At 72.5% G+C, this 55102-nt stretch carries 56 protein-coding genes and 2 pseudogenes (1 of these 58 cut by a window edge); 28 read left to right on the top strand and 30 right to left on the bottom strand.

The genetic code is table 11. From position 1 onward, the window contains the following. Positions 1-439, bottom strand: the 5' portion of a protein-coding gene (locus AB0I72_RS24585) for an SRPBCC family protein (RefSeq protein ID WP_358572649.1). The gene continues 80 nt to the left of window position 1, outside the view; the window shows 439 of its 519 coding nt (coding positions 1-439); the start codon lies at positions 437-439; its stop codon lies beyond the left edge, outside the window. Between the two features lie 54 nt (positions 440-493). Between AB0I72_RS24585 and AB0I72_RS24580 the strand changes: the two genes are divergently transcribed. Next, entirely contained in the window at positions 494-1099 is a 606-nt protein-coding gene (locus tag AB0I72_RS24580; protein ID WP_358572647.1) for a TetR/AcrR family transcriptional regulator, read from the top strand. Between the two features lie 389 nt (positions 1100-1488). Further along, entirely contained in the window at positions 1489-2100 is a 612-nt protein-coding gene (locus tag AB0I72_RS24575) for a hypothetical protein (RefSeq protein WP_358572645.1), read from the top strand. Between the two features lie 39 nt (positions 2101-2139). Here AB0I72_RS24575 and AB0I72_RS24570 read toward each other — a convergent pair whose 3' ends face one another. After that, positions 2140-2262, bottom strand: coding sequence for a hypothetical protein (locus AB0I72_RS24570; RefSeq protein ID WP_358572643.1), 123 nt, complete (start codon positions 2260-2262; stop codon positions 2140-2142). After that, positions 2259-2894: a DsbA family protein gene (locus AB0I72_RS24565; protein WP_358572641.1), complete on the bottom strand. Its 636-nt coding sequence runs from the start codon at positions 2892-2894 to the stop codon at positions 2259-2261. The genes AB0I72_RS24570 and AB0I72_RS24565 overlap by 4 nt, the downstream gene beginning before the upstream one ends. 93 nt (positions 2895-2987) lie before the next feature. Here AB0I72_RS24565 and soxR point away from each other — a divergent pair, with 93 nt between their 5' ends. Further along, positions 2988-3437 carry a redox-sensitive transcriptional activator SoxR gene (soxR, locus tag AB0I72_RS24560; protein ID WP_358572639.1) on the top strand — a complete coding sequence of 150 codons (450 nt, stop codon included), beginning with the start codon at positions 2988-2990 and terminating at the stop codon, positions 3435-3437. A 3-nt stretch (positions 3438-3440) separates the two neighbouring features. Here soxR and AB0I72_RS24555 read toward each other — a convergent pair whose 3' ends face one another. The 7 genes from AB0I72_RS24555 to AB0I72_RS24525 all read right to left on the bottom strand — a co-directional run bounded on the left by AB0I72_RS24555 (position 3441) and on the right by AB0I72_RS24525 (position 8859). Then, positions 3441-3722, bottom strand: coding sequence for a hypothetical protein (locus AB0I72_RS24555; RefSeq protein WP_358572637.1), 282 nt, complete (start codon positions 3720-3722; stop codon positions 3441-3443). A 188-nt stretch (positions 3723-3910) separates the two neighbouring features. Continuing rightward, on the bottom strand, positions 3911-4270 hold the full coding sequence (locus AB0I72_RS24550; protein WP_358572635.1) for a hypothetical protein: 360 nt from the start codon (positions 4268-4270) through the stop codon (positions 3911-3913). Positions 4271-4463: 193 nt separating this feature from the next. Beyond that, positions 4464-4787, bottom strand: coding sequence for a hypothetical protein (locus AB0I72_RS24545; protein ID WP_358572633.1), 324 nt, complete (start codon positions 4785-4787; stop codon positions 4464-4466). A gap of 487 nt (positions 4788-5274) precedes the next feature. Continuing rightward, entirely contained in the window at positions 5275-6513 is a 1239-nt protein-coding gene (locus tag AB0I72_RS24540; RefSeq protein ID WP_358572631.1) for an ABC transporter permease, read from the bottom strand. Then, on the bottom strand, positions 6510-7238 hold the full coding sequence (locus tag AB0I72_RS24535; protein ID WP_358572629.1) for an ABC transporter ATP-binding protein: 729 nt from the start codon (positions 7236-7238) through the stop codon (positions 6510-6512). Before AB0I72_RS24535 ends, AB0I72_RS24540 begins: the two co-directional genes overlap by 4 nt. Continuing rightward, positions 7235-8377 carry a peptidoglycan-binding protein gene (locus AB0I72_RS24530; RefSeq protein ID WP_358572627.1) on the bottom strand — a complete coding sequence of 381 codons (1143 nt, stop codon included), beginning with the start codon at positions 8375-8377 and terminating at the stop codon, positions 7235-7237. Before AB0I72_RS24530 ends, AB0I72_RS24535 begins: the two co-directional genes overlap by 4 nt. Continuing rightward, positions 8374-8859 carry a hypothetical protein gene (locus AB0I72_RS24525; RefSeq protein ID WP_358572625.1) on the bottom strand — a complete coding sequence of 162 codons (486 nt, stop codon included), beginning with the start codon at positions 8857-8859 and terminating at the stop codon, positions 8374-8376. Before AB0I72_RS24525 ends, AB0I72_RS24530 begins: the two co-directional genes overlap by 4 nt. Positions 8860-9024: 165 nt before the next feature. Between AB0I72_RS24525 and AB0I72_RS24520 the strand changes: the two genes are divergently transcribed. Together AB0I72_RS24520 and AB0I72_RS24515 are read left to right on the top strand one after the other, a co-directional pair. Next, the gene (locus tag AB0I72_RS24520; RefSeq protein ID WP_358572623.1) at positions 9025-9699 is read left to right on the top strand and encodes a response regulator transcription factor; all 675 of its coding nucleotides are present in this window, start codon (positions 9025-9027) and stop codon (positions 9697-9699) included. Further along, positions 9696-10889, top strand: coding sequence for a HAMP domain-containing sensor histidine kinase (locus tag AB0I72_RS24515; RefSeq protein ID WP_358572621.1), 1194 nt, complete (start codon positions 9696-9698; stop codon positions 10887-10889). Before AB0I72_RS24520 ends, AB0I72_RS24515 begins: the two co-directional genes overlap by 4 nt. 12 nt (positions 10890-10901) lie before the next feature. Here AB0I72_RS24515 and AB0I72_RS24510 read toward each other — a convergent pair whose 3' ends face one another. Continuing rightward, on the bottom strand, positions 10902-12131 hold the full coding sequence (locus AB0I72_RS24510; RefSeq protein WP_358572619.1) for an acyl-CoA dehydrogenase family protein: 1230 nt from the start codon (positions 12129-12131) through the stop codon (positions 10902-10904). A gap of 144 nt (positions 12132-12275) precedes the next feature. Between AB0I72_RS24510 and AB0I72_RS24505 the strand changes: the two genes are divergently transcribed. After that, complete coding sequence (locus tag AB0I72_RS24505; protein ID WP_358572617.1) at positions 12276-12632, top strand: immunity 51 family protein; 357 nt, start codon at positions 12276-12278, stop codon at positions 12630-12632. A 104-nt stretch (positions 12633-12736) separates the two neighbouring features. On the opposite strand, the gene AB0I72_RS24500 is transcribed toward AB0I72_RS24505, so the two are convergent. Next, entirely contained in the window at positions 12737-14176 is a 1440-nt protein-coding gene (locus AB0I72_RS24500) for a helix-turn-helix domain-containing protein (RefSeq protein ID WP_358572615.1), read from the bottom strand. Positions 14177-14394: 218 nt separating this feature from the next. Here AB0I72_RS24500 and aceA point away from each other — a divergent pair, with 218 nt between their 5' ends. Continuing rightward, positions 14395-15693 (top strand): isocitrate lyase, encoded by a 1299-nt coding sequence (gene aceA / locus AB0I72_RS24495; RefSeq protein WP_358572613.1) that lies wholly within the window; start codon positions 14395-14397, stop codon positions 15691-15693. Positions 15694-15870: 177 nt separating this feature from the next. Further along, complete coding sequence (locus AB0I72_RS24490; protein ID WP_358572611.1) at positions 15871-16692, top strand: CPBP family intramembrane glutamic endopeptidase; 822 nt, start codon at positions 15871-15873, stop codon at positions 16690-16692. 21 nt (positions 16693-16713) lie between these two features. Here AB0I72_RS24490 and AB0I72_RS24485 read toward each other — a convergent pair whose 3' ends face one another. Beyond that, entirely contained in the window at positions 16714-17583 is an 870-nt protein-coding gene (locus tag AB0I72_RS24485) for an alpha/beta hydrolase (protein ID WP_358572609.1), read from the bottom strand. A gap of 60 nt (positions 17584-17643) precedes the next feature. Then, a complete protein-coding gene (locus AB0I72_RS24480; protein ID WP_358572607.1) occupies positions 17644-18906 on the bottom strand; it encodes an MFS transporter in 1263 nt (420 codons plus the stop codon). Positions 18907-19072: 166 nt separating this feature from the next. Between AB0I72_RS24480 and AB0I72_RS24475 the strand changes: the two genes are divergently transcribed. After that, on the top strand, positions 19073-19774 hold the full coding sequence (locus tag AB0I72_RS24475; RefSeq protein ID WP_358572605.1) for a FadR/GntR family transcriptional regulator: 702 nt from the start codon (positions 19073-19075) through the stop codon (positions 19772-19774). Positions 19775-19942: 168 nt separating this feature from the next. Here the strand turns inward: AB0I72_RS24475 and AB0I72_RS24470 are convergent, their stop codons facing one another. Together AB0I72_RS24470 and AB0I72_RS24465 are read right to left on the bottom strand one after the other, a co-directional pair. Continuing rightward, positions 19943-20710 carry an RraA family protein gene (locus AB0I72_RS24470; protein WP_358572748.1) on the bottom strand — a complete coding sequence of 256 codons (768 nt, stop codon included), beginning with the start codon at positions 20708-20710 and terminating at the stop codon, positions 19943-19945. Between the two features lie 229 nt (positions 20711-20939). Then, positions 20940-21848 carry an Lrp/AsnC family transcriptional regulator gene (locus AB0I72_RS24465; protein ID WP_358572603.1) on the bottom strand — a complete coding sequence of 303 codons (909 nt, stop codon included), beginning with the start codon at positions 21846-21848 and terminating at the stop codon, positions 20940-20942. Between the two features lie 491 nt (positions 21849-22339). Between AB0I72_RS24465 and AB0I72_RS24460 the strand changes: the two genes are divergently transcribed. Beyond that, positions 22340-23866 carry an LCP family protein gene (locus AB0I72_RS24460; protein WP_358572601.1) on the top strand — a complete coding sequence of 509 codons (1527 nt, stop codon included), beginning with the start codon at positions 22340-22342 and terminating at the stop codon, positions 23864-23866. 275 nt (positions 23867-24141) lie between these two features. Continuing rightward, positions 24142-24927, top strand: a complete 786-nt coding sequence (locus tag AB0I72_RS24455; RefSeq protein WP_358572599.1) for a hypothetical protein — start codon at positions 24142-24144, stop codon at positions 24925-24927. Between the two features lie 211 nt (positions 24928-25138). Here AB0I72_RS24455 and AB0I72_RS24450 read toward each other — a convergent pair whose 3' ends face one another. Further along, positions 25139-25348 carry a dodecin gene (locus tag AB0I72_RS24450; RefSeq protein ID WP_358572597.1) on the bottom strand — a complete coding sequence of 70 codons (210 nt, stop codon included), beginning with the start codon at positions 25346-25348 and terminating at the stop codon, positions 25139-25141. Between the two features lie 574 nt (positions 25349-25922). On the opposite strand from AB0I72_RS24450, the gene AB0I72_RS24445 reads away from it, so the two are divergent. Beyond that, entirely contained in the window at positions 25923-26123 is a 201-nt protein-coding gene (locus AB0I72_RS24445) for a hypothetical protein (RefSeq protein ID WP_358572595.1), read from the top strand. Between the two features lie 46 nt (positions 26124-26169). On the opposite strand, the gene AB0I72_RS24440 is transcribed toward AB0I72_RS24445, so the two are convergent. The 5 genes from AB0I72_RS24440 to moaA all read right to left on the bottom strand — a co-directional run bounded on the left by AB0I72_RS24440 (position 26170) and on the right by moaA (position 31100). Beyond that, positions 26170-26772: a molybdenum cofactor guanylyltransferase gene (locus AB0I72_RS24440; protein WP_358572593.1), complete on the bottom strand. Its 603-nt coding sequence runs from the start codon at positions 26770-26772 to the stop codon at positions 26170-26172. A gap of 37 nt (positions 26773-26809) precedes the next feature. Beyond that, complete coding sequence (locus AB0I72_RS24435) at positions 26810-27997, bottom strand: RtcB family protein (protein ID WP_358572591.1); 1188 nt, start codon at positions 27995-27997, stop codon at positions 26810-26812. A gap of 105 nt (positions 27998-28102) precedes the next feature. Then, positions 28103-29521 (bottom strand): RtcB family protein, encoded by a 1419-nt coding sequence (locus AB0I72_RS24430; protein ID WP_358572589.1) that lies wholly within the window; start codon positions 29519-29521, stop codon positions 28103-28105. Between the two features lie 63 nt (positions 29522-29584). Further along, positions 29585-30007 (bottom strand): archease, encoded by a 423-nt coding sequence (locus tag AB0I72_RS24425; RefSeq protein ID WP_358572587.1) that lies wholly within the window; start codon positions 30005-30007, stop codon positions 29585-29587. 85 nt (positions 30008-30092) lie between these two features. Then, positions 30093-31100 carry a GTP 3',8-cyclase MoaA gene (moaA, locus tag AB0I72_RS24420; RefSeq protein WP_358572746.1) on the bottom strand — a complete coding sequence of 336 codons (1008 nt, stop codon included), beginning with the start codon at positions 31098-31100 and terminating at the stop codon, positions 30093-30095. Positions 31101-31447: 347 nt separating this feature from the next. Here moaA and AB0I72_RS24415 point away from each other — a divergent pair, with 347 nt between their 5' ends. After that, the gene (locus AB0I72_RS24415; RefSeq protein ID WP_358572585.1) at positions 31448-32281 is read left to right on the top strand and encodes a lysophospholipase; all 834 of its coding nucleotides are present in this window, start codon (positions 31448-31450) and stop codon (positions 32279-32281) included. A 43-nt stretch (positions 32282-32324) separates the two neighbouring features. Here AB0I72_RS24415 and AB0I72_RS24410 read toward each other — a convergent pair whose 3' ends face one another. Then, positions 32325-33803, bottom strand: coding sequence for a PLP-dependent aminotransferase family protein (locus AB0I72_RS24410; protein WP_358572583.1), 1479 nt, complete (start codon positions 33801-33803; stop codon positions 32325-32327). 200 nt (positions 33804-34003) lie between these two features. On the opposite strand from AB0I72_RS24410, the gene AB0I72_RS24405 reads away from it, so the two are divergent. From AB0I72_RS24405 to AB0I72_RS24380, 6 genes and pseudogenes are all read left to right on the top strand, one after another. Next, positions 34004-34669 carry a hypothetical protein gene (locus tag AB0I72_RS24405; protein ID WP_358572744.1) on the top strand — a complete coding sequence of 222 codons (666 nt, stop codon included), beginning with the start codon at positions 34004-34006 and terminating at the stop codon, positions 34667-34669. Between the two features lie 415 nt (positions 34670-35084). After that, positions 35085-36890, top strand: a complete 1806-nt coding sequence (locus AB0I72_RS24400) for a glycoside hydrolase family 15 protein (protein ID WP_358572581.1) — start codon at positions 35085-35087, stop codon at positions 36888-36890. A gap of 206 nt (positions 36891-37096) precedes the next feature. After that, entirely contained in the window at positions 37097-37504 is a 408-nt protein-coding gene (locus AB0I72_RS24395; protein ID WP_358572579.1) for a hypothetical protein, read from the top strand. Further along, entirely contained in the window at positions 37505-37738 is a 234-nt protein-coding gene (locus AB0I72_RS24390) for a DUF4258 domain-containing protein (protein ID WP_358572578.1), read from the top strand. Between the two features lie 5 nt (positions 37739-37743). Next, positions 37744-37881 (top strand): annotated as a pseudogene (locus tag AB0I72_RS24385) (DUF2283 domain-containing protein); the annotation flags it as partial. Positions 37882-38061: 180 nt separating this feature from the next. After that, positions 38062-38253 carry a helix-turn-helix domain-containing protein gene (locus AB0I72_RS24380; protein ID WP_358572742.1) on the top strand — a complete coding sequence of 64 codons (192 nt, stop codon included), beginning with the start codon at positions 38062-38064 and terminating at the stop codon, positions 38251-38253. A gap of 162 nt (positions 38254-38415) precedes the next feature. Here AB0I72_RS24380 and AB0I72_RS24375 read toward each other — a convergent pair whose 3' ends face one another. Both AB0I72_RS24375 and AB0I72_RS24370 read right to left on the bottom strand, forming a co-directional pair. Further along, the gene (locus AB0I72_RS24375) at positions 38416-39582 is read right to left on the bottom strand and encodes a cytochrome P450 (RefSeq protein WP_358572576.1); all 1167 of its coding nucleotides are present in this window, start codon (positions 39580-39582) and stop codon (positions 38416-38418) included. After that, the gene (locus tag AB0I72_RS24370) at positions 39582-40289 is read right to left on the bottom strand and encodes a tRNA-dependent cyclodipeptide synthase (protein WP_358572574.1); all 708 of its coding nucleotides are present in this window, start codon (positions 40287-40289) and stop codon (positions 39582-39584) included. Before AB0I72_RS24370 ends, AB0I72_RS24375 begins: the two co-directional genes overlap by 1 nt. Before the next feature lie 634 nt (positions 40290-40923). Here AB0I72_RS24370 and AB0I72_RS24365 point away from each other — a divergent pair. After that, a complete protein-coding gene (locus AB0I72_RS24365) occupies positions 40924-41598 on the top strand; it encodes a uracil-DNA glycosylase (protein WP_358572572.1) in 675 nt (224 codons plus the stop codon). A 128-nt stretch (positions 41599-41726) separates the two neighbouring features. Then, entirely contained in the window at positions 41727-45233 is a 3507-nt protein-coding gene (locus AB0I72_RS24360; RefSeq protein ID WP_358572570.1) for a hypothetical protein, read from the top strand. On the opposite strand, the gene AB0I72_RS24355 is transcribed toward AB0I72_RS24360, so the two are convergent. Beyond that, complete coding sequence (locus tag AB0I72_RS24355) at positions 45187-45993, bottom strand: Sir2 family NAD-dependent protein deacetylase (protein ID WP_358572568.1); 807 nt, start codon at positions 45991-45993, stop codon at positions 45187-45189. The two genes, AB0I72_RS24360 and AB0I72_RS24355, sit on opposite strands and share 47 nt — an antisense overlap. A 165-nt stretch (positions 45994-46158) precedes the next feature. Between AB0I72_RS24355 and AB0I72_RS24350 the strand changes: the two genes are divergently transcribed. Next, positions 46159-47043 carry a sulfotransferase gene (locus AB0I72_RS24350; protein ID WP_358572566.1) on the top strand — a complete coding sequence of 295 codons (885 nt, stop codon included), beginning with the start codon at positions 46159-46161 and terminating at the stop codon, positions 47041-47043. A gap of 12 nt (positions 47044-47055) precedes the next feature. Here AB0I72_RS24350 and AB0I72_RS24345 read toward each other — a convergent pair whose 3' ends face one another. After that, positions 47056-47697: a helix-turn-helix domain-containing protein gene (locus AB0I72_RS24345; protein ID WP_358572564.1), complete on the bottom strand. Its 642-nt coding sequence runs from the start codon at positions 47695-47697 to the stop codon at positions 47056-47058. Positions 47698-47782: 85 nt separating this feature from the next. Continuing rightward, entirely contained in the window at positions 47783-48301 is a 519-nt protein-coding gene (locus tag AB0I72_RS24340) for a RidA family protein (RefSeq protein ID WP_358572562.1), read from the bottom strand. A gap of 99 nt (positions 48302-48400) precedes the next feature. Between AB0I72_RS24340 and AB0I72_RS24335 the strand changes: the two genes are divergently transcribed. Next, positions 48401-48565, top strand: a complete 165-nt coding sequence (locus AB0I72_RS24335) for a hypothetical protein (RefSeq protein ID WP_358572560.1) — start codon at positions 48401-48403, stop codon at positions 48563-48565. Positions 48566-48597: 32 nt separating this feature from the next. Here AB0I72_RS24335 and AB0I72_RS24330 read toward each other — a convergent pair whose 3' ends face one another. Then, positions 48598-49425, bottom strand: a complete 828-nt coding sequence (locus tag AB0I72_RS24330) for an aldo/keto reductase (RefSeq protein ID WP_358572558.1) — start codon at positions 49423-49425, stop codon at positions 48598-48600. Between the two features lie 211 nt (positions 49426-49636). Here AB0I72_RS24330 and AB0I72_RS24325 point away from each other — a divergent pair, with 211 nt between their 5' ends. From AB0I72_RS24325 to AB0I72_RS24315, 3 genes are all read left to right on the top strand, one after another. Beyond that, positions 49637-50809: a helix-turn-helix domain-containing protein gene (locus AB0I72_RS24325; RefSeq protein ID WP_358572556.1), complete on the top strand. Its 1173-nt coding sequence runs from the start codon at positions 49637-49639 to the stop codon at positions 50807-50809. A gap of 67 nt (positions 50810-50876) precedes the next feature. Continuing rightward, positions 50877-52088: a cytochrome P450 gene (locus AB0I72_RS24320; RefSeq protein WP_358572554.1), complete on the top strand. Its 1212-nt coding sequence runs from the start codon at positions 50877-50879 to the stop codon at positions 52086-52088. Between the two features lie 137 nt (positions 52089-52225). Beyond that, positions 52226-52819 (top strand): DNA starvation/stationary phase protection protein, encoded by a 594-nt coding sequence (locus AB0I72_RS24315; RefSeq protein ID WP_358572552.1) that lies wholly within the window; start codon positions 52226-52228, stop codon positions 52817-52819. A gap of 90 nt (positions 52820-52909) precedes the next feature. Here AB0I72_RS24315 and AB0I72_RS24310 read toward each other — a convergent pair whose 3' ends face one another. Further along, a complete protein-coding gene (locus tag AB0I72_RS24310; protein WP_358572547.1) occupies positions 52910-53854 on the bottom strand; it encodes an NADP-dependent oxidoreductase in 945 nt (314 codons plus the stop codon). Between the two features lie 66 nt (positions 53855-53920). Between AB0I72_RS24310 and AB0I72_RS24305 the strand changes: the two genes are divergently transcribed. Further along, on the top strand, positions 53921-54337 hold the full coding sequence (locus tag AB0I72_RS24305; RefSeq protein WP_358572545.1) for a helix-turn-helix domain-containing protein: 417 nt from the start codon (positions 53921-53923) through the stop codon (positions 54335-54337). Between the two features lie 347 nt (positions 54338-54684). Then, positions 54685-55102: pseudogene (locus AB0I72_RS24300) on the top strand (heme-binding protein); the annotation flags it as partial.

The raw sequence follows: 55102 nt of genomic DNA, 5'->3' as shown, positions 1-55102 counted from the left end.
GGGCCGGGGCGCGGACTGTGCCGGTGAGCCCGCGCTCGGCCCGGTCGAGGCAGTCCTCCAGCAGGGCGTCGTGGAGCCACCGGAAGGCCAGGGGCCAGGTGAGGCGGGCGGGGCCGCGCAGGCGCATGGACACGAGGTGGCGCAGCACCGCTCCTTCGGGGCCGTCGGGTCGGACGGTCAACTCGTGGAACCCGTCGAAACCGCGCGGCGCCTCGAACCGGAAGCGCACCAGGCGCCCGGGGAGGTACTCCTCCGCGGTGTAGCGGACGGGCCCGTGACCGCCCCTCGCGCCGGGGGCCAGCGGGCCGTCCAGGAGCATCGCGGGCCAGTGGTGGCGCGGCCAGAGGGGGTCGTCCGGCGAGGACAGTGCGTCGACCAGGGCTCCCACGTGCTCGGGAGCGACCGGGAGGCGCCGTTCGTGAAGGTTGTGGACGGCCATGCTCACTCCTTTTAGAGAGGTCTCTCTAAAAAGAGTAGGGCATAGGGTCCGACCATGGGAAGGCCCGCACGCTTCAGCACCGACGATCTGGTCGCGGCCGCCGTCGCGCTGGCCGCCGAGGGCGGCCCGGCCGCGGTGACGATGGCGGCGGTCGCGCGCGCCGCCGGAGCGCCCAGCGGATCGCTCTACCACCGCTTCCCCAACCGGCCCGCCCTCCTGGCCGCCGTGTGGCTGCACGCACTGGAGTCCTTCCAGGAGGGGTGCCGTGCCGCGCTGTCCGCGCCGCGGCCCCTGGCCGCCGCGGTGGACACCGCGCGGTACGTGCTGGAGTGGAGCGGCGCCCACCCGGACCTGGCCCGGATCCTGCTGTACCGGTCCGCCGACTTCGACGAACCGGCGTGGCCCGCGACCGACCGCGCCCGCCTGGGCTCGGCCAACGCCGAGGTCGGGTCGCTCCTGGCCGCGGTGGCGCGGGGCCTGCGCGAGCCCGGCGAGCCGGAGGACCGCGCGATGGAGCGGGTCGCCCTGGCCGTGGTGGAACTGCCCCTGGCCCTGGTCCGGCGCCATCTGAGGGGCGGTCGGGACGTCCCCGAGGACGCGGTGCGGCTGGCGGCCGACTCCGCCGAACGCCTCCTGGCCCCGCGTCCCGCCACCGGCTGAGGCGCTCCCCTCTCCGCGCGGAGGCCCCCTGTCCGGCCCGCCCCCACAGGTGTCCGGGCGCACCGGTCACCCCGGATGGGGGATCGTCCTCGCGGTCGGCCGGGTTCGCGGGGGCCTCCCCGGGGCGGCGGAGAGCACCCGCGCGCACCTGACGGTCCGGGCGTCCGGACCGCCTAGGCTGTGACGATCCCCCACCGACCTGACGCCGTCGGCGGTCCCGGGCCGGTTCGCCGGACCGTTGCCCCACGCCGTGGTGTCCGTCATCCTGTTCGCCCTGTTCACACGGCGGCTGCTCCGCCGCTGACCGGTGGGTACCGGGTGCCCCGCGCCCGTGCCCGATCATCCCGAGTGCCGAGTGCCGAGGCGACACGACCCCGGGGGTTCCCCACATGCACGACACCGCCAACACCCGCCGGTGGCCCGACACCGCCGCCCGCGTCGTCTCCGAGGCGCTGGCGCCCGCGGTCATCGTCACGGCGGTGATCGCGGCCGTCGCCTGGGACTCCACGGACACCGCGGGGCAGGCGGTCGTGTGGTCGGCGGTCTGCGTCCTGTTCTCCGCGGTGATCCCCATGGGCTTCGTGGTCGCGGGCGTGCGCACCGGACGGTGGACGGACCACCACGTTCCCGACCGCGCCCACCGCCGCTGGCCCCTGGTCGTGGGCGCGGCCTCCGTGGCCGCCGGAACCGCCCTGGTCCTCACGTTCGGCGGACCGATCGACCTGGTCACGCTGGGCGCGGTCATGGGCGCCCTCCTGGCGGTGGTGTGGGTGGTCACCGACCGGTGGTCCTGGAAGGTGTCGGTGCACGCGCTGACGGCGGCGGTCGGCGCGACCACGGCGACCGCTCTGGGCGGGTGGCCGGGAGCCCTGGCGGCCTGGCCGCTCGTGATCCTGGTCGGCTGGTCCAGGGTCCGGCTGCGGGCCCACACGGCCGCACAGGTGGGCGTCGGCGTGTTGATGGGCGTCGCGGCCACGACCGCGTTCGTCCTCCTGCGCTGACCGCCCGGCCGCCCGCGGACGCCGGAACGAGGCGCGGGGTCAGCCCCCGGGACGCCACGGGCCGTCGACGCCGGTTCGCACGGAGGTGACCGCCCCGGTCGTGCGGCGCATGGCGCGGCCGCCGCCCCGCGCGTCGGTCGCGGCGGCTCCGACCGTGGTCATCGGACGGTCTCCCCAGCGTTCAGGAGCGCGAACAGCTCCTCCTCGGAGCGGTGTCCGCCGAGGACACGGTCTCCGATGACGAAGCTGGGGACGGACGTGATCTGGCGCTCGACCGCGGCGCGGTGGTCCGCCTCGACCTCGGCGCGCAGGTCGTCGCCTGCCAGGAGCGCGTCGACCTGCTCACCCCCGATCCTCCAGCCCGCCGCCAGACGCCGCAGCGCGGCCGGGTCGGTCAGGTCGTCGTTGGCGCCCAGGTGGGCGGCGAAGGCGTCGTCCCACGCGTCGTGGGCGTTCACACCGCGGGCGGTCGCGTACTTCAGCAGGCGGTGCACGGGGCGCGAGTCCACGCTCAGTGCCCCGTCCATGTCGATGTCCAGGCCCTGGATCCGGGCGGCGGTCGCGACCCTGGACCGCAGCGCCTCCCATGCCCTCTCGTCCATGCCCCACGAGGTCAGGGCCGCCTCGCGGACGGTCCGGAACGCTCCCTCCGGACCCGCGGGCTCCAGCAGGAAGCTCCGGTGCTCCACCACGACCTCGTGGTCGAGCCGGTCGAGCACGGACCGGAGCCGCCGGTGTCCCATCCAGCACCACGGGCACCTGACATCGGCCCACACGGTGATCGTCGTCGTCACGTTCGCCTGCTTTCCTCTTGCGTGATCGGTTCGATGCCCAGCACACTTCATCAAGTGAACTTGACGTCAAGTCGTCGACAGCGGAGGTGACGGGTGCCACGACTGGATCCCGACCTGCTGTGGCTCAAGCCGGGACAGGTCGCCGAGCGGGCCGGGGTCGCCGTGTCGGCGCTGCACTACTACGAGAGCCTCGGGCTCATCCGCAGCCGCCGCACGGCCGGGAACCGGCGCGAGTACCGCAGGGACACCCTGCGGATCATCGCGTTCATCCGCACGGCCCAGCGCCTGGGCGTCTCGCTGGGCCGGATCAAGGAGGCGCTGGACCAGTTGCCGGAGGAGGGGCTGCCGACCAAGCGGGACTGGGCCCGGATCTCGCGCCAGTGGTACGACGAACTGACCGAGCGCATCGAGGAGATGACCGCGCTGCGGGACCGATTCTCCAACTGCATCGGATGCGGGTGCCTGTCGCTGACGGCGTGCCCCTACTCGAACCCGGACGACGTCCTGGGCCTGGAGGGGTCGGGCGCGCGCCGCTTCCCCTGAGCGTCAGGGACGCCCGCGCCGGGACGGGCAGAACGGCCGGTGGCTGGCCGGAGCCAGCACGACGAACACCGACAGCGGCCAGACCACACCGGCCACCAGGAGGGACAGACCCCAGGTCGCGGGGGTCACGACGGGCAGGTTGTCCATGATCCTGGTGAAGAACGCGTGGTTGTCCCGACACGGCGTGCACTCGGGGTCGGGCTCGGGGCCCAGCGTGCGTTCGGCCTCGACATGGAAGAGCAGCGCCGTCACGGCGCCGACGGCGAGATAGACGTACAGGAACATCACGGGGGCCTCCGGGCCACGCTACCGGGTCCCGGACGGGCTCTGGGGGCGGGGATCGGGACGGTCGGCGGCGGACGGGTCCGATGACGTGGCGGAGGGCGCCGCCCCGACCGCCCTCGGCCGGAGTCGGCGCCCTCCCTCGACGGCGTCATACCTCGTGACTGGGAACTTCCCGAGCGATCGGGCGCCTATCCGCCGATCTGCTGCGCCGTGATCTCGTGCCCCGGGTCCTGCGACTGGATCTGACCCTGCACGTTGTCGAGGTCGTTGATGTTGGTGTTGTCCACGTCCAGGTGGTTGTGGATGTGGATGTTGATGACGGGCCGGGTGTCCGGGCGCGGACGGCCTCCTCCGCCGCCGCAGCCGGAGCCGGGGTGGTGGCCGGGATGCGCACTCGACGAGACGCAGAACTGGCCCGCACCCTGCGGCCCCGCGCCGCTGCCCGACGAGTTGAAGTGCGTGTCGGCCCCGGCGATCGCCGCTGGGCCGAGGGCCAGCGCCGGGGCCGCGACCCCGGTGACGAGAACACGGGTGATGGCTTTCCTCATGTGTGCCTCTCCCTTCGGGGACGGGGCGGCTTCGGACGGCCCGCCCCGTCACGGTGGACTCTGACCTGGACAAGGGAGGGGCCCGCCCGGATGTCGAGCGGGCCCCCCTGATGACCCGGTGACCGTTGCCCGTGGACGTCACGGACCCGGTCGTGCCGGTCGCGGCAATCCCTGGAGGATGTCCGTGTCAGAGCTAGTCGATTTCGACCCCGACCTGCTCCTGCTCCTGTTCCTGCTCCTGGTCCTGGTCCTGGAGCTGAAGCTGGTCCTGATCCTGGTACTGGTCCTGGTACTGCCCCTGCACGTTGACGAGGTTGTTGTTGTTGACGTTCGTGCTCGTCACCTCGTTCTCGACCTCGATCACCCCGTGCTTCTTGATGTTGTCCTTGATCACGACCGAGTGCTTCTTCTTCGGGGGGTGGTAGTCGTAGTCGGCGAACGCGACGGAGGGCGCGGTGAGGGCCACAGCCGGAGCGACGAAACCAGCGACAAGAACGCGGGTGAAGGTCTTCTTCATCTCGATTACCCCTTTCGGTGTCGGGGCGGAATCATCCGCACCCGATCCATTGGTCCGCACCCAATCCCAACCGCCTATCGATCTGAGGCGGCTGTTCGCGCACCCCGTCGCACCCGGGGATTATCGCCGGCACGGACCAGCGCCTTCTGATGGCAGCCTCCACCTCAGCGCACACCGACCGGACACGCAAGACATCTGTTACACCACCGACAGTATTGGCCGAATCACGCCATGACATGGGAATTCATCGAATGACGGAGCGACGCGGAGCAAACCAGGAGAAGGGCACGCCGCATTGACGGCAAAGGTGTTGGAAAGCCACGTCGGCCAAGGAACGGAAAACCTGGCGAATCCCCTGTTGTTCGCCAAGGAGCGGGCCATGCCGCAATCACGGTCGAGGTATACGGACCCGTCCGGGAAACGCGTGGGAGCCCCCGAAGAGCCCATTCTCCGGGGGTTCCCGCGGCATGGCGCCGCCCCACGGCGGTCAGTCCGCGCTCAGCGCCTCCACGGGGTGCTGGGCCGCGGCGCGCAGGGCGGGCAGCAGCCCCGCCATCGCGCCGATCGCCACCGTCGCGGCCACCGCGCCCGCCCCCGCCCACCAGGGCAGGGCGAACGGCCACCCGCGCAGCAGTGCGAACACCGCGGTCACCAGCGCGCCCAGCGCCACACCGAACACCCCGCCCAGCAGCGACAGCGCCATCGCCTCCACCAGGAACTGGACCCGGATCGCCCCGCGGGTCGCCCCCAGCGCCCGGCGCAGGCCGATCTCCCCGCGCCGCTCCAGCACCGAGATGACCATGGTGTTGGCCACCCCGACCCCGCCGACCAGCAGGGCGACTCCGCCCAGCCCCACCAGCAGGCCCTGGAGGGTCCGGTCGGCGGCCTGTCCGGCCGCCAGGGCGTCGGAGGGCCTCGACACCTCGACCTCGTTGGGCCGCTCCGGGTTGGCGTTGCGGCCGATCAGGTCCCGGGCCCGGGCGGTTTGCTCCGGGTCGGTGCGCACGAAGATCGTGGACGGGTCGCCGGTGGCCCCCAGCAGCTCCTCGGCGGTGTCCTGGCCGACCAGCGCCGCGTTGTCGAGCTCGGGCGCCAACTCCACCGGGGCCAGCACGCCCACCACGGAGAAGTACTCGCCGCCGATGAGCACCAGCGTGTCCGGGGTGATCCGGGTGACGCCCAGGCGTTCGGCCGCCGACGCGCCCAGCACCGCCGCCGGGTGGTCCGTCGTCGCCCCGTTGAACCACTCCCCCAGCGCCGTCCGCGCGCGCAGGGTGTCCCTGAGGTCCACGTCGACGCCGAACACGCCGATCCCGCCGGACTCCCCTTCGGGGACGAGGTCGCTCCGGTAGACCTTCGCCCCGTCCACCCGTTCCACCCGCGAGGTGCGCTCCACCTCGGGCATGCGGTCGATCCGGCCCCGCGCCTCCTCCGGCAGGGTCGCGTTCCCGCCGAAGAGGGTGCTGCCCGGCGCCACCGTGACGAGGTCCGTGCCCAGACGCTCCAGGGTCGCCTCCAGGTCGGCCCGGCCCGAGGCGGAGATGCCCACCACCGCGACCATCGCGGCGATGCCGATGGCGATCCCCAGGGCGGACAGCACCACCCGGGCGGGGCGGGCGCGCAGCCCGCTCGCCCCGGTGCGCACGTGGTCGAGCGGGGAGAGCCGGGCGGGCCGGGGACGGCCCCGCCGGGCCGCCCGCTCCTCCCCGCGCCTCCGGCGGATCATGAGACCCCCTCGGCGAGGGGCGCGGCGGAGTCGGCGACGACCCGCCCGTCCCGCACCTCCAGCCGCCGGGGCGCCCGCGCGGCCAGTTCGCGGTCGTGGGTGATGACGACGACGGTGACGCCGTCCTCGTTCAGCCCGCGCAGCAGGCCCATCACCTCCGCGCCCGAGGCCGTGTCCAGCGCGCCGGTCGGCTCGTCGGCCAGCAGCAGGTCGGGGGAGCCGACCACCGCGCGGGCGATCGCCACCCGCTGGCGCTGCCCGCCGGAGAGCTCGTGCGGCCGGTGTCCGACCCGGTCGGACAGCCCCACCCGCTCCAGTGCCGCCACCGCCCGCGCCCGGCGCACACGCAGGGGGACGCCCGTGTAGAGCAGGCCGTCGGCGACGTTGTCCAACGCCCGCACGTTGGGCGCCAGGTGGAACCGCTGGAACACGAAACCCAGGGTGCGGGCGCGCAGCGCCGACAGCGCGCCGTCGTCCAGCGCCCCGATGTCGTGGCCGAACACGCGCACCGTCCCCTCGGTGGGCGCGTCCAGGGTGCCGATCAGGTTGAGCACGGTCGACTTGCCCGACCCCGAGGGGCCGACGATCGCCGCCATCTCCCCGCGTTCCACCCGCAGGTCCACCCCGTCCAGGGCGCGCACCCCGCCGGGGTAGGAGCGGGTCACCCCGGTGAACTCGACGGCGGGGACGTCCCGTGTCTCCCGCCCGTCCTCGCAAACGCTCATCCCGGAACCACCACTTCCGTGCCCTCGTCGATTCCGTCGCCGGTGACCTCCACCAGGCCGTCGGAGAACCAGCCGGTCTCCACCGGGACGTCGTTCACGGCGCCGTCGGCGTCCACCACCGACACCCCGTACCCGCCGCCGGAGAGGGCGATCAGCGCGCCCACGGGCACGGCCAGCACGTCCTCCCGGCTCTGGCCCCGCACCTCCACGGCGACGGGCGCCTGGTCGAGGAACCCCTCGGCGTCGTCGGCCAGGCGGACCAGCACCTCCACGGTGGCTCCGCCCTCGTCGCCGGGCGCCCCCTCCGGGGACTCCTCCCCGGTCTCCGCGACGGCGCCCACCGAGGAGACCTCGCCGGTCACGGTTTCGCCGCCGGGCATCTCCACGGTCACCTCGTCGCCCTCGGCCACCAGGTCGCGGTCGTCCACGTCGAGGTCGATGCGCACCACGCGCTCGGTGGCGGCGGTGTCGAGCAGGGCGGTGCCGGGTGCGACGTTCGAACCGACCGCCACCTCGTGCGCGGTCACCCGCACCGGGCCGGACGTGTACCAGATCCGGGCGGGGTCGACCGTGCCGGTGACCTCCATGCCCTCGGTGTCGCGCTGCCAGTTCTTGACGGCCTCCGCGGTGAGCGCGGTGTACTCGCCGTCCACGGTGAACCCGCCGTACCCGAGCTCGGACAGCGCCTGCTCGAACCGGCGCACGTCCTCGCCCCTCACCCCCGGCTCCAGGAGCCGGTGGGCGGGAACGTCCCCGCGCAGCAGGATCGTGGGACGGCCGTCGATCTCCCATGCCCGGTCGCCCGCCGACAGCTCGGCGCCCACGTCGGGCATCCGGGTCAGCACCCCGTCGGAGCGGGCGAAGAAGGATCCCGCCCTCGGGTGTCCGAGCGTGCCTTCCAGGGTCTCGCGGCGCTCCAGCGTGGTGCGCTCCACGCGGGCGGTGGACTCCGGTCGCGGGGCCTCCTGCCCGTCGGAGGGGGGCGGCGGGCCCCACACCATGAAGGCGGCCACCGCGCCTAGGGCGGTGAGGGCCGCCAGGGCGGCGACCAGCCAGCCCAGGCCGCGCCGCCCGCGGCGCGGGCGCTCCACGATTTCGGGTTCCACGTCGGGCTCCTCGGGGAGGGTCGCGGTGCTCACGCGTCACCGTCCTCGCCCTGGACCTCTTCCCGTGCCTGGTCCGAGCAGCGGGTGAGCGCCTCCATGCCCGCGTCGTCGTCCGGGCCCAAGGGGATGGCCAGGCCCTGCCCCGGCTCGGGGTCGGGCATGTCGTAGCCCTCCTCGCGCATGCACTCGGCCACCAGCAGGCTCTGCTCGAACATCTCCTCCTCGGACGGCGCGTTCTCGTCCACCGGGATGATGTCCTCGCAGGCCTCCAGGGCCGCCATGAGCTCCTCGTCGTCGGGGTCCGCGGCGGGCAGGGCGACCATGCCCTCCCCCTCCGGGTCGGGCATGTCGTAGCCGTTCTCGCGCATGCAGGCGGCGAAGTCCGCCATCGCCTCCTCCATGGTGGGCTCCCGCGTCCCGTCGGCCCCGTCAGCGCCCTCCCCGCCCAGGACGCCGCATCCGGTGAGCAGCAGTCCCGCCGTGACCGCCCCCAGGGCGTAGGCCGATGCGCGCATGTCGTTCACTCCTCGGTCACGGGCGCCGGTCGCTCCGGCACCGCTTCGGAGCACATGTCACCGGGACCGCGGTTAGCCGTCGGTTAGGTCGGCCCATAACCGCCTTCTAACCCTGCGGGTGCATACTCGCCGGTCAGAGGGTTACCGGTCGCGAGGGGGAGTTCCGTGCGGGTTCTGGTGGTGGAGGACGAGCCGTCGCTGGCCCGGACCGTGGCCGAGGGGCTGCGCGGCGAGGGCATGGCCGTGGACGTGTGCCACGACGGCGCCACCGGCTGGGAGACGGCCACGGTGCACGACTACGACGTGATCGTCCTGGACCGGGACCTGCCCGTCCTGCACGGCGACCGCGTGTGCCGCCGCCTGGTGGACGACCCGGACGTGCACGCCCGGGTGCTCATGCTCACCGCGGCCGGGTGCCTGGAGGACCGGGTGGCCGGGCTGGACCTGGGGGCCGACGACTACCTGGCCAAACCCTTCGCGTACGCGGAGCTGGTGGCCCGGGTGCGGGCGCTGGGGCGGCGGGCCCGGCCCGCCGCCCCGCCGCTGCTGCGCGCGGCCGGGCTGGAGGTGGACACCGTGCGCCGGACCGCGTTCCGCGACGGCCGGGAGCTGGCGCTCTCGCCCAAGGAGCTGGGGGTCCTGGAGGAGCTGCTGCGCGCCGAGGGCGCGCCGCTGTCGGCGGTCCGCCTGATCGAGAAGGTGTGGGACGCCCATCTCGACCCGTTCAGCGGGGTGTTGAAGGTGGTGGTGCACGGGCTGCGGCGCAAGCTCGGCGACCCGCCGGTGATCGAGACCGTCCCCGGGCAGGGGTACCGGGTCCGGACCGGGGAGGGGGCGTGAACGGGCTGACCCTGCGCACCCGGCTGGCGCTGGTCTACGCGGCGGTGTTCGTGCTCGGCGGGGTGGTGCTGCTGGGGGTGAACTACGGGATCGTGTCGGCCAGTCTGGAGGACCGGGGCGTGGGCCTGGCCACGACCGTCGAGGGGGTGGCCCTCCAGACCCTGGACGCGGACACGGTCTCCGTCCAGGCGTCGCCCGTCCAGGGGGGCGAGGCCGGGCAGGCGCAGGAGGCGGTCGAGGACCTGCTGGTGTCCTACCGCTCCGCCGTGCTGTCGGACCTGCTGCTCACCTCCGCCCTGGTGCTGGGCGGGGTGACGGTGCTGGCCGCCCTGGCCGGGTGGCTCATCGCGGGCCGCCCGTTGCGGCGGCTGCGCCGGGTCACCGAGACCGCCCGCACCCTGTCCGAGGACGACCTGCACAGCCGTCTGGCGCTGACCGGACCCGACGACGAGTTCCGCGAGCTCGGCGACACCTTCGACGGCATGCTCGCCCGTCTGGAGCGGGCCTTCGACAGCCAGCGCCGGTTCGTCGCCAACGCCTCGCACGAGCTGCGCACCCCGTTGGCCGTCCAGCGCGCCGCCCTGGAGGTGCCGCTGTCCCAGGGGCGGGTGCCCGAGGATCTGCGGCCGACCTTCGCACGGGTGCTGGGTTCGGTGGAGCGCAGCGAGGGGCTCATCGCGGGGCTGCTCCTGCTCGCCCGGTCCGACCGCGGCCTGACCGGCGCCGAGGCGGTGAGCCTCGCCGAGGTCGCGGGCGACGCCGTCGCCTCGCACACCGACGCGGCCGCCGCCCGGGGGGTGGCGCTGAAGCTGTCGGTCGAGCCCGCCGAGGTCGACGGGGACCCGGTCCTGCTGGCCCACCTGGCCCGGAACCTGGTGGACAACGCCCTGCTGCACAACATCGACGGGGAGGACGGCGGGTGGGTGCGGGTGGAGGTGCGCGCGGTCGCCGGCCGGGCCGTGCTGCGGGTCGCCAACACCGGCCCGCGGGTGCGCGACGCCGACGTGCTGTTCGAGCCCTTCCACCGGGGTGACGCCGCCCGCCTGCACCGCGACCGCCCCGGCAGCGGCCTGGGGCTGTCCATCGTCCGGTCCATCACCGAGGCGCACGGCGGCACCGTGTCGGCGCTGCCCCGGCCCGGGGGCGGGCTCACCGTCACGGTCGGGTTCCCCCTGGCGCACGGGTTCTGACCTGCGAAGGACTCAGCGGACCGGCAGGCCGGTGATCGCGCGGCCGATGATGAGCTTCTGGATCTCGCTGGCCCCCTCGAAGATGGTGAAGATGGTCGCGTCGCGGTGCCAGCGCTCCACCGGGTACTCGCGGGTGTAGCCGTTCCCGCCCAGGATGCGCACGGCGTTCTGGGTGACGAACGTGGCCGTCTCACTGGCGTAGAGCTTGCACATCGAGCCCTGCGCGTGGTCGAAGTCCTTGTCGTTGCGGGCCATCCACGCGGCCCGCCACACCAGCAGGCGCGCGGCGTCGATCCGGGTGGCCATCTCGGCCAGGAGGAAGGCCACCCCCTGGTTGTCGCCGATCGGACGGCCGAACTGCTCGCGCTGCGTCGAGTACTCCAGCGCGTACTCGTACGCGGCCCGGGCGCAGCCGACCGCCATCGCCCCGACGGTCGGACGCGAGGCCTCGAAGGTCTTCATCGCGGCCTGGCCCTTGGAGCGCTTCCCCTCGCGGGCGCGGGCGAGGCGCTCGTCGAGCTTCTCCTTGCCCCCGAGCAGGCACGCCCCCGGGACACGCACGTCCTCCAGGACGACCTCGGCCGTGTGCGAGGCCCGGATGCCGTGCTTGGCGAACTTCTGCCCCTGGCTCAGCCCCGGCGTCCCCGGCGGCACGATGAACGTCGCCTGCCCGCGGGATCCGAACTCGGGCTCCACCGAGGCCACGACCACGTGGATGTCCGCGATGCCGCCGTTGGTGGCCCACGTCTTGGTCCCGTTGAGCACCCACTCGTCCTTGGCCTGGTCGTAGACCGCCCGCGTGCGGATCGCCGAGACGTCGCTGCCCGCGTCGGGCTCGGAGGAGCAGAAGGCGGCGAGTCTGACGTCGTCGGCCGTGCCGAACATCTGCGGCGTCCACTCCAGGAGCTGCTCCTGGGTGCCGTTGGCGGCCACGGACACCGCGGCCAGGCCGGTGCCGGTGATGGCCAGGGCGATGCCCGGGTCACCCCAGTACAGCTCCTCGAAGGCGACGGGGACGCCCAGGCCGCTCGGCTCCAGCCACTGGTTCGCGAAGAAGTCGAGGGAGTACAGGCCGATCTTGGCGGCCTCCTGGATGATCGGCCAGGGCGTCTCCTCCCGCTCGTCCCACTCGGCGGCGGCGGGGCGGATGACATCGGCGGCGAACCCGTGCGTCCAGTCCCGGACGTCGCGGACGTCCTCGTTCAGTTCCAGGCTGAAGGCGGGCGCGGTGGCCTCACTCATGCGCTTACATCCTTCTGTGGTCCCTCCCGGAGGAGGGTCGGCCGTTATGTGTTACCAACGGTAACAGTAAGGCTGTGCGGGCACAATCACCGGCCCTGGCGGGACACGCGACGGAGTGTCGGGGCCGCCCCCTAGATTCGGCCCATGACCGATCGCACGAGTTTCGCCCCCCTGTCGTTCTTCGAGTACGACCACCGGCCGGGCAGCTACTGCCTCATGCTCACCGACGCCGACATGCTGGGGGTGCGCGACGTCCTGGAGGAACACGGCTACGACGCCGGCGGCTACGCGTGGGAGGGCGTGGCCCGGTCGGCCGTGCGCCTGCGCGCGCCGGAACTGGAGGGCCGCGTCAACTACGACCCGGAGGCGGGGATGTTCGTCGCCTACGGCACGGACGCGGAGGCCCTGCGCCGGCTGGGGGAACTCCTGCGCGAGGCGTTCCACGACCGTGCCGTGCTCGGGGAGTTCATCGCGGCCGGCGATCCGGACTGGTTCGACTGACACCGACGGCGGCGACGGGCCGACCGGCGACCGGACCGGGGGCGCACGCGAGCGGGGGCGGTGCGCACCCCGCGCGCACCGCCCCCGCTCCTGGCCTCGGCCCCTCAGTCCCCGCCGTGCTTCTCCAGGAAGGTGTAGACGTCGTGCTCGTCCACGCCCGGGAACGTCCCCGAGGGCAGGGCGGACAGCACGTGGGAGTGGGCGCGCGCCGAGGGCCAGACGTTGCCCTCCCAGCGGGCCGCCAGGTCGGCGGGCGGACGGACGCAGCACTCCCCCGTCGGGCAGTTGGACTGGGTGCGGTTGGTGGTCTCGCGCCCGCGGAACCAGCGCGACTCCTTGTAGGGCACGCCGAGGGTGATCGCGAAGTTGCGCTCCCGGCTGGGGTCGACGTGCGCCACGCACCAGTGCGTGCCGTTGGGCTTGTCGGTGTACTGGTAGTAGATCGAGTAGCGGTCCGGCGAGGCGAAGACCTGCCGCCCCGACCACTGGCGGCACATGCGCTGGCCCTCGATCGCCCCGGTGTCGTCGGTGGGGAAGACCAGGCCGTCGTTCTCGTAGGCCTTGTAGATGATGCCGGTCTCGTCGTTGCGGATGAAGTGGCAGACCAGGTCCAGGTGCCGGTGGGCCAGGTTGGTGAACCGGTGCGCGGCCATCTCGTAGGAGACGGAGTAGACGTCGCGCAGGTCCTCCACCGACAGGTCGCGGGCCTGCTTGGCCTCCTGGAGGTAGGAGACGGCGGTGGACTCGGGGATGAGGACCGCGGCCGCGAAGTAGTTGGCCTCGACGCGCTGGCGTAGGAAGTCGCCGAAGTCCTTCGGCTGCTGGTGGCCCAGGATCACGTGGCCCAGCGTCTGGAGCAGGATCGTCCGGGGGCTGTGCATGCCCAGCGTCGTCTCGCGCTTGAGGTAGATGCGGCGGTTGACGTGGTCGGTGAGGGAGCGCACCGAGCGGGGCAGGTCCTGCACGTATCTGAGGGTGAAGCCGTGGTGGGTGGCGATCGCCAGGATCTGGCCCTGGGAGAGGGCGCCCGCGGTGTAGTTCACGGCGGTGAGGGTCTCGGCGGCCGCCTTCTCGATGTGCTCGAAGTAGTTGCCGCGCTCGCGCATCTGCCGACGCAGGTCGGCGTTGGCCCGGCGCGCCTCCTCGGGGGTGGCGGTCGGCTTGGCGCTGCGCCGCTTGAGCTCGTCGTACAGGCCCACGATGTGTTCGAGCACGTCGTTGGGGACCCGCTTGCCGACCTTCAGGTGCGGAAGGTTGAGCCCCTGGTAGAGGGAGTCGCGCTGGGCCTCCTCGACCGCGATCTCCAGCTGCGCGCGGCGGCTCGGGGGCTGCTTGGACAGGAGTTCCTCGACCGAGACGTTGAGGGCGGAGGCGAGGGACGTGAGGAGCGAGAGCTTGGGCTCGCGCTTGCCGTTCTCCAGCAACGAGAGCTGCGAGGGGGCACGGCCGACGCGTTCTCCCAGGTCAGAGAGGGTCATTCCACGCGCGCGGCGAAGATGACGGAGTCGCTGGCCGAACGTGACGAGATCTAGGTCACCTGTCAAAGACGGTATTTCTTCAGCACCAAAGTACGCCATGCGTTCATAGTACGGAAAGAATCAAGCTTCTTCGCACGAATCCAGGTGGAAAACCCGTGGATCTTGCCCAAGAATCATAGTTACCGGCGGGGAACTTACCGCCCAGGGCTCACCCCCGGCCCTGGACCGGACCTCCCTCGACCGGTGCGAACACCTTGGGGACTACACGTAAGGCGGGATCGAACATGGGCACGAGCGCTCGACGTCAGGAAGCCAGCGCCGCACTCCAGCGCGACTGGGAGACCAACCCCCGGTGGGCCGGTATCGAGCGCACCTACTCCGCCGACGACGTGGTCAAGCTGCGCGGCTCGGTCACCGAGGAGCACACCCTGGCCCGCCGCGGCGCCGAGCGCCTCTGGGACCTGCTGCACACCGAGGACTACGTCAACAGCCTCGGCGCCCTCACCGGCAACCAGGCGGTCCAGCAGGTCCGCGCCGGCCTGAAGGCCATCTACCTCTCCGGCTGGCAGGTCGCGGCCGACGCCAACCTGTCGGGCCACACCTACCCCGACCAGAGCCTCTACCCGGCCAACTCCGTCCCCGCCGTCGTCCGGCGGATCAACAACGCGCTCCTGCGCGCCGACCAGATCACCTGGGCCGAGGGCGACGACAGCGCCCCCGAGTGGCTGGCGCCGATCGTCGCGGACGCCGAGGCGGGCTTCGGCGGCGTCCTCAACGCCTACGAGCTGATGAAGGCCATGATCGCCGCCGGCGCGTCGGGCGTGCACTGGGAGGACCAGCTGGCCTCCGAGAAGAAGTGCGGCCACCTGGGCGGCAAGGTCCTCATCCCGACCGGCCAGCACGTCAAGACCCTGAACTCCGCCCGGCTGGCCGCCGACGTCGCCGGTGTCCCGAGCCTGGTCATCGCCCGGACCGACGCCCAGGCCGCGACCCTGATCACCAGCGACATCGACGAGCGCGACCGTCCCTTCATCACGGGCGAGCGCACCGCCGAGGGCTTCTACCGCTTCCGCAACGGCGTCGAGGCCTGCGTCGCCCGCGGCCTGGCCTACGCCCCGCACTCCGACCTGCTGTGGATGGAGACCGCGACCCCGGACCTGGAGGTCGCCCGCCAGTTCGCCGAGCGCATCAAGGCCGAGTACCCCGACCAGATGCTCGCCTACAACTGCTCGCCGTCCTTCAACTGGAAGCGCCACCTGGACGACGCGACCATCGCGAAGTTCCAGCGCGAGCTGGGCCACATGGGCTACAAGTTCCAGTTCATCACGCTGGCGGGCTTCCACTCGCTCAACTACTCGATGTTCAACCTGGCCAAGGGCTACGCCCAGAACGGCATGACGTCGTACGTCGAGCTCCAGGAGGCCGAGTTCGCCGCCGAGGCGCAGGGCTACACCGCCACCCGCCACCAGCGCGAGGTCGGCACCGGCTACTTCGACTCGATCAGCACGACCATCGCCCCCGAGGCCAGCACCACGGCTCTCACCGGCTCCACCGAGGAAGACCAGTTCTCAGCGGCTCACTGACGCTGGTCTTCGTTCCCCGACGGTCGTCCCTCCCCGCTTTCGTGGCTGGGGCGGGGCGGGACGACCGTCCCCCCTGGCCGTCGGCCACGCGCGGTCCGTGTCACACGCGCGCGGCCGACGGCCCTTCCCGTGTTCGGCGGGCCCTCGGACCGGTCGCCCGCGCCTAGAGTCGACACTGTGACTGACGAGACCCGCGCCCCCGCCGCACCCACCTCGAACGACGCGCCCGCGGCCGCCACCGCCGCCCTCCCCTCCCCGCGCCTGCTGCGCTGGGAGGTCCTGTGCGTCCTGGCCCTGTCCCTCGGCGCGGCCGCGGTGTCGGCGACCATCTCCTTCGTCGGCGTGCTGACCGCGCCGGAGTCCCTGGCGGAACAGACCGCGACCCTGGTGCGTCCCCGCGCCGACCAGCGGCCGTGGCTGGACCTGACCTACCAGCTCTACGCCGTGGTGTTCGCGCTCGCGCCCGTCCTGCTCGTCGTCCATCTCCTGCACCGCACCGGCGAGAACGCCCGCACGGTGGGCTTCGACGTCCGCCGCCCCGGAGCCGACCTGCTGCGCGGCGCCGCGCTCGCCGCCCTGATCGGCTCGGGCGGGCTGATGGTGTACGTGGTGTCCTGGCGGCTCGGCCTGACGGTCACCATCGATCCGAGCACCCTCGACGGCAACTGGTGGGACACCCTGGTCCTGGTGCTCCAGGCGGCCAAGAACGGCGTCCTGGAGGAGGTGATCGTGGTCGGGTACCTGCTGCACCGGCTGGGCCAGCTCGGCTGGTCACCGTGGCGGGCGATCCTGCTCAGCTCGGTCCTGCGCGCCTTCTACCACCTCTACCAGGGCGTGGGCATGTTCTTCGGCAACCTGGTGATGGGCGCGGTCTTCGGCTGGTTCTACCACCGGTACGGGCGGGTGATGCCGCTGGTGGTCGCGCACACGGTCATCGACGTGGTGGCCTTCGTCGGCTCGGTGCACCTCATCGGCCGACTCGACTGGCTCCCCGTCTAGGCTGCGACCTCGGGCCCGCGCTCAGGCGCCGTCCCGCTCCAGGAGGACGGACAGGATCGCCTCGGCGTGCGTCCACAGCACCGCTCCGCCGATCCCGGGGACCGTGTGCAGCGCGGCGCCCGGGACGCGCGAGGCGAGCGTGGCCCCGTTGTCCGGTGAGTGCACGGTGTCCTCGGCGCCGTACCAGAGGTCGACCGGGACGGTCACGGCCGCGAGGTCGAAGGGCCACCGCCCCATCGCCAGCACGGTGTCGCGGGCGTACCCGTCGCCGCCCTGGGCGAACCCCTCCTTCAGCGCGGTCGTGTAGGCGGCCTCGAACGCGGGGGAACGGTAGACCGCCAGGTCGCTGTCGGGTGCGCCACCGGCGACCATCGACCACATCGCCTCGGGTCCCAGGCCGCGGAAGAACTCCGCCGCGCCCTCCGGGTCGGCGGCGGTGCGCTCGACCAGGGAGCGCAGACCGTCGGGGAGCGCGTCGGCGAAGGCGGGGTGGGCCACCTCGTCGGCCGCCGACACCAGAGCCGCCGCCCCCGTGGCGCCCGCGGCGGTGCAGGCCAGCGCGAACGGCGCGCCCTGGGAGTTCCCGACGACCGGCGGCCGGCCCAGTCCACGACGCCGCGCGAGGTCCGCGACGTCGTCGGCGAAGTCCGCGAACGTGCGACCCGGCGCGGGGGAGGACTCCCCCAGCCCGGGCCGGTCGACGGAGACCAGGCGCACACCGAGCGCCTCGGCGGCGCCCGCGCCGATCCCCAGCGACCGGCTCGTGGCGGCCCCGGGCACGAGCAGGACGGGGACGCCGTCCCCCGGCCCCCATTCGGCCCAGGCCAGCACACGGCCGTCGGTCAGTACGGTCTCTCCGAGCCGCTCGGGGGCGGTGACGCGGGTGTCCATGCCGGTCAGCCTAGGGAGTCCGGGCTCGGACCCGCAGCTGGTTTTCCCGGCGCCCCCGCCTCAGGCGCGGGAGCGCGCGGCGATGGCGTCCTCCAGGTAGCGGGGACGGCCCAGCAGCAGGCCGACGACCGCGTTCGCCACGACCAAACCCAGCACCAGGAGCAGCGGGGCACGCCAGCCGCCGGACAGCTCGTGCAGCAACCCGAAGAGGAAGGGTCCGGCCCCCGCCATGAGGTAGCCCAGGCTCTGGCTGGACGCCGAGATCGCGGCGGTGCCCTCGCCCGTGCGGGTGCGCAGCGCGAAGACGGTCAGGGCGTAGACGAAACTGCCCATGCCCACACCGATGAAGGTCGTCCAGATCCACACCCCGGACATGGGGGAGAACCACATTCCGCCGATCCCGATGAGGTAGGCGACGGCGAAGACGCCGACGAAGGGTCTCTGGTCGCGCACGCGGGTCAGCAGCGTGGGCAGGACCAGGGACATCGGGATGCCCAGGGTGGTCAGGTAGGACAGGGCCAGCCCGGCGCTCTGGGCGTCCATGCCCTGGTCGCGGAGCATCTGCGCGTACCAGCCGAACATGATGTAGGCGATCGACGACTGCGTCCCGAAGTACAGCACGCTCTGCCAGCCGATGGCGGTGCCCAGGACGTCCCGCACGCCCAGGACCCGGCCCCCGCGACCGCCGCGCTGGCCGTTCCGCAGGACCAGCAGCCACGGCAGGAGGGCCACGACCCCGAACGCGGCGAAGGAGCCCAGGGCGATCCGCCAGTCCCCCGTGGCCCGCTCCAGCGGCACGGTGGCGGCCGCCGCGATCGCGGTCCCCGCCGCCAGCGCGGTGGTGTACACCGTCGTCATCAGGCCGACCCGGTCGGGGAAATGGTGCTTGACGAGAGCGGGAAGGATGACATTGCCGATCGCGCCACCGGCCAACGCGACGACGCTCAGCGCGAGGAACAGCCAGGGTTCGCTGACGGCGGCGCGGGCGGTGAGACCGATCACGAGCGCCACCAGCGCGTACACCATGAGGTGGTGGTCGCCCAGGCGGCGCGCGAGGGTCGGGGAGAGTCCGCCGAACAGCGCGAAGCACAGCACGGGCAGCGTGGTGAGCACGCCCGCGCCCACGGCGGTCATGCCCAGGCCCGCCGTGACCTCGTCGAGCACGGGTCCGACGCTGGTGATCGCGGTGCGCAGGTTGAGCGCGGCCAGTCCGATACCGGCCGCGACCAGCAGCGGAACCGCCCACTGGGGACGCGAAGGAGCGGTCTCCCTGGTCGGGTGACCGCTCGTCGACGTCGTCGGGGGAGCTGGTGCGGCGCTCATGAGAACTGCCTCACAGATTCATAGGATGACCCGATGTACTTCATGAGGATAACGCATTGCCGATCGCCGACGATTCCTCGCCGCGACTGGTCTAAGCTCCCGCGTAACCGATCCGAACACGCACACTCGCCCTGTCATCCGGCGACCCGCCCCTAGGAGGTAACGCGTGCCCCTCGCCTCAACCCGCCGGACCGGTCTCGTGGACCAGGTCATCAGTCAGTTACGAGCGCAGATCGACTCGGGTGAATGGGGCGTCGGCGACCGCATCCCCACCGAGTCCGAGCTCTCCGAACAGCTCGAGGTCGGCCGCAACACCGTCCGCGAGGCCGTCCGCGCCCTCGCCCACGCGGGTCTGCTGGAGATCCGCCAGGGCGCGGGGACCTTCGTGCGCGCCTCCAGCGAACTCGGCGGGGCCCTGCGCCGCCGTCTGGAACGCTCCCGGTTGCGCGAGAACCTGGAGGTCCGCCGCGCGCTGGAGGTCGAGGCCGCGCGCCTGGCCGCGCTGCGCCACACCGACGAGGACATGGCCGACATCGACCGCGCCATGGACCTGCGTGAGGAGGCCTGGCGGGCCCGCGACATGAGCGCGTTCGTCGAGGCGGACTTCACCCTGCACCGGGCGGTGGTGAACGCCACACACAACACCCTGCTCATCGACCTCTACGACGACATCGCGCAGGTGGTCTACGCGAGCATCGCGCACACCGCCTACGAACAGAACGACGAGGCGACGGGGCAGCCGTCCTCGGCCTCCGAGGGCATCGACCACTCCAAGCTGGTCGAGGCCGTGCGCGCCGCCGACGCGACCGCGGCCGCCCGCGAGGCGACCTGCTACATCGACGAACTGCTCTCCCTCGCCGAGGAGTGAGACCGGACCGGTCTCCGCTCACGAGGTCCCCGGGGGCGTCCTCTCAGCACGTCCGCCGCACGGGGTCACGGCCCGGGTCGGTCCGCTTCCCCGCCGACCGGACCCGGGCCCTCGTCCGACGCCGTGGGACCGCCGCGACGCCGCGCGCCCGAGGGCGCGCCGCGAGCCTCACTCGCCGCCGTAGACGTCGCCCGCGACCCGTCGCGACGCCGCGACGCCCGGCCGCGGCGCCGAACGGCCCTCCGCGCCGCGCACGGCCTGGTCGAGGCGGGTCGTGCGGGACCGCGCGCGTCCGGCTCCGCGCCGCGCGCCGTGGTCGGCGGCGCCGTCCCAGCCCGTGACCCGGGAGGGGTCCAGGCCCAGGAGGTCCAGGGTGCTCTCGCCCGCGTGCACGGCCTCGACGAGCGCGCGGTCGCGCGTGATCCCGCTGACGGTGTCGGCGATGATCGCGCTCACCTGGCCGCGCGGCAGGCACACGACGCCGTCGTCGTCGGCGACGATCCAGTCGCCCCGGCGCACCGGCAGGGGGCCGGGGCCCCCGGCGGCCGACATGGTGATCTGCTGGCCGACCGCGCCGCCGGCGTCGTGACCGGCCTCGCGGACGGCGACCCCCGCGCCGAAGACGGGCAGCTCGCTGTGGGCGATGGCGGCGATGTCGCGTACGCAGCCGTCCAGGACGATGCCGACGACGCCGCGCGTGCGCGCGGCCACGGCGATGATCTCGTCGACGTACCCGTACTCCGGCTCGCCCGCCACGTCCACGACCAGTGCCGACCCGGTCGGGGCCTGGGCCACGGCCACGTGGATGGCCAGGTTGTCCCCCGGGACGCAGCGGACCGGGAAGGCGGTCGCGGCGAACGCGGCTCCCGGCCAGACAGAGAACAGGTGGGTGCCGAACGGCCGTGCGCCGTTCCTGGCCAGTGCCGCCGTGCCCACCGCCGTCAACGTCCTCGCAAGCGCCACGTCAGCCTCCCACTACACCCGCGCCTGGTGCGGTCGGCTCGGGCCGACCCGTCTCTATACTCACGGGTAACTTAAGCGTGACGCAAGACATACGTCCCGGAAACACGTAAAAATGTTACCGGCGGTTACATTCGGGCCCGCGCCGAACGCGCGGACCCGCGTGGACGCCCCCGGAGCCGCACGCGCCGGGCGCGGCCGGGCCTCAGACCGAAACCCACCCCGCCGGCCGCTCGCCGCCGCGGCGCTCCTTGCGCACCGACAGGTGGTCCCACGTCTCCACGTGGGCGACCCCCGGGGCGACACGGACCGCCTCCAGGGACTCCACCAGGTGGTGGCGGTCGGGAGCGGTGAGCGTCCCCACGACGTCGTAGCGCCCGAAGCCGCTGGACAGGAAGGACACCCGGGGCATGTTGGCCAGCGCCGCCCCGACCGTCTCGGCGTCCCCGCGGCATCGCAGGCCGAAGCCGAGCTGTTCGTTGGCGCCCACCGCCGACGGCTCCACGATCGCCGTGACGTGCACGACGCCCGAGTTGAGCAGCCGCACGACGCGGGAACGGGCCGCCGCCTGGGACAACCCCACCTGGCGCGCCAGGTCCGCGTACGAGGCCCGGCCGTCCCGGAGCAGCTGGCGCACCAGCCGCCAGTCCAGGGCGTCCAGCTCCACGTCCCTCAGCTCCCGCACGCTGCTGTGGGCGTCCTTGAACACGGCGTTGGCGCGGAAGACCTCCGCCCCCTCCACCCCCGGCAGGGCGCGCAACTCGGCCAACTCCTTGGTCAGCGCGCCGTCGTCGGCCACCCGCACCTGCGCGACGGCGGGGAAGCGTCCCGCCGAGTGCGCGGCGAAGGTCACGGCCTCACGCTCGTCCAGGGCCTCCATCAGCGGACCCACCGGCCCGCTGACCCTGAAGGACACGTGGCCGAGGACCTCCATACCGACGACCCCGGCGTGCAGAACACCCACGATCCTGATCGCCCCTGACTGCACGAGCTGACGGACTCGGGCACGCACGGCCGTTCGGGACAGGCCGACCCCGTCGGCCAGTGCTTGGAACGTCGCTCTGCCGTCCCCCTGCAACGCGCGCATGAGCGCCGCGTCAACCGCATCGAGCACGATGGTGCCTTTCATTCCCATGACGCCGCCCTTCCCCCGGGCGGCACCCCCTCCTGCGGCCAGATCATCGCAGCTGTCGCGCCGGTTCACTACTGATCACGAAAGAAATCGGCTGTTTCACCCCTTTGATCGGCCCAAAAGCGCCACCCAACCCCCCAGCGGCGACCTCCCCGCCACATAACAGACTTGTATAGAACATCCCTGAGGAGGCGGCCGCAGCGCACACAAGTCCGGCAAAGCGCCACACTGAACTGACGGGCGTGAACCGCGCGTACGAGGGGTACCCCCTCACGGCGGCGGGAACAGCCCGTACAACCGGTCCACAGGCGCGAACTCGGCCGGAACCGGAACGCGCCCTCGGATCGTCTACGTGACTGGAGGCGTCCGGGTCGACCCCCGGACGCCGCGAGCGCGCCCGCCGCCCCGGGACCGTGGCGGGTGCGACCGAACGGGGGTGGCGCCGCCGCCCCTCGGTTGGAGAGGAATCGCCGGTGGCAGCCGAAGAAGACCAGCGGGAAGAGGCGCCCGCACGACCGAGCACGGGTCGTGCTCTGCTGTGGACCGTCGCGTCGCTCCCCCTGCCGGGCATCGCCCACCTGCGGATGGGGCTCCGGCGGGCGGGCACGGTGATCCTGGGGGTCTACCTCCTCGGCGTCGTCTCCCTCGCGGGCTGGGCGGTGTGGATCGCCGCCCACGACACGAGCACGGTGGCCGTCCTGGCGAGCCTGGCCGTGCAGAACAGCTGGCTCACGGGGGCCATGGTCACGGTGTTCGTCGTGACGGTGCTGTGGCTGGCGATCATCGTGCACTCCTGGGTGATCACCCGCCCCAAGGACGCCCCTCTGGGACGGCGCCTGCTCAGCGGCGCCGTCGTCGCCGTCCTGTGCCTGACGGTCGCGCTGCCCTCGGCGCTGGCCCTGCACGGCGGGTACACCACGCAGCGGACGCTGTCCGCCGTCTTCGGGACTCCCCAGCCCGGCGACGAACCGCACGACAGCGCCGACCCCTGGAACGGCGCGGAGCGGATCAACGTCCTGCTCCTGGGCGCCGACTCGGCGGAGAACCGGTACGGCGCGCGCACCGACTCGATGATGGTCGCCAGCGTGGACACCGAGACCGGTGACACCGTGCTCATCGGACTGCCCCGCAACCTGGAGAACGCGCAGTTCCCGCCGGACAGCGTGCTGGCCGAGCGTTACCCCGCGCCGTACGGCTTCGACGACCTGCTCAACGAGGTCTACCAGACGGTCGCCGAGGAGCCCGACGTCCTGGCGATCAACCCGACCGTGGCCGACCCGTCCGCCGACACCCTCAAGACCGTGATCGGGTACAACATCGGCCTGGACGTCAAGTACTACGCGATGGTCGACATGATGGGCTTCCGCGACCTCATCGACGCGGTCGGCGGCATCGAGGTCCTCATCGAGGAGCCGATCCCCTACGGCGTGCACGGAGGCGTCCTGGAGCCGGGACTGCGCCGCCTCGACGGCCACGAGGCGCTGTGGTACGGGCGTTCGCGGGTCAACTCCGACGACTACGGACGGATGGGCCGCCAGGGCTGCCTGATCAAGTACGTGGCCGAGCAGATCGACCCCGCGACCATCCTCACCAGCTACCGGCGGCTGGCGGGCGCGACCGAGCGCACGCTGAGCACGGACATCCCCCAGGCGAAGGTCCCCGCGTTCATCGAACTGGCCGACGTGATCGCGGGCACCGGGTCGATGAGCACCCTCCAGCTGTCCCCGCCGCAGGTGAACACGGCCAACCCGGACTGGGAGACCGTGCGCGCCCTGGTCGCGGACGCCATCGGCGGTCGGGGCGCCGAGGGCGACGAGCTCCCCGTCGCCCCCTCCCCCTCGGCCTCCCCGTCGGGTGAGGACGCCGTCGCGGCGGAGACCGTTCCGGAGGACGATCGCACCGAGTGGCAGGAGTACACCGGTCTGAACGAGCCCTCCCCCGCCGACCCCGGCCGCCAGGTCGGGACCGACCCCAGCGACCTCGACGCCCTCTGCCCCTGACCCGCCCGACCGACGCACGACACGCGGCCCCGCCTGACCGGTTCCGGCCAGGCGGGGCCGTTCGCGTTCGACCGCCGCGCGTGCTCCAGCCGGTAACGGCGCAGGTGGGCGATGGTCACGCCACCCCATCGCCGCTCCGGCCGGGTCCAGCGGACGGCACAGTTCACGGAATGAGTCGGCAACGAGGGAAATGCGCGGGACGCCCGCGCGGTTGACCGACTACTGGTGTGTCCGCGCCGGGTCCGGGCCCGGCAGGAGCGTGGAGGGGTGGGGAGATGGAGACGGAGTCGCGGCGGACCGGCCGTTGGAGAGGACTGGTCCTCTCCGTGGCGGTCCTGGCGGCGCTGAGCGCCGTCGCCGTCATGACCACGCGCTGGGTGCTGGAGCGGACCGGCGGTCAGGGCGTCTCGGCGCCGTGGGGGGCCGAGTGCTCCGCGTGGGTGGGCGAGGAACGGTTCTCGCTGGACCGGGACCAGGCCCGCCGCGCGACCACCGCGGCGGCGGTCGCCGTCCAGGGGGAGGACGCACCGATCGGGGCGCCGGACACCAGTGACATCCCCGAGCCCGTGATGACCGTGTTGGAGGAGGGGCCGCAGGGGACTCCGGGACCCTCGCTGACCTGCCGTTCCACCAACGACCCGAGCCTGGAGGTCCAGGAGGGGCTGGAACCGTCGGGGCTCACCGCCCGGGCCGAGGACCTCAGGGTCGACATGGAGGGCGTCTTCGCCGGTCTGAGCCTGGGCGGGTACTTCCCCGGCGGCTTCGACACCGGGCACGGCGACGACTCCGCGCACTACGAGGGCCGGGCGATCGACGTCTTCTACCGTCCGGTCAGCGAGGACAACCGGCGCGCGGGATGGGTCATGGCGCACTGGCTGATCGCGCACGCGCCGGACTACGACGTGGCCGTGATCATCTTCGACGACCGCATCTGGAGCACCTTCTACCCGTCACTGGGCTGGCGCGACTACGAGACCGACTCCGACAACGAGATCCTCCGGCACCTCGACCACGTCCACGTCGACGTGCAGCGGGGGGAGGAGCCCTCCGACACGAGCTGAGCGCACAGGCGGCCCGGGCACGCACAGCGGACCCGAACCAGCACGGACAGCGGATCCGGGCTGGGCGCACAGCGGACCAGGCCCGACCCAGGCTGAGCGCACAGCCGACCCGGGCACGCACAGGGGTCGGACCGAGCACGCGGCGGACCCGGGCCAAGCGCACCCCGAGGGGCCCGGACGGTGTGTCCGAGACCCCGGCAGGACGCTCCGCTCAGTCCTCCAGGCGGAACCCCACCTTGAGACCGACCTGGTAGTGCGCGACGACGCCGTCCTCGATGTGCCCCCGGATCTCGGTGACCTCGAACCAGTCGAGGCCCCGGAGTGTGTTCGCGGCGCGGTCGATCCCGTTCCGGATGGCCTGGTCGACCCCCTGCGGCGAGGTTCCGACGATCTCCGTGACGCGGTACGTGTGGTGGGACATGAGCGACCCCCTGCGTTGTCCGTTGCCCGGTCGCGCGAACGCGACCCTCCGTTGTCCCTGCCTCCCCGCGTTCCCCGACCGCCACACCGGATGCCTCTCGTCGCACGGGCGGGCGTCGGGCCGGTCGTCACTTCGCCCTTGACCCTTTCCGGGCGTGTCGCGCACCGACGCCCGGCACGGGGTTGACCCGCCCGAACCGCCGTTCCCGCGAGGGAGGAACCGCATCCTGGGCAAAGTGCCAGATTAGTCCTGACCTGGGACTTAGGACCTTCGATCCGCGGGACTCTCCCGAGACAACGTCGTAACTCACTCTTGACGTACCCCGGGGGGCCTCGGTGTACATTGGTTTCTAGCGCTTCGGTCCCCCGTCGAAGCGCACGGCGATGTTTCGAGCCCCCGTCGGAACATCGCGAGCGACGCCGGGTGGTTTGCCCCCGTAGCCACCCGGCGTCGCCTTTTCTCCTCTCCGTCGACACCGGTCAACGCCGAGATCGGCGAGCATGACCGATCGTGACCGTGGCTTGACCATTCGGGCCGCGAAATTCCCTGGGGGTCAGAATTGGGTAATCCGGCCGTGGAGCCGCGTTGTTCCCGCCGCGACTGCCACGCGGACGCCACCTGGGCACTGGTGTGGAACAACCCCAAGCTGCACACCTCGGACCGTCGCAAGGTGTGGACCGCATGCGACGAGCACCGCGAGTACCTGTCGAACTTCCTCGACATCCGGGGGTTCCTGCGCGAGGTCGTGCCCATGGACGAGTACCGGAAGCGCTGACCTCCCCGGGCCGGAGTCGGGGCGCGGTGGCGGCCGGGACGGCGGCTCAGGGGGCGGTCGGGGTGTCCCGTCCGAGGTCGCGGCGGGCGCGGGCGAGGTCCTCGGGGGTGTCGCAGTCGAACTCGGCGCCGTCGTCGGCGAGGGCGATCCGGCGCGGCTCCAGCGGGCCGAGGAGGCGGAACAGGGACCGGCCCCGGTAGTCGGCGAGCGCGGCCCGCACGGCGTCGGTGCGCCACACCCCCGTCAGCCACTGCTCGCGGCCTCCCGTGTCCACGTACACGGCTCCGGAGGCCGTCTCGTCGAACGCCTCGGCGAGCTCGGCCAGGTGGGCCGCGGTCAGGCGCGGCAGGTCGGCGGCCAGCAGCGCGAACCGGGGCGCGCGCACATGCGCCAGTCCAGCGATCAGGGCGGGCACCGGCCCGGCCCCGGGCGGCTCCTCCCGGACGTAGAGCGCGGGCGGGCTCTCCCGGGGCGGACCGACCACGATGACACGGGCCTGCGCGTCGTGGGAGCGGACCGCGTCGGCGACCCGCTCCAGCAGCGTGCGACCCGCGACGGTCAGGCCGGGTTTGTCGGCGCCGCCCATGCGCCGGGCGGCGCCTCCGGCGAGGATGACCGCGTCGATTCCCCCTGGCGGTGTTCTGCTCACCCTCCCAGGATGGACCACACCGCGCGACCGGCGCCGCTCAGCCCTTGACGCACACCACCTGACGCAGGCGGTGGACCACCTCGACCAGGTCGGTCTGGGCCTCGATCACCGACTCCAGGTCCTTGTAGGCGGCGGGGATCTCGTCCACGACGCCCAGGTCCTTGCGGCACTCCACGCCCCTGGTCTGCTCCACCAGGTCCTCCCTGGTGAACGTCTTGCGGGCCTTGTTGCGGCTCATCCGACGGCCCGCCCCGTGCGAGGCGGAGTTGAACGAGTCCGGGTTGCCCAGACCGCGCACGATGTACGTGCCGGTCGCCATGCTGCCGGGGATGATCCCGAAATCACCCCTGCCCGCACGGATGGCGCCCTTGCGGGTGACGAGCACGTCCACGCCGTCGTAGCTCTCCTCCGCCACGTAGTTGTGGTGGCAGGAGATCCACTGCTCGAACCGGGTACCCGGAATCTGTTCGGTCAGTGTCGCGCACGCCAAACCCATCATGACGTCGCGGTTGCGGCGCGCGTAGTCCTGGGCCCAGAACAGGTCGCGGCGGTAGTCGGCCATCTCGGGGGTGTCGGCGAGGAACACCGCCAGGTCGCGGTCGACCAGGCCCTGGTTGTGCGAGAGGGACTGGGCCGTGCCGATGTGGTGGTCGGCCAGCTCCTTGCCGATGTTGCGTGACCCGGAGTGCAGGACGAGCCAGACCGTGCCGTCGTCGTCCAGGCACACCTCCAGGAAGTGGTTGCCTCCGCCGAGGGTGCCCATCTGTCGGCGGGCCCTGGTCAGCCGGGGGTGCACGGACTCGGCGAGGTCGTCGAAGCCGGACCAGAAGCGGTCCCAGTCCGTGCTGCGCAGGCCGGGCACCGTGGTCGGGTCGACCGGCTCGTCGTGGGCGTGGAACCCGACGGGGATCGCCGCCTCCAGGGCGGAGCGCAGACTCCCAAGGTCGTCGGGCAGCCGCTCGGCGGTCAGGTCCGTGCGCACGGCGGTCATGCCGCAGCCGATGTCCACGCCGACGGCCGCGGGGCTCACGGCGTCGCGCATGGCGATGACGGAGCCCACCGTGGCGCCCTTGCCGTAGTGCACGTCGGGCATGACGGCGAGGCCGTGCACCCAGGGCATCCGGGTGACGTTGCGCAGCTGCTCCATCGCCTGGGCCTCGACCTGGCCCGGGTCGGCCCACATGCGGATGGGGACGCGTTCACCGGCGACCTCGGTGTAGGGCATGACAGGCCACCTCCCTTTCCCGAACGGGCCTGTGACGGCGAATCTTCGCCGTGGGACATCAAGCCAGAGTCGGGAGCAGGCGGGCAACCGGTTTTCCGGCGCCGCTCAGCCCTTGACGACGCCCAGCGGCACGAGCCGGGCCACCCTGCGGCACAGGCCCGCCCCGACGCTGGCGTCCACCACGTCGGTGACGTCCTTGTACGCGGACGGCGCCTCCTCGGCCAGCCCCTTCCACGACGTGCCGCGCACCGCGATCCCGTGCGCCTCCAGATCGTCCCTGAGCGGTCTGCCCCGCACCTTGCGCACGGCCTCGTGGCGGCTCATCACCCGGCCCGCGCCGTGGCAGGTCGAGTGGAACGCCTGCCCGCCCGGGACACCGGCCAGGACGTAGGAGGCGGTCCCCATCGTGCCGGGGATGAGCGTGGGCTGGCCGACGTCGGCCAGTTCGGCCGGCAGGTCGGGATGGCCGGGCGGCCACGCCCGCGTGGCGCCCTTGCGGTGCACGCACAGTCGGCGCCGCCGCCCGTCGACGACGTGGGTCTCCACCATCGCGAGGTTGTGGGACACGTCGTAGACGAGGTCGAGCCCGCAGCCGGCATGGGCGTCGAAGGCCCGGCGGGCGGCCTCCCCGAGCAGCTGCCGGTTGACCCGCGCGAAGTTGGTCGCCGCCGCCATCGCCCCCAGGTAGGCGCGCCCCTCCCGCGACTCGACCGGCACGCAGGCGAGCTGCCGGTCGGGCACCGCGATCCCGTAGCGCTCCATCGCCTTCTCCATCGCGCGCACCTGGTCGGAGCAGACCTGGTGCCCGAGCCCGCGCGACCCGGTGTGGATCATCACGCAGACCTGGCGCGCCCGCAGCCCGAACGCCTCCGCCGCCCGCGCGTCGTAGACCTCGTCGACCGCCTGGACCTCCAGGAAGTGGTTGCCCGACCCGAGGCTGCCGACCTGCCCGAGCCCGCGCTCGATCGCCCGGTGGCTGATCCCGCCCGGGTCGGCGTCCGCCATCCGCCCGCCGTCCTCACACCGCCGCAGGTCCCGCCGCACGCCGTGTCCCCTGTCCACGGCGTGGCACGCCCCGCCGTCCAGGACCTCGCGGAGCTTCGCGGGGTCGGACATCCGCCACACGCTGCCGCGCTTCATGCCGCGTGGGACGGCGTGGTCGAGCGCGTCCATGACCGCGCCGCGCCTCGGCTCGAACGCGTCCCGGTCGAGGTCGGCGGCGAGGAGCCGGACGCCGCAGGAGATGTCGAAGCCCACCCCGCCCGGCGAGACCACCCCCGCCTCGGCCACGTCGGTGGCGGCGACGCCGCCGATGGGGAAGCCGTAGCCCCAGTGCATGTCCGGCATCGCGTAGGAGGCGACCACGATGCCCGGCAGGGTCGCCACGTTCGCCACCTGGCGCAGTGACTCGTCCGCCGCGGGGTCGGGCAGCAGCCGTCGGGACGCGAACACGATGCCCGGTACCCGCATCCCTCCCTCGGGTTCGACACGGAACCGGTACGGGGTCTCTTCGGTGATGCGCATGGCGCGCTCCCGGGTGCGTCGAAGGGCCCGTGGCGTGCGGTCGGGCCCGTTCCCAGCCAGATGTCAGACGTCGACCGTCACGGAGCACCACCATCCCTTCGGGCCGCGCTCGCAGCGCAGCTGGTGCAGGGAGACGGCCTTGGGGACCGCGCCGCAGGCCTCGGCCGTGTCGGCGTCGGCCATCGCGAACCGCACCCGGAGCCCGGTGGGCGTGGCCCGCGCCTCGGTCGCGGACGGGAGCAGCCCCCTGGTCTCCAGGAGGTAGACGACCTCGTCGATCACGGCGGCGAGGAGATCGGCGTCGGTCGCGCCCTCCAGGTCGCGTTCGACGGTCGTCGTCGCGGGCGGCGGCTCGGCGCCGACGACGCTCTCCACCACCGCGGCCACGGCGTGCGCGACGCACTCCTCCCGGGTCGGCCCCCACGCCTCGACCCGCAGATCCGCCGTGTGCGCGGCGGTCCGGTGACCGGCGTCCGTTCTCGGCATGGCCACGGCTTCTTCCTGGTCCGGTGCGGTCGTGCCCCTCCCTTCCACTGTCGTGCCCGCTCGGACCGGGTGCCTACCAGGCGAGTCAGCCGCCGATCGCCGACATCGGGCGCGCCGGCTGGAGGAACGAGGGGTCGTTGATGCCGTGGCCGGGGAGCTTGGTGGCCACGGCCGCCGTCCAGCGCTCGGCGATCTCCTCGTCACTGGCGCCGCCGCGCAGCAGGGCGCGCAGGTCGGACTCCTCACGGGCGAACAGGCAGTTGCGGATCTGGCCGTCGGCGGTCAGGCGCACGCGGTCGCACGCCCCGCAGAACGGCCGGGTGACGGAGCCGATCACGCCGACGGTGGCCCGCTCCCCGTCGGGGAAGCGGGCGCCGCGCACGTGGAAGAGCTCGGCGGGGGCGCTGCCGCGGGTGTCGGCGTCGGCGGCCTCCAGGGAGAAGTCGGCCTCCAGGCGCGCGAGGATCTCGTCGGCGGTGACCATGGTGTCGCGGCGCCAGCCGTGCTGGGCGTCCAGGGGCATCTGTTCGATGAACCGCAGCTCGTAGCCGCGCTCGATGCAGTAGCGCAGCAGGTCGGGCGCCTCGTCGTCGTTGATGCCGCGCATGAGCACCGCGTTGACCTTGACGGGGGTGAGCCCCGCCTCGGCCGCCCCGGCCATGCCGTCGAGGACGTCCTGGAGGCGGCGCCTGCGGGCGAGCTTCTCGAAGCGGTCGTGGCGCAGGGTGTCGAGGGAGACGTTGACGCGGTCGAGTCCGGCCTCGGCCAGGGCGGGGGCCATGCGGGCCAGGCCGATGCCGTTGGTGGTGAGGGCGGTCCGCGGTCGGGGGGTGAGCGCGGTAGTTCCGGCGACCAGGCCGGGCAGGCCGCGGCGGAGCAGGGGTTCGCCGCCAGTGAAGCGGACCTCGGTGATGCCGAGGTGGGTGGTGCCGACGCGGATGAGCCGCAGCACCTCGTCGTCGGTGAGCAGTTCGGGCTTGGGCAGCCATTCCAGGCCCTCGGGCGGCATGCAGTAGCTGCATCTGAGGTTGCAGCGGTCGGTGAGCGACACACGGAGGTCGGTCGCCACTCGCCCGTAGGAGTCCTCCAGCACGCGCGTCACCCTCTCCAGTCTTCGTTGCGGACGGGTGGTACGCGGATGGTCCCGTCCGAGGGATGCCCAGAGGTAAGCGTAGAAGATCACCTTTCTTGTGGAGTAGATAACATCGCACCTTATGCCGTATTTCGTTCCCGCCTACGAACGGCTGGCGTCCCGCCTGGGACGCGACTACGAACGGGCGCGCCGATCGTTACGCGACTGAGACACGACCGAGCCGGGACCGTCCCCGGTCTCCCCCCGGCCACGGGCGTCGACATCCGCCCCGCCCGCATGCACGCCGTGGCCGCGCCCCCATAGGGTGTCCCTCCCAGAGATCGTCGCAGACGAGGAGGCGAAACGCCGTGATCACCACACGCGAGTGGGCCCTGGCCGGCGGACCCGACGGGTCGGGGAAGCTGGCGGCGCGGGCGTGGGCGCCCGCCGAGGGCGAACCGACCTGGCTGGCGGTGCTGGTCCACGGCTACGGCGAACACCTCGGACGCTACGAACACGTGGCCGCCGCCCTGGTCGAGGCGGGCGCGGTGGTGTACGGAGCCGACCACCGGGGGCACGGCCGTTCCTCGGGCGAGCGCGTGCTCATCGACGACTTCGCCGGGGTGGTGGAGGACGTGCACCGCGTCATCACCCAGGCGCGCACCGCCTACCGCTCCCTCCCCCTGATCCTCATCGGCCACTCGATGGGCGGCCTCGTCGCCGCCCGCTACGCCCAGACCCACCCCGAGGCGCCGCGCGCGCTGGTCGTGGCCTCCCCGGTGCTCGGCCGCTGGGAGGTCCTGGAGACGCTCAGCGGACTGGAGGAGATCCCGGACATCCCGATCGACCCCGACACGCTCTCCCGGGACCCCGAGGTGGGCGCCGCCTACGCCGCCGACGAGCTGGTCTGGCACGGCCCCTTCAAGCGGCCCACGGTCCTGGCGATGCTCACCGAACTCGACCGGCTCCACGAGGCGGGCTGTGTGGGGACGACGCCGCTGCTGTGGCTGCACGGCTCCGACGACGCCCTGGTGCCGCTCGCCGGAAGCAAGACGGGCGTCGAGGCCCTCGCGGGCTCGGACGTGACCGTCCGGGTCTTCCCCGAGGCCCGGCACGAGCTGTTCAACGAGACCAACCGCGACGAGGCGCTGGCCGAGGTGACGCGCTTCGCCCACCGGTTCGTCCCCGGCTCCCGGAGTTGACCCCCCGCCCCGGGCGGCCCCACGACAGCCCGCGACCCGGTGCTCAGACGAAGAGCTGACCGCGCGGCTGGACCGGGTGGGCGAGCGTCTCGGCGTAGGCCGCGGCCAACCGCTCCACCGCGTCGGCCAGCACGTCCGGCGGCTGGGTGTAGGCCAGGCGCACGTACCGCTCCAGGGTGCCGTCCACGCCGAACACCGGCCCGGCCGCCGGGTGCACCCCGTGCCGGGCCGCCGCCGTGGCCAGCGCGCCCGCGACCGGGTGCGGCAGGGTCGCCCACAGCACCAGTCCGCCCCCGGGCGCGCTGGGCCTCCAGTCGGGCAGCCGTTCGCGCAGCGCGCGCACCAGGGCGTCGCGGTTGCGCCGGAGCTGGCGGCTGCGTTCGGCGCGCACCCGCATCACGTCCGCCAGCAGGTGGGTGACGGTGAGCTGGTCGAGGACCGCCCCGGCCAGGTCGAAGCGCTGACGGGCGGACATGAGCCGGGCCACCATCGGCGGCGTGGTGCGGATCCAGCCCACACGCAGCCCGCCCCACAGCAGCTTGGCCACCGAGCCGATGGTCAGCACCCGGCCGTCGGTGTCGTGGGCGGCCACCGGCGCGGGCAGGTCGCCGGAGTCGATGGCCAGTTCGGCGACGGACTCGTCGATGACCAGGTGGGTGCCCGCCCGGCGCGCCTCGCGGACCAGGGCGGCGCGCTCGTCGTCGTCCATCAGCGCGCCGGTGGGGTTCTGGAAGTCCGGGATGAGGTAGGCCAGCCCCGGCTTCCACTGGCGGAAGGCGTCGGCCAGGTACTCCATGTCCCACCCCTGCGGTGTCACCCCGACCGTCCGGATCCGGGCGCCCGCCCGGCGGACCGCGTCCACCGCGTGCGGGTAGGTCGGCGACTCGACGAGGACCTCGTCGCCTGGCTGGAGCAGCAGGTCCAGTGCCAGCGCGATGCCCTGCTGGGCGCCGTTGGTCACGAAGATCTGCTCGGGTGTGGTGGGCAGGCCGCGTTCGACGTAGCGGCGGGCGATCGCGTGGCGCAGTTCGGGCAGGCCGTAGGGGTAGTAGCCGAGACCGCCCACGTGCGCCGCGAGCTGTTCGGCGGCCTGGAAGGAGGCGGCGCGCAGCCCCTCCACCGCGGGCGGGGCGGCCACTCCGAGGTCGATGTGCTCGGCGACGGGGGTGAACGGCGCCAGCTCGCCGCTGCCGGTGCCGGTGTCGGGGAGGACGGTCCAGCTGCCCGCGCCCTGGCGGCTGTCCAGGAAGCGATGGTCACGCAGCCAGGCGTAGGCGGCGGTGACCGTGTTGCGGCTGACGCCGAGCGACGCGGCCAGGTCGCGCTCGGCGGGCAGGCGGGTGTTGGTGGGGACGCGGCCGTCCAGGACCAGGCCGCTCACGGCGCGGGCGATGGCCAGGTAGTAGGGGCGCTCGACCGGCGCCTCCCCGATGAGCCGGGCCAGGAGGCGGCCGTTGATCCGCCGGCTGCCGCCTCCGGTCGGGCCACGATCGGCCCCACGGTGGCCGCCCTGCTTCGCCATACCGTCCTCCCCGCACGCCCAGGTTTAGGGCCAGTTGTTCCGATTGGCGCTTCAGAATGAGCGCCACCTCCGTCACGATACCGATGTGGCACCGTTCGCGGCCCCATCGAACGAGCCATCGTGCCGCCATCCCGTGATCCGAGGAAACGGAGTCCCCTGTGCCCGACCGCCCCCACTCCCCTGACCAGGCGCCCGCCCCCGTGAGGACGTGGAACTGGCTGGCCCGACTCGTGCCCCGGCCGCGGGCGCGACGGCTGGCCCAGTTGTACCTGGGACTGGTCCTGTACGGGCTCAGCGGCGCGCTGCTGGTCCGGGCGGAGCTGGGCGCCATGCCCTGGGACGTGCTGCACCAGGGGTTGGCGCTGCGGACCGGGCTGTCGATCGGCACGTGGAGCGTGATCGTCGGAGCGGCGCTCATGCTCCTGTGGATCCCCCTGCGGCAGCGGCCCGGCCTGGGCACGCTGAGCAACGTGGTCGTCGTCGGCACGACCGTGGACCTGTTCCTGTGGCTGCTCCCCTCGCCCGAGTCGCTGGCCGTGCGGGTGGCGACGCTGCTGGTCGGGGTACTGGTGTGCGGGGTGGCCACCGGGTGCTACATCGGCGCCAGCCTCGGCCCGGGGCCGCGCGACGGCCTGATGACCGGCCTGGCCGAGCGCGGGTGGTCGGTACGGCTGGCCCGCACGGTGATCGAGGTGGTCGTCGTGGTCACCGGAACCCTGCTCGGCGGGACGCTGGGGGTCGGCACGATCGTCTACGCCCTGACGATCGGCCCGCTCGCCCAGGTCTTCCTGCCGATGATGCGGGTACCGGATGAGCGGCCGACCGTCCAGTCGCCGCCTCACCGTTGGCCCGGCCGTCATCGGTGATTGATCACCGCGTCATAACTTCTGGAACGTGAAACTCCACAATTCGTCATATAACTCCACGCGTGTTCCCATGCACGTGCAACCGCGGGTAGCGCGCATCCCATGAAGAGTGGAAGATGGTGACCGCGGTGAACAACACGGAGCGGGTGTCGGCCGGTTCCTTCGGTCCGCCTCTTTAGCCTGCCCCCACCTGGGCACATAACCGGGTATACGGGAGGCGACAGGCGGTCCGGGGAGGTGAGCCGATGTCCCGAACGGCGCCCCTTCCCAGCCCCGGAGCACGTCCGGTGCCGGGTCGGGCGGTGGATCCCCCGACGGGGCGCGTACACGGGCGTGCGCGGCGCGACCGCGAAGGCGCGGCGCACCCCGTCCCCACACGGGTTCTCGCGCCCACCGCACAGACCAAGACGACGCGTTGGGGGTGAGCCGCGTGCCCGGCTGGATTGAGGACTACGCACTGATCGGCGACATGCAGACCGCCGCTCTGGTCGGGCGGGACGGCTCCATCGACTGGGCGTGTCTGCCGGACTTCGATTCCTCCGCCTGTTTCGCCGCCCTCCTGGGCGACGACCAGAACGGCAGTTGGGCGCTCCGGCCCGCCGACGGCGAACCCAACGCCACCCGGCGCGGGTATCGGGGGGAGACGCTGATCCTGGAGTCGGAATGGGACACCGACACCGGGAGCGTGCGGGTCATCGACTTCATGCCGCCGCGCGGCGGCGCACCCCACATCGTGCGCATCGTCGAGGGGATCAGCGGGTCCGTCCGGATGGAGACGACCATGCGGATCCGGTTCGACTACGGCCACGTGGTGCCGTGGATGCACCGCGCCGGAACCGAACTGGTCGCCATCGCCGGACCCGACGCGATCTGGCTGAGCGCCCCCGTCGCCCTCCAGGGCCACAATTTCACGCACGACGCCACCTTCACCGTGACGGCGGGCCAGCGCGTGCCGTTCGTCATGACCTGGCACCCCTCGCAGGTGGAGGAGTCCGACCACCTGGACGCGGAGAAGGCCCTGTCCCGCACCGCGCGGTTCTGGGAGAAGTGGGTCGACCAGTGCAGCTACGACGGGCCCTACCGCGAGGCGGTCGTGCGGTCCCTCATCGTGCTCAAGGCGCTGACCTACCAGCCGACCGGCGGGATCGTGGCCGCCCCCACGACCTCCCTGCCCGAGGAGATCGGCGGGGTCCGCAACTGGGACTACCGCTACTGCTGGCTGCGTGACGCCACCATCACGCTGGAGGCGCTGATCCGCTCCGGGTACAAGGACGAGGCGCTCGCCTGGCGTGAGTGGCTGGTCCGGGCCGTGGCGGGTGAACCCCAGCTGATGCAGATCATGTACGGCATCCGCGGAGAGCGGCGGCTCACCGAGTGGGAGGCCGACTGGCTGCCGGGGTACGAGGCGTCGCGGCCGGTGCGGATCGGCAACGCGGCGGTCGGACAGTACCAGCTCGACGTGTACGGCGAGGTCATGGACGTGCTGCACCTGGCCCGCCGGTCCAACATCCGCGGCGGCGAGTACCTGTGGGGGCTCCAGCGGTCGCTGGTCAACTACCTCGAATGGTGCTGGGACGAACCCGACGAGGGACTGTGGGAGGTGCGCGGGCCGCGTCAGCACTTCGTGCACTCCAAGGTCATGGCGTGGGTGGCCGCCGACCGGGCGGTGCGCAGCATCGAGGAGTTCGGCAAGGAGGGACCGATCGAGCGGTGGCGGTCCCTGCGCGACACGATCCACGCCGAGGTGTGCGAGTACGGCTACGACCCGCACCGCAACACCTTCACCCAGTACTACGGCGGCAAGGAGCTGGACGCGGCGCTGCTGCTCATCCCCGAGGTGGGGTTCCTGCCCTACGACGACCCGCGCGTCATCGGCACCATCGAGGCGATCCGCAAGGACCTCATGGTCGACGGGTTCGTGCTGCGGTACCGCACCGACCTGGAGACCTCCGCCGACAAGCTGCCCGGCGACGAGGGCGCCTTCCTGGCGTGCAGCTTCTGGATGGCCAACGCCCTGCTGTCGATCGGACGCCAGGACGAGGCCAAGGAGCTGTTCGAGCGGTTGCTGTCGCTGCGCAACGACCTGGGGCTGCTCGCCGAGGAGTACGACCCGCACACCGGGCGGCAGGTGGGCAACTTCCCGCAGGCGTTCAGCCACGTGCCGCTGGTGACCACCGCACTCAACCTGGCCGACCGCCAGGGCGGCTGGCGCGCGGAGTAGCCACACCAACGATGCGGCACGCCGCCCCCGTGACGGGTCACGGGGGCGGCTTCGCGATCACTCCGTGACGGAGCGCATCCGCGTGCCCCTACGACGGTGGGATGCCCGCGCCCGGACGTAGGCAGGACCGGAAGGCCTGGTGGGATACCAGAGCGGAATCGGGATTCCCCTGCGCCGGACTGTCCCGGAGACCTAGTCTCAGTTCCATGCGACACTGCGCGGTTCCCACCGAGGCGAAGGATTACCTCTTCCTTCTCGGCCGAGAGGTCGTTGCGGAGAACGATGTCCTCTCCGTCAGCGATCCCGCACTACGCGTGCTGCCCGTCGGGTATCTGCCCATCGGGGTGGAGCTGGGTGTGGTCTTCGCGCATGTGGAACCCACGAGCCAGGGCACCTCAGGAAGCCAACTCCAGCTGGAGGTCATCCGCCCCTCCGGAACGGCGGCTCTCACCATGAGCGGAATCATCGGCGTGGGCCCCTCTGCCCAGGCACCCATCTGGGCACACACTCTGCGTGTGGTGATAGACGAAACCGGAGCCTGGACCATCGCCGTCGAGTCGAGAGGCAAGCACGCGATTCGCGTCCTCGACATCGTGTTGGAGGCGGAGACATAGATGCCGCCACGCTTCACCGGACACCTGTTGGAGAGGATGCGGCGTCGACGCATAACAGAGGACGACGTCCTCGCAGCGCTGACACGCCCCCTCAAGGAGGAGCACGATCCCGAGAACTACTCCTACAAGCTGTACGGACGTACGGGCGACGGCCGAAAGATCTACGTGGCGGTCAAGGACACGAGCTGGGGTACGTCGGACCCTGTGCTGAAAACGGTGGTGGAAGTATCGTGATCTCCATGGCGGCACCCAGAAACGTGACGATCGACCAGGAAGCGGACGCGGGCTACCTCACGCTCTCCGACGCTCCCGTGTCCAGGAGTTCCGACCACGGGTCGTTCGTCGTGGACTACTCCGCGGCGGGAAGGCCCGTCGGAGTGGAAGTACTGACTCTGCACCGTCCTCTGGACACCGAGGCCGTCATGGAGGCTCTGGAGGAGAGCGGCCACGAGCCCGACAGCGACACGCGCGAATGGGTGAACACCTTCGCGGCCCAGATACTGGCTCTGGACGATCGGGTCCCCTCGCTGGCACCGAGAGGTGCGTCCCGCCGTCGACTGGACGAGGTACGTTTCCTCACCGTCGCGGAGGTCGCCACGATCATGCGGGTGTCGAAGATGACGGTCTACCGGATGGTCCATTCCGGGGTTCTTCCCGCGATACGCGTGGGGCGCTCCTACCGCGTTCCCGAACGAGCGGTCCACGACTACCTGAGCGAGGCCGCCGCTGAACTCAGGTCCTTCGGTTAGCCCCGCGAGGGGATCCGTACCCGAAGGGGGCCGGTCCGGAGCACGGACCCCCGCGACGGGGATCCCCCGTGGCCGCCGTCGTCCGACGGCCCGTCCGCGACCACGGGGGCGGGTCACGTCACCGGAGCCCGGTCCGGACCCGGTGTCGTCGGCGGACCGGGGTCACCACAGCACCGGCAGCCGTTCGGGCAGCCGCTTGATGAACCCGGGTCGCCAGGCCAACTGGTCGGCGGGCACGGCCAGCCGCAGCTCGGGCAGCCGGGCGACCAGCGCCGTCAGGGCGGCCTCGGCGTGGGCGCGCCCCAGCGCCGACGCCGGGCAGTAGTGCCGCCCGCCGCCGAAGGCCAGGTGCGGGTTGGTCGGCCGGTCGATGTCGATCACCTCGGGGTGGTCGAACACCGCCGGGTCGTGGTTGGCTCCCTCGACCAGGACCAACACGAGTTCGCCCGCGCGGACGAGGGTGTCGTCGAGCCGCACGTCCTCGGTGGCGATGCGGGGCAGGGCGTCGCCGATCGAGAGGTTGTACCGCATGAACTCGTCGACCGCCTTGGGCACGTCCTTGGGGTCCTCGTGCAGCCGCCGGACCAACTCGGGGCGCTCGGCGAGGGCGAGGATGGCGTGCAGGAGGAAGGCCGAGGTGCTCACCGCGCCCGCGCCGAACAGCGACACGGCGACCGTGGCCAGCAGCTCGTCGTCGACGTCCTCGGTGTCGCGCAGCTCCGCGAACCAGCCGAGCAGCCCGTGCCCGGGACCGGAGCGCAGCTGGTCGAGCATGTAGCCGTGGTCCTTGTCCCAGTTGGCCCCCGCGCCCTCGAAGGGGGTCGGGCTGGTCAGGAACGCCATGTCGACGCCCTGCATCAGCCTCCGCCAGTCCCCGACGGGGACGCCGATGATCTTGCAGTGCAGGGCGGCGGAGAAGGGGTCGGCGAACCCGTCGCGCAGGTCGGCGGGCGGCCCCTGTCCGACGAGCCCGTTGATCAGCGCGTGCGCCTCGGCGAGCATCCACCCGCCCAGCGTCTCGGTGGGGCGCAGCGCCTTCATGACCGCGCCGCGCAGCCCGGCGCTGTTGATGTTGCCCATGTTGTTGACCACCTCGGGCGGGATGGTCAACGCGTACTGCCGCGGCACCCCGGGCCGGGAGGTCTCCCTGAGGCTGAACCGCTCGTCCTCCAGAACGGCGGTGGCCAGCGCGTGGGTGCTCACGAGCCACGCCGGATCGCCGGTCATGGTGCGGACCCTGGCGACGGGCCGGTGCTCGCGCAGCCACGAGCACTCCACGGGCACGGTGCGCCCGTCCCGGGACAGGGGGAAGGTGAGGTCGATGGTCATCAGTGGACTTCCTTGTCGAGCAGGGGTCGGACGGTGGCGTAGGCCTGGGAGTCGGCGGCGCGCAGGCCGCTGGTCCGGGTGAAGAGGAGCGGGGTCAGGGGCATCTCGACGTGGTAGCAGCTCACGGAGGAGCCGACGCCGAGAATGGCGGGAGTGTCGACGAAGAACGGGACCTCGCGCGCCAGATAGCGCATTCCCGCCTCCATCTGCGCGTCGGTGGGACCTTTTTCCCCGGAACGGGGAAGAAGGAATCGGCGGATCGTTTTCTGGCAGACCTCCGTGAATTCCGGATCGGTCCGCATCGCCCGTTCCACGTCGGCGCGCAGGGAGAGGTAGGCGGAATCGCCCTCGAACTCCGACAGCGCCGTGCACCGCGCGTCCGAGCCGGAGAGCTCGATCCCCTGGAGGATGCGTCTGCGCAGGGCACGGATGTCCTTGGTGGCGCGTCGGCGCGCCCGGTCCGGGTCGTACCCGAGCGCGACGAACATCGCGTCGACCTCCCGGTCGGCGTAGACGACGTCGACCGAGTCGAATCGGCGCCGCGCCCACCTGAGGAGCGCGGCGACGCGGTCGCGGGTGAAATATCCGTTTCCCGGGCTCGCCCCGACGAGGAGGTGTTCTCCTTTGTCGTAGACGACCGAGCAGTTGACGGTGAACGGAATGGCCTCGAATTCGGCCATGGTGATCGTGGGGACGGAAGATACCATGGTGGCGCCTCCTGTTGTTCGCGCACTTTCGGCCAGCGGGCACAAGGGCGAGGAACACGACGCCGCGGACGCGGACGTGGGCGCGGGGCGACGTGGTCAGGGGCGACGGCCGGCCCGTGGTGGCGGGCGAACCGTGCTGGGGTGGATCACCGAGCAGGAGGACGCGGGGTTCCCGCGTCCGGGCACCGTCGGGCGAGGTGGCTGGAACGCGGCGACGGCGCGGTGAGGGCTCGCGCGGTGAGATCGGGGAAGGTGGTCACGGGCGGGCGCTGACGTCGGCCCGTGCGGCCTTCCTAGACTGAGGGGGGCGACCCGCGCCGGGACGGCGGGCGGCACCGGGACGGCTGTGGATCCGCGGGTTCGGGGACGTGCAGCCCCAGGCGGCGGACGCGCACGTGTCGATTCACCTCGTCCTGTCGCTAGTCCCAGTGGAGCCTCGTGCTCCCGGTGTGGCGACAGCGACTCCAAGTTATCGCCCGTGCCGCACCGTGAGCGACCCGTGGCCGGATGTGGTCATCTGCCTCCCGGGGCTTGACCGCCGGGCGGGGACGGGTTCCACACCCGGGCTCCACCCCGGACTCCGGATCGCCCGAAGCGGACGTGGTTGTCGCCGTCTGCCGCTAGTGTTCTGGCCATGTCGAGCAGGGATCTGAACGAAATCATGGACAGCGGTTGGGCGAAGGCTCTGGAGCCGGTCGCCCCGCAGATCGCCGCGATGGGCGACTTCCTGCGTCAGGAGGTCGCGGAGGGCCGGACGTACCTGCCCGCCGGGGAGCACGTCCTGCGCGCCTTCCAGCAGCCGTTCGACGACGTGCGCGTGCTCATCGTCGGCCAGGACCCCTACCCCACCCCGGGGAACCCGGTGGGGCTGAGCTTCTCGGTGGCGCCGGACGTGCGCCTGCCAGCGAGTCTGCGCAACATCTACAAGGAGATGCAGGAGGACATCGGCGCGCCCATGCCCTCCAACGGCGACCTCACCCCGTGGACCGAGCAGGGCGTGCTGCTGCTCAACAGGGTGCTGACGGTCGCGCCGGGCAAGGCCGGGTCGCACCGCGGCAAGGGCTGGGAGGCCGTGACCGAGCAGGCCATCCGGGCACTGGCCGAGCGCGGCAAGCCGCTGGTGGCCATCCTGTGGGGCCGGGACGCGCGCAACCTGCGCCCGATGATGCCGGGTGTGCCGTGCGTGGAGTCCGCGCACCCGAGCCCGCTGTCGGCACGCAGCGGCTTCTTCGGTTCCAAGCCCTTCAGCCGGACCAACGCCATGCTCCAGGAACTGGGCGCCGAACCGGTGAACTGGCAGCTGCCCTAGCCGGGACGTCACACCGTCCCCGAGAACGAGAACGCCCGACCCTCGACCCCCATTGACCTGCGGACCCGGTGCCGGACACGGCACCGGGTCCGGTCGTGTCCTGCCACAGCGAGAAAGGCGGCGCCCCCTTGGCCCGACAGATCACCTACGCCGACGCCCTGAAGGTGCTCGGCGAGAACGACTCACAGGTCCTCGACTTCGCGGAGAGGCTCACCGACGGCGGCCTGGGGCTCCTGGGGGTTCCGGACCTGTTCGGCGTGCGCGGGATGTTGGTGAGCCGGGGCCGCCAGGCCATCGAGGACATCGGCGACAAGCTGCGTGGGCGCAGCCGGATGTCGCGCACCGAGCGGATCGAGGCCGCGCACCAGATCCTGGTGACCGTGGCGTTCTTCGAGGCGGTGGAGGAGTCGCTGGAGGAGCTGGACGCCCCCTTCAACCTCGCCGACCTGAAGCTCACCAAGGCCGAACAGGCCGAGCTGATGGACCGCGTCCTCGCCCACGCGGGCTCCGCCCCCGCCCTGTCCCTGGGGTCCGGCTGGGCTCCCCGCTTCTTCCAGGACTTCCTGCTCAGGGACTTCACCCCCGCGCTGGCCGCACTCGCCGCCGCGGAGGAGGTCGACGGCGCCTCCGCGGCGGACGAGGTGGTCGACGGGTTGCGGCTCCTGGTCCCCGAACGCGCCGCCGAACGGTACGCGGAGTCCTACCGGCGTCTGTCCGCCGACGTGCCCGAGTTCGGGATGTGGGCGCACCTGCACGAGCACGATCGCACGCGCGGAACCCTCGGCGCGGGCCTGAGCGACCTGCGGCGGCGGTTGGAGGAGATCAGCTCCCACCGGGACGTGGACACGCGGCGCCGGGAACTGGCCGCCGGGTACCAGGCGGTGCTGCGCCAGCCGGTACTGCGCTCCGACGACGCCCCTCCCGGCCTCGTGCTGCCCCCGCTGGAGGACGCCTACATCGCCCCGCGCGGACGCGCCGCGCACGCGGTGCACTCGGGCTCCCCCTCCAACGAGGAGTGGTGGGCGCGGCTGCCGGTGCTCGACGATCTCCAGCCGGTCATCGCCGCCCACCTCGTCCACCCGCTCGCCACCGAGGTCCCCACGGTCATCCTCGGCCACCCCGGCGCGGGAAAGTCCAAGTTCACCGAGATGCTGGCGGCCCGCCTGCCCACCGCCGACTTCCTCCCCGTACGGGTGGAGCTGCGCTCGGTCCAGCCCAACGCCCCCATCCACGTGCAGATCGAGGACGGTCTGGCCGCCGCGCTGCACACCCGGGTGTCCTGGCGGGAGTTGGCCGACTCGGCCGACGGCGCGCTGCCGGTGGTCATCCTCGACGGCTTCGACGAACTCCTCCAGGCGACCGGTGTCGACCGCTCCGACTACCTGGAGCGGGTCCAGGAGTTCCAGCAGCAGCAGGAGGCGATGGGCCACCCGGTGGCGGTGATCGTCACCAGCCGCACCGTGGTGGCCGACCGCGCCCGCTTCCCCGACGGCACCATGGTGATGCGTCTGGAGCCCTTCGACGACGCGCGGATCGCCCGGATGGTGGAGGTCTGGAACCGCGCCAACGCCCGCGCCCTCACCGGGTCCGGGGTGGAGCCGCTCACCCCGCGGACCCTGGTCCGGTACCGGGAGCTGGCCGAACAGCCGCTGCTGCTGTTGATGCTGCTCATCTACGACGCCGAGGGCAACGCGCTGCGCCACGTCTCGGAGACGTTGTCCAACACGGAGCTGTACGAGCGCCTACTGCGGATGTTCGCCCGACGCGAGGTGCACAAGCACCAGTCGGGGCTGAGCCCGGAGGCCTTCGAGGAGGCCGTGGAGGACGAGCTCCGGCGGCTGGAGGTCGCGGCCCTGGCGATGTTCACCCGCCGCAGGCAGAGCGTGAGCGCCGACGAACTGGGCCGGGACCTGGCCGTGCTCATGCCGGACGCGGCCGTTCGTCCCTCCGACGCCGACCTGCACGGGGGGATCGACCCGGCAGCCCAGGTGCTGGGGCGGTTCTTCTTCGTCCACGAGTCGCGGGCCAAGGCCGCGGACGGACCGGCGAGCGTGTTCGAGTTCCTGCACTCCACCTTCGGCGAGTACCTCGTGGCACGGGCGTTGGTCACCGCGCTGGAGGAGGCGGCGGAGTCCCGGGCGCGCTCGTCCCGCCGCCGGGGCCGGGTCGTGCGCCCCGACGACGGGGAGCTGTACGCCCTGTCGTCCTTCGCCAGCTACGGGGGGCGCGACCGGGTCGTGGACTTCCTCCGGGAGCTGCTCCAGCGTCACCTCACGGAGGATCCGGACCTTCGCGAGGAGTACGGGGACCTGCTCGTCGAACTGTTCCAGGAAGCCCCGTTCCCGGCCCCCAACCGCTCCCACACCGACTACGAACCCGTGCGGCTGCCCCTGACCCAGCGGGAGGCCAACTACACCAGCAACCTGGTGATCCTGCTGTGCCTCGTGCGCGAGGACCCCGTGGACGCCCGCGAGCTGTTCCCCGACGCCGCCGAGCCCGACCAGGCCCTCCAGGGCAGGAGCACCCTGTGGCGGACCCTGCCCGGCGCGGAGTGGTTCAGCGTCCTGTCCACCCTGCGCGCGCGCCACCTCGACGGCTGGAGCGAGAACGGCCCGGTCACCGTGATCGGGCTGGAGGACGGCTCCCCCGTGGACGTGGGCGAGTGCGTGGGGTTCGAACTGCTGGTGAGCCGGGAGGCCCGGGTCGACGTCATCGACCCGTACGGCATCACCCTGCCCTTCGACGCGCTCACCTCCCGCCTCCTCCGATCGACGGCGCTGCGGGTCAACGGGACGGCGGCGCGGTTCACGCTCGGGCTGCTCCCCTATCTACGCCACGTCTCCACCGACATGGGCACCTGGTTCCGGCACGAGGAGGGCGACGGGATCTGGTCCGAACCGCACGAGATCATGCGGCTGCGCTTCGAACCCGCGACGGCCGACCCCGACCGGCGCCTCATCGCCTACCTGCGGCTGCTGTCCACGAACTCCCTGGGCCGCCGCGAACTGCTGGTGCTCACCCAGGCGGTGGAGGACCTGGCCCTCATACCGGAGGGCTCGGCCCTGCGCACCTCTCTTCCGGAGATCGTCGACGAGTTTCTCGCGGGCGTGGAGTCCGTCGTGACCGGTCCCCGCCTGCGCGCGGAGTCCGTGGAGCCGGTCCTGCGGGCGCTGGCGCCGCACGTTCCCGGCGGGGCGCTCGACAGGGTCCGCGCACTGGTCAAGGACGCCGACGCCCCGGATACGGACGGTGCCGCCGACACGACCGAACAGAAGCGTGCGGCGGACGAGGGCGAACGAGGCGAACGCGAGCGCCGCGAACGCGAGGGCGACGGACACGAACCCGGCGCACGGAAGCGCACGGCCAGCAAGCCCGAGCCCGGCGAACCGAAGCCGAAGGCTGCCAGGAAGTCCGGAAAGAAGGCCGCCAAGCGCAAGCGCGAGCCGAAGCACGCCACCCGGCGCACCGACGATCAGTCCGGCACCAGGGGCGCCGGGCGCTCCCCGGCGGCCGACCGGCAGAACTCCGGCGGCAGCGACGGACCGGGCTGGAACGTCCAGCGGCCGGTCCCCGCGCCCGAGAGCGGCGTCAACTCCGGGCGGCCTCCGTCACCCGGCGCACGAGGGCGGGGATGACCGTGCCGATGGGGTCGCGCAGGACCGCGCCGGCGAAGTCGTCGTAGGGGGTCGGCTCGGCGTTGACGACGACCAGGCTCGCCCTGGCCATCATCGCCACGTCGCACAGCCCGGCCGCGGGGTGCACGGTCAGCGACGTCCCCACGGCCACGAACACGTCGCACTCGCGGGCGGCCCTGGCCGCCTCCTCGATGACGTCCGGGTTCAGCCGCTGGCCGAAGGAGATGGTGTCGGACTTCTGGATGCCGCCGCACTTCGGGCACCGGGGGTCGGACTCCTCGTCGAGCCGCGCCAGGACCTGCGGGCTGGGCGTGCGCAGCCCGCAGGCGGTGCACACCACCCACAGCATGGTCCCGTGCACCTCGATCACCCGGTCGGCGGGCACTCCTCCGCGCTGGTGCAGTCCGTCGATGTTCTGGGTGATGAGCGCGCGGAGCCGCCCGGTGGCGTCGAGGTCGGCGAAGGCGCGGTGCGCGGCGTTGGGCTCCGCCGTCCACACGTGGTGGGCCCGGCGCCGGAGCCACACCTGTCGGCGCACGTCCACGTCGCCCATGTAGGTGTCGAAGTCGGCCAGGGCCTCCGCAGCGGGGTCCTTGGTCCACAGCCCGTTCGGTCCCCGGTAGTCGGGGATGCCGGAGTCGGTGGACACGCCCGCGCCCGTGAGCACGGTGACGCGTCCGGCGGAGGCCAGCAGGTCGGCGGCGCGCTCGAAGCCCTCGGGGTCGGCGAGCGGTGCGGGATCCGTGGTGGTGGAGGCCATGCCCCATTGTTACAGCGACTTTGACGCTCCTTGCCTCCGGAGTTGCCCTCGGAGCGCACGCGGGTCGCGCGGACCCCGTAGCCTCGGGGAACCCGTGGGACGCGGGGGCGAAATACCCCGCCGATGCACACGAGACGGGCGAAGGGTGCGAAAATCGACACAGTCATGAAGCAGTCGTCCTACATCCTCGTGGTCAACCGGACCACGGTGCGGCGCCCCGTCTTCGTCCTGGGCGCCCCCCACTCCGGGGTCTCCGGCGTCGCCCGCGCCCTCTCCCGCGCCCCGGGGTTCCACGTCGTCGCCGGATCCTCCGGCGTGCTCAACGCCGTCTACGCCGTGGCCCGCCGCCCGTCCCTGGCCCAGGAGAAGGTGTCGGGGACGGCGAGCCTGCTGCGCGAGGCCTACGCCGAGGCCTGGCAGCTCACCCCCCTGACGTGCCCCCGCTGCCCCGGCCCGTACGCGCGCGTCCCGGCCAACGCCTCCGCCGAACCGTGCGAGCACAGCGCCGACGCCCAGCGGTACGGCGACGCCAGCCCCGACCTGCTGTTCTGCGCGCAGGCCCTGTACGCGGCCTTTCCCGACGCCCTGTTCGTACAGGTCATCAGGGACGGCCGGGACGTGGTCGCGGGCATGCTCGACGACGAACGCGCCCTGTCCTGGCTCAAGCCCGGACTCATGTCGATCGACCACGAGTTCCCCAACCACTTCTTCGGCCTGGAGGAGGAGTCGGACCTGGAGACGTTCCGGGACGGCTCCGACGCCGCCAAGTGCGCGATGCGGTGGCGGGGAGCGGTGCGCGTGCACGCGCGGCTGCGCCGGGAGATCGGCGCGGACCAGCTCCTGACCGTGCGCTACGAGGACGTCCGGGGCGGGGAGATCGCGACCGCGCGCCGCCTGCGCGAGTTCACCGGTGCGCGCGTGTCCGCCACGGAGCTGATGGACGAGCGGGACTGGGGCGCGGGTCGGTGGCGCGACCGGCTCTCCCGCGAGGAGTACGGGGACGTGAACGCGGTCGCCGCCGTCGAACTCTCGCGCCTCGGCTACCAGTAGACCCGGACGGACCTAGGAGGCCGTGACCGCCGCCGAGGCCGGTGCGACGGCCGCCGGGACGTCGCCGGTGACGCCGTGCGCGGCCATGAGGGTCTCGGCGGCGGCGCGCGCGGTCAGGGCCGCCCCGGTCTCACCGAGGACGCCGCGCGCCACGACCGCCCCCTCGTGCAGCATGGCGAGGGGGTGGGCGAGGACGTCGGGGTCGGCCACGCCCGCCTCGGCGACGAACTCCGCGAGCAGGCCGCGCAGCCAGCGCTTCTGCCCCTCGGCCACGGCCCTGCCCGGGTGCCCGGGGTCGGACAGTTCGGTGTAGGCGTTGAGCATGGCGCAGCCGCGCGGGTTCTCCTCGCCCATCCACGCGTGCAGGGCGTCGAAGGTGGCGAGCACCCGCGCTCTGGGTGTCGCGGCGCGCTCCAGGTGGTCGGTGACGTAGCCCCGCCAGCGGTCGTCCCGGGTGCGGAGATAGGCCACGACCAGCTCCTGTTTGGAGCCGAAGCGGTCGTAGATGGTCTTCTTGGTGACGCTGGCCCGTTCGGCGACCAACTCCATGCCGACCGTGTTGATGCCCCGCGTGTAGAACAGCTCGCTCGCGACCTCCAGGATCCTGCGGGCCGCGGGGGTGAGCGGTCGGGTCGCGGGGGCGGTGGCGGTCATGGGGGTGCTCCTCCGGCTCCGTGGCGGTGGTGACGCTGGATCGGGAGTATACCCACCGGTGTGGTTACACCGTCGCACACCCGCCCTACGCCCGGTCGGGCACCCCGGAGACGAAGGGGGTCGCCACCAGACTGTCCTCGACCTCCTCGACCAGTTCCCGCGTCTCGGCCGCCTCCAGGAGGGCGGTGTCGCCGGCGTTGGGGATCACGGCGGTGCAGACGAGCTCCACGAGGGCCTCGGCCTGCAACAGCTCGGTCACGCCCACCACCGCCATCGGCGGGTAGTAGCGGCCCATGTGGCGGCGGTAGACCGAGCCCAGGGTCGCCAGGTTGACCCGGTAGGCGGACACGGCCGTGGTGTACACGCACATGGTGACCACGTGCACGGGCTCGGCCCCGGCCGCGCGCAGGGCCTCGACCATGTTGGCGAGCGCGTGGTCGAACTGCTGCACCACCGTGTCGCCGACGATCCCCCCGTCGGGGCGCTGGGCGGTCTGCCCGCCCACGTGGACGGTACGGCCGGGGGTGACCACGAGGGCGTGGGAGAAGCCCACGGGTTCGGCCAGAGACAGCGGATTGACGAGTTGGTGCGGTGTCCGGTCCATCGGCGTTCTCCCATCGTTCACGTGGCGCCCGCCGCGGGCCGGTCCGGCACGGGCGCTCCCCTTGGGGGACGCCGCCGGACGTGCGGCTACGATGAGCGCATGTCGATCACTTTCCTGCTGTCCGCCGCCGCCCTCGTCGCCGCGCTGGCGCTGTTCGCCGCGATCTTCGTCGGGGGCGCCGTCTACGTCGGCCGCATCCGCCGCAGGGGCCCCGAGGCCGTGCTGGCCGGAGCGCGCAAGCGCCGCGACCTGCGCGGGTCCTAGCGAGGCTGGGCGACCGCGTCCGGGGCGGGCGCCTACTCGCCGTCGAACTCGTCGGGGTCGGGGCCGAACCTGCTGCCCGCGTCGAGCCCGGTGACGCGGTCCATGTCCGCCTCGGAGAGCTCGAAGTCGAAGATCCGGAAGTTGGAGCGGATCCGCTCGGGGGTCACCGACTTGGGGATGACCACGTTGCCGAGCTGGATGTGCCAGCGCAGCAGCACCTGGGCCGGGGTGCGCTGGAGCTGTTCGGCGATCGCGACGACCGTCGGGTGGTCGAGGAGCTTGCCCTGGCCGAGGGGGCTCCAGGCCTCGGTGATGATGTTGTGCTTGGCGTCGAACTCGCGCATCGCCCGCTGGATGAGCAGCGGGTGCAGTTCGATCTGGTTGACCATGGGCGTGATGCCGCCCTCCTCCATGACGCGTTCCAGGTGCGGCGCCTGGAAGTTGCACACGCCGATGGCGCGGACCCGGCCGTCGGCGTAGAGCCGCTCCAGCGCCTTCCACGTCGACACGTACATGTCCCGTCGGGGCAGCGGCCAGTGGATGAGGTACAGGTCCAGCACCTCCAGGCGCATGCGTTCCAGGGTCGCGTCGAACGCCCGCAGGGTGCGGTCGTAGCCCTGGTCGGGGTTGGCCAGCTTGGAGGTGACGAACACGTCCTCGCGGTCGAGTTCCGACCGGCTCAGCGCCTCGCCCACCCCCCGCTCGTTGCCGTAGGCGGCGGCCGTGTCGATGCTGCGGTACCCCGCCTCCAGAGCGGTCGTCACGGCGTCGACGACCGCGTCGTCGGACACCTGCCACACGCCGAAGCCCAACTGCGGCATGCGCACGCCGTTACCCAGAGTAACGTCGGGAACCGTCATCTCGCCTCATCCCCCCGTCGGGCCGACCCGTCCTCGTCTCCACCGCCGGCACCCCCGTGCCGTGGGGCGTGTGTGGCGGACACGCCCTGATCGCATACTGCCACGTCGGCGCGGATCACCGCCTGAAGCCGCCCCGCCGCCGCACGGGCTTTTTACCGACGCTCCCGCCGCCGACCGCTACGCTGGTCGCTCCCGGAGGGGAGGTGGGCCGATGGGCCGCGAGCGGCGCGCCCGCGTCAGCGCCGAACTGTCCAGGGACCGCGCGGCCCTGGTCGACCGGATCGTCGCCGAGGTGTACGCGGAGGTGCCCGCCTACCGGGGGCTGCACGGATCCCAGCTCACGGAGGTCCGCGCGATCGCCGGGTGGCTGGTGACGCGTTCGCTGGAGCTGTGGGCGGACGGGTGCGTGCGCCTGCCCCCCGAGGACCTGGAGCGGCTGCGGGCCATCGGCCGCGCGCGGGCGGCGGACGGACGCTCGATCGGGGCCGTGGTCCGGGCGCACCGGGTGGGATCGGCCGCCGCGGTCCGCCTCATGTCCGACAGGGCCGGGGACCGCGTGACGGCGGCGGACGTGTTCGCTCTGAGCGAACTGTGGCTGACCTCCCTCGACCAGATCTCCGAGCAGCTGGCGGCGGGGCACGCCGAGGCGGCCCGCCAGCTGGACGCCGACGTCGCGAGGGCCCGCCGGACGTTCCTCGACGACCTGCTCATCGGCCGCCAGGCCTCGCTCGGCGCGATCCGCGACCGGGCCCGCACCCTCGGCCTCACCCCTCCCGACCCCGGCGTCCTGGTGGTGGCCGACCCCGGCCCGGGCGAGGAGCACCCGCCCCGGGGCGGCGCGGTGTCGGCGGCGATGGACCTCGTCGAGGCGGTCGGCCGTCCCGACGCGCTGGCGACCACACGGTCGGGACGGGTGGTGCTGCTGCTGCCGCCCGAGACCGCCGTGCGGGTGTCCGGGGTGCTGGGGGACCGCCCCTGGCGCGCCTGTGTCCTGGAGCCGCGCGCGCTCACCGACATGTCGGCCGCCTACCGCCTGGCCGACGGCGCCGTGGAGACCGCTCCCCCGCACGCGTTCGGCGGTGGCGGCCCGCTCGGGGAGGCCGACGCGTGCGTCCTGGCCCTGCTCAACGGCGGCCCGACCACGCCGGAGACGGTCCGGCGCACGGTTCTGGGACCGCTGCTGTCGGACGGCCACGCCCACCTGCTGGAGACGCTGCGCGCGTACTTTCGCGGCGGAGCGGCGACGACGGCGGCCGACGCCCTGCACGTGCACCCCCAGACGCTCCGGTACCGGCTGCGCCGGGTCCGCGAGCTGACCGGTCACGACCCCCACCGGCCCTGGCCCCGGTTCGTCCTGGAGACCGCGTGCGCCATCACGCGTTGAGGACGGTTCGCCCTCCGTGGACGCGGGGTAGGACGGTGGGATCCCCATTCGGCACGAAAGGTAGGGCATGTCCGCCTCCACACCCCCTCCCCTGCACGGTCCGGCCTTCGACGCGGACCCGCACCCCGCCTACCGATGGTTGCGCGAGCACTCCCCCGCGCACCGGGTCGAGCTGCCCGGCGGGGCCTGGGCGTGGCTGGTCACCCGTCATGACGACGTCCGCGCGGTCCTGGCCGACCCCGACATGCTCAAGGACCCGGCACGGGCCAACGAGGTGTGGCGCAGGTCCGGGATGGGCCTGCCGTTCGACCACCGGCCCAGCCTCGTGCGCAGCATGGTCAACGTCGACGGCGACGACCACGCGCGCCTGCGCAGGGTGGCCGGGGGCGCCTTCACCCCGCGCCGGGTCCGGACCCTGGTGGAGAGCGCCGAGCGCGTCACGGCCGACCTGGTGGACCGGATCACCGCCGTCCCCGATCCCGACCTGGTGCGGGACCTGGCCTACCCGCTGCCGATCGCGATCATCTGCGACATCCTCGGCGTCCCGCCCGAGGACCGGGCCGAGTTCCACCGCCGCGCCGCGGTGCTCGACTCCTCCGGGCCGGAGGAGGTCGCGGCGGTCGCGGCCGTCACGGACTGGTTCGACGACTACCTCGCCCACCTGGTCGACGTCCGGCTCGCCACCCCCTCCGACGACCTGCTCGGGGACCTGGTCGAGGCGCACCGGGAGGGCCGCCTCACCCGCGACGAGGTCACCTCCACCGCCTTCCTGCTGCTGGTGGCGGGACACGAGACCACCGCGGCGCTGATCGGCAACCTGTTCCTGATCCTGCTGCGCGACCCGGAGCAGCTGGAGCGGCTGCGTGAGGACCGCGACCTGGTCGGTCCGGCCATCGAGGAGGCGCTGCGGATGGAGAGCCCGCTCCAGAACGCGACCTGGCGCTTCCCCCGGGCCGCGACGACCGTCGCCGGGGTCGCGCTCGAAGCGGGGGAACCCGTGCTGGTGTCGCTGCTGTCGGCGGGCCGCGACCCCGAGCGCTACGACGACCCGGACGCCTTCGACCCCGGGCGCGGGGAGTCGCACCTGACCTTCGGGCACGGGGCGCACTTCTGCGTCGGCGCGCGACTGGCGCGGATGGAGGTGCGCGTGGCGGTCGAGGCGGTCCTGGACCGGCTGCCCGGGCTGCGGCTCGCCGTGCCCGTGGAGGAGCTGCGCTGGTGGCCGAGCCCGATCATGCACGGCCTGTTCGCGCTGCCGGTCCGGTTCGACACCGCCTGAGCGGCCCCGACGGCGGCAAAGCCTTGCCTCGGGATGGTGTGTGTTTTCTCCTCCGGCGACGGTCCGTGTCCGAGACTGGCAGGCGGAGCGCGTCCGTACGCGCTCCGAGCGACCCGATCCGGAGGGGGAATCCAGCCGTGACCACCCAAGAGCGCGCGAGCGCGACGCCCAAACCCCGGAGCAGCCAGCCGTGGCTGCACCAGAAGGGGAACGAGATCCAGGAGTTCGGCACCGTCCGCCAGCTCCCGGTGGGCATGTCCTACAACACGCGCATGTACTCGTGCCAGCGGCTCAACCAGGTGCTCGCGGACACGCAGATCCTGCACGCGCTCTACAAGAAGCACCACTGGCTGATGCGCGGGCACACCTTCTACCAGCTGCACCTGTTGATGGACAAGCACGCCGGTGAGCAGACCTCGCTCGTGGACACCATGGCCGAGCGCGTCCAGACCCTCGGCGGCGTGGCCATCGGGGATCCGCGGCACGTCGCCGAGATCACCAACATCCCGCGCCCGCCCAACGGCGTGGAGGAGGTCCCGGCGATGCTGTCCCGCCTGTTGGAGGCGCACGAGACCATCCTGGAGGACTGCCACGACGCGGCCGCCCGGTGCCAGGAGAACGGGGACGACGGCACCAACGACGTGCTGGTCTCCGACGTCATCCGCACCAACGAGCTCCAGGCCTGGTTCCTCGCCGAACACCTGGTGGACACGCCGCTCGTGCACTCCTGAGCGCGGACGGGGCGCCGACGCCCCGAGCGGACCGTCCCCAGGGACGGGCGCGCGGGGCGTCGGTGTGTCCGGCCCTCCGTCTCCCCGGGGTCAGACGAGGGTGAGGACGATCTTGCCCGTGGTGCGCCCCGCCTGGCCCTGCTCGTGCGCCTTGGCGACCTCCTCCAGCGGGAAGGTCTCGCTCACGACCGGGCGGAGCCTCCCCGCGTCCGCCAGCGCGGCCATCTCCTCCAGCCCCGTGTGGTCGGCCTCGACGACGAGCGTGGTGCCGCGCACGCCCGCGGCGGCGGCGGACTCCTCGATCCGGTCCTGGTCGAAGGGGTTCGTCAGTCCGACGTAGATCCCGCCCGGCCGCAGTGTGCGCAGCGAGCGCTCCGTGTAGTCGCCGCCGATGCCGTCGAGGACCACGTCGACGTCGCGGACGGTCTCGGCGAAGTCGGCGCAGGTGTAGTCGACGAGCTCGTCGGCGCCCAGTTCCCGCAGCGTCCCGTGCTTGGCCGCGCTGGCCGTGCCGATGACGTGGGCGCCGCGGGCCTTGGCGATCTGGACCGCCAGGTGCCCGACTCCGCCCGCGGCGGCGTGGACGAGGACACGCTGCCCCCGCTCCACCTTCGCGGTGTCGACGAGCGCCTGCCACGCGGTGAGCCCCGCCAGCGGCAGGGCGGCGGCCTGGACGTGGTCGAGGCCGGCGGGCTTGCGGGCGAGGTGGCGGGGGGACGCGGTCACGTAGTCGGCGTGGGCTCCGGCCGCGTCTGGGAAGTTCGGCATGCCGTAGACCTCGTCGCCGACCGCGAACCGGTTCGAGCCCGGCGGGACGGCGGTGACCACGCCGGAGACGTCCCATCCCTGGGCGAACGGGAGCGTGAACCAGTAGCCGTCCCGCCGCACCTTCCAGTCGACGGGGTTGAGGCCCGCGGCGTGGACCCGCACCTGGATTCGGCCGGGGGAGGGTTCGGGAACCGGTACCCGGGCGATCTCCAGGACCTCGGGGCCGCCGAGTTCGCGTTGCTGAACGACGCGCATCTGCTCTGTCATGCCCCCGAGCATTCCGGATAAGGTATCAGTTGTATAGAAGGCACCTCAAAGTCTGCTAGGTACCCCATGCATACCACTCCTGATCTGAGAGAACACGGAGGCGCGGACGCCTACCTGCGCGACTGCGCGTCCCGCAACGTCCTCGACCTGCTGTCCAGCAAGTGGGTGTGCCTCGTCGTGGGCGCGCTCTCGGGCGGACCCATGCGCTTCGGGGCGCTGCGCCGCCGTCTGGACGGCATCACGCAGAAGATGCTCACCCGGACCCTGCGCGACCTGGAGCGCGCCGGACTCGTGGACCGCCGGGTGTTCCCCACGACCCCGCCCCAGGTGGAGTACTCGCTGACGCCGCTCGGCCGGAACCTGGGCGTGCTCATGGGCGCCATCCGCTCGTGGGCCGAGGAGCACATGGACGAGATCACCGAGGCGCGCGAGCGCTACGACGCCCGCACCGAGGAACCCGTGCGTGCGCTCAGCACACCCTGAGTGTGGGACTGGTGTGCCTGTTGGTGCTGGTGGGAAGCAGCGGACCACCGGCCCTGGAGCTTCCCACGAAGGCAGCCCGCTTTCCGGAGGGCGAATCAGGCGTATTCCCACATTCACTACTGATTTAGCATGCATTAGCCTCGTGTGGTGGCCGTCACATTCCTCGGGGCTCCGGGCCGAGCACCCGGTGCCCGAGGACCGCACGGGGGTCCTCGGACCTCCGTGGGCGGCACGACGCCGACGTCTCCCCTCGGGAGACCCGAACGAAGGGAATGCGCCCGGTGGCCATCACTCTGGAGCAGGCTCAGGGACTGATCGACGGAGCCGTGAAGTACGCGGCCGCGCACGACCTCCAGCCGCTGACCGTCGCCGTCCTCGACCCGGGCGGCGTCCTCGTCGCCCTGGCCCGTCAGGACGGCTCGGGTCTGCTCCGACCGGACCTCGCCGTGGCCAAGGCCTGGGGCGTCCTCGGGCTCGGGATGAACAACCGGGCGATCGCCGCCCGCGCGGAGTCCTCCCCCGAGTTCTTCACCTCGGTCGCGGCCCTGGCCCAGGGACGGCTGCTCAGCGTCCCCGGCGGCGTGTTCATCCGCGACGCCCGGGGCGCCCTGCTGGGCGCCGCCGGGGCCACCGGGGACACCTCGCTCAACGACGAGAGCGCCCTGCTGGCGGGTGTCGACCGCATCAACCGCACGGGCACCACCGTGGTGATGGCGACGCACGACGCCGCCATCGTCGACTCGATGCGCAAGCGCGTCATCGAAC

This window comes from Nocardiopsis sp. NPDC049922, assembly GCF_040660275.1.
Taxonomy (GTDB): domain Bacteria; phylum Actinomycetota; class Actinomycetes; order Streptosporangiales; family Streptosporangiaceae; genus Nocardiopsis.
The sequence above is the reverse complement of the archived record's forward strand: the minus strand, read 5'-3'. Positions and strand labels throughout refer to the sequence as shown.

Bases quoted from the DNA above. Each gene is read 5' to 3' on its own strand.
- AB0I72_RS24580 (WP_358572647.1), top strand. From the start codon at position 494: ATGGGAAGGCCCGCACGCTTCAGCACCGACGATCTGGTCGCGGCCGCC.
- AB0I72_RS24575 (WP_358572645.1), top strand. From the start codon at position 1,489: ATGCACGACACCGCCAACACCCGCCGGTGGCCCGACACCGCCGCCCGC.
- AB0I72_RS24570 (WP_358572643.1), bottom strand. From the start codon at position 2,262: ATGACCACGGTCGGAGCCGCCGCGACCGACGCGCGGGGCGGCGGCCGC.
- AB0I72_RS24555 (WP_358572637.1), bottom strand. From the start codon at position 3,722: ATGTTCCTGTACGTCTATCTCGCCGTCGGCGCCGTGACGGCGCTGCTC.
- AB0I72_RS24550 (WP_358572635.1), bottom strand. From the start codon at position 4,270: ATGAGGAAAGCCATCACCCGTGTTCTCGTCACCGGGGTCGCGGCCCCG.
- AB0I72_RS24545 (WP_358572633.1), bottom strand. From the start codon at position 4,787: ATGAAGAAGACCTTCACCCGCGTTCTTGTCGCTGGTTTCGTCGCTCCG.
- AB0I72_RS24540 (WP_358572631.1), bottom strand. From the start codon at position 6,513: ATGATCCGCCGGAGGCGCGGGGAGGAGCGGGCGGCCCGGCGGGGCCGT.
- AB0I72_RS24535 (WP_358572629.1), bottom strand. From the start codon at position 7,238: ATGAGCGTTTGCGAGGACGGGCGGGAGACACGGGACGTCCCCGCCGTC.
- AB0I72_RS24525 (WP_358572625.1), bottom strand. From the start codon at position 8,859: ATGCGCGCATCGGCCTACGCCCTGGGGGCGGTCACGGCGGGACTGCTG.
- AB0I72_RS24510 (WP_358572619.1), bottom strand. From the start codon at position 12,131: ATGAGTGAGGCCACCGCGCCCGCCTTCAGCCTGGAACTGAACGAGGAC.
- AB0I72_RS24505 (WP_358572617.1), top strand. From the start codon at position 12,276: ATGACCGATCGCACGAGTTTCGCCCCCCTGTCGTTCTTCGAGTACGAC.
- aceA (WP_358572613.1), top strand. From the start codon at position 14,395: ATGGGCACGAGCGCTCGACGTCAGGAAGCCAGCGCCGCACTCCAGCGC.
- AB0I72_RS24485 (WP_358572609.1), bottom strand. From the start codon at position 17,583: ATGGACACCCGCGTCACCGCCCCCGAGCGGCTCGGAGAGACCGTACTG.
- AB0I72_RS24480 (WP_358572607.1), bottom strand. From the start codon at position 18,906: ATGAGCGCCGCACCAGCTCCCCCGACGACGTCGACGAGCGGTCACCCG.
- AB0I72_RS24455 (WP_358572599.1), top strand. From the start codon at position 24,142: ATGGAGACGGAGTCGCGGCGGACCGGCCGTTGGAGAGGACTGGTCCTC.
- AB0I72_RS24450 (WP_358572597.1), bottom strand. From the start codon at position 25,348: ATGTCCCACCACACGTACCGCGTCACGGAGATCGTCGGAACCTCGCCG.
- AB0I72_RS24435 (WP_358572591.1), bottom strand. From the start codon at position 27,997: ATGCCCTACACCGAGGTCGCCGGTGAACGCGTCCCCATCCGCATGTGG.
- AB0I72_RS24430 (WP_358572589.1), bottom strand. From the start codon at position 29,521: ATGCGCATCACCGAAGAGACCCCGTACCGGTTCCGTGTCGAACCCGAG.
- AB0I72_RS24425 (WP_358572587.1), bottom strand. From the start codon at position 30,007: ATGCCGAGAACGGACGCCGGTCACCGGACCGCCGCGCACACGGCGGAT.
- AB0I72_RS24410 (WP_358572583.1), bottom strand. From the start codon at position 33,803: ATGGCGAAGCAGGGCGGCCACCGTGGGGCCGATCGTGGCCCGACCGGA.
- AB0I72_RS24395 (WP_358572579.1), top strand. From the start codon at position 37,097: ATGCGACACTGCGCGGTTCCCACCGAGGCGAAGGATTACCTCTTCCTT.
- AB0I72_RS24390 (WP_358572578.1), top strand. From the start codon at position 37,505: ATGCCGCCACGCTTCACCGGACACCTGTTGGAGAGGATGCGGCGTCGA.
- AB0I72_RS24375 (WP_358572576.1), bottom strand. From the start codon at position 39,582: ATGACCATCGACCTCACCTTCCCCCTGTCCCGGGACGGGCGCACCGTG.
- AB0I72_RS24370 (WP_358572574.1), bottom strand. From the start codon at position 40,289: ATGGTATCTTCCGTCCCCACGATCACCATGGCCGAATTCGAGGCCATT.
- AB0I72_RS24365 (WP_358572572.1), top strand. From the start codon at position 40,924: ATGTCGAGCAGGGATCTGAACGAAATCATGGACAGCGGTTGGGCGAAG.
- AB0I72_RS24355 (WP_358572568.1), bottom strand. From the start codon at position 45,993: ATGGCCTCCACCACCACGGATCCCGCACCGCTCGCCGACCCCGAGGGC.
- AB0I72_RS24350 (WP_358572566.1), top strand. From the start codon at position 46,159: ATGAAGCAGTCGTCCTACATCCTCGTGGTCAACCGGACCACGGTGCGG.
- AB0I72_RS24345 (WP_358572564.1), bottom strand. From the start codon at position 47,697: ATGACCGCCACCGCCCCCGCGACCCGACCGCTCACCCCCGCGGCCCGC.
- AB0I72_RS24340 (WP_358572562.1), bottom strand. From the start codon at position 48,301: ATGGACCGGACACCGCACCAACTCGTCAATCCGCTGTCTCTGGCCGAA.
- AB0I72_RS24335 (WP_358572560.1), top strand. From the start codon at position 48,401: ATGTCGATCACTTTCCTGCTGTCCGCCGCCGCCCTCGTCGCCGCGCTG.
- AB0I72_RS24330 (WP_358572558.1), bottom strand. From the start codon at position 49,425: ATGACGGTTCCCGACGTTACTCTGGGTAACGGCGTGCGCATGCCGCAG.
- AB0I72_RS24325 (WP_358572556.1), top strand. From the start codon at position 49,637: ATGGGCCGCGAGCGGCGCGCCCGCGTCAGCGCCGAACTGTCCAGGGAC.
- AB0I72_RS24320 (WP_358572554.1), top strand. From the start codon at position 50,877: ATGTCCGCCTCCACACCCCCTCCCCTGCACGGTCCGGCCTTCGACGCG.
- AB0I72_RS24310 (WP_358572547.1), bottom strand. From the start codon at position 53,854: ATGACAGAGCAGATGCGCGTCGTTCAGCAACGCGAACTCGGCGGCCCC.
- AB0I72_RS24305 (WP_358572545.1), top strand. From the start codon at position 53,921: ATGCATACCACTCCTGATCTGAGAGAACACGGAGGCGCGGACGCCTAC.